The organism is Variovorax sp. (genome assembly GCF_035634955.1).
GTDB lineage: Bacteria > Pseudomonadota > Gammaproteobacteria > Burkholderiales > Burkholderiaceae_C > Variovorax.
Genome location: NZ_DASQBZ010000015.1, coordinates 340,197 through 396,944 on the forward strand (window position 1 = coordinate 340,197; position 56,748 = coordinate 396,944).

General features: G+C 70.2%; 49 protein-coding genes (2 of these 49 running past the window's edge). 24 read left to right on the top strand and 25 right to left on the bottom strand.

All coding sequences use genetic code 11. The features are described from left to right. The 4 genes from VES41_RS06530 to dacB all read right to left on the bottom strand — a co-directional run. Nucleotides 1–78, bottom strand: the start of a protein-coding gene (locus VES41_RS06530) for a hypothetical protein (RefSeq protein ID WP_324814497.1). It extends 147 nt beyond the left edge of the window; 78 of the gene's 225 nt are visible here — the first part of the coding sequence; its start codon is at nt 76–78; its stop codon lies off the left edge, out of view. A gap of 234 nt (nt 79–312) precedes the next feature. Continuing rightward, complete coding sequence (locus VES41_RS06535; RefSeq protein ID WP_324814499.1) at nt 313–639, bottom strand: hypothetical protein; 327 nt, start codon at nt 637–639, stop codon at nt 313–315. 106 nt (nt 640–745) lie between these two features. Further along, nucleotides 746–1,576, bottom strand: a complete 831-nt coding sequence (locus VES41_RS06540) for an EF-hand domain-containing protein (RefSeq protein ID WP_324814501.1) — start codon at nt 1,574–1,576, stop codon at nt 746–748. Between the two features lie 92 nt (nt 1,577–1,668). Continuing rightward, a complete protein-coding gene (gene dacB, locus VES41_RS06545) occupies nt 1,669–3,276 on the bottom strand; it encodes a D-alanyl-D-alanine carboxypeptidase/D-alanyl-D-alanine endopeptidase (RefSeq protein WP_324814504.1) in 1,608 nt (535 codons plus the stop codon). Between the two features lie 33 nt (nt 3,277–3,309). Here dacB and VES41_RS06550 point away from each other — a divergent pair, with 33 nt between their 5' ends. From VES41_RS06550 to pyrF, 5 genes are read left to right on the top strand one after another with little or no spacing between them, the layout of a single operon-like run. Next, nucleotides 3,310–4,305 (top strand): DMT family transporter, encoded by a 996-nt coding sequence (locus tag VES41_RS06550; RefSeq protein WP_324814507.1) that lies wholly within the window; start codon nt 3,310–3,312, stop codon nt 4,303–4,305. Between the two features lie 3 nt (nt 4,306–4,308). Continuing rightward, on the top strand, nt 4,309–5,031 hold the full coding sequence (tsaB, locus tag VES41_RS06555) for a tRNA (adenosine(37)-N6)-threonylcarbamoyltransferase complex dimerization subunit type 1 TsaB (protein WP_324814510.1): 723 nt from the start codon (nt 4,309–4,311) through the stop codon (nt 5,029–5,031). Continuing rightward, complete coding sequence (gene rimI, locus VES41_RS06560; protein WP_324814513.1) at nt 5,028–5,528, top strand: ribosomal protein S18-alanine N-acetyltransferase; 501 nt, start codon at nt 5,028–5,030, stop codon at nt 5,526–5,528. Before tsaB ends, rimI begins: the two co-directional genes overlap by 4 nt. Beyond that, nucleotides 5,525–6,481 carry a uracil-DNA glycosylase family protein gene (locus VES41_RS06565; protein WP_324814516.1) on the top strand — a complete coding sequence of 319 codons (957 nt, stop codon included), beginning with the start codon at nt 5,525–5,527 and terminating at the stop codon, nt 6,479–6,481. The genes rimI and VES41_RS06565 overlap by 4 nt, the downstream gene beginning before the upstream one ends. A gap of 57 nt (nt 6,482–6,538) precedes the next feature. Then, entirely contained in the window at nt 6,539–7,366 is an 828-nt protein-coding gene (pyrF, locus tag VES41_RS06570; RefSeq protein ID WP_324814518.1) for an orotidine-5'-phosphate decarboxylase, read from the top strand. Nucleotides 7,367–7,387: 21 nt separating this feature from the next. Here pyrF and VES41_RS06575 read toward each other — a convergent pair whose 3' ends face one another. Then, nucleotides 7,388–8,392 (bottom strand): tripartite tricarboxylate transporter substrate binding protein, encoded by a 1,005-nt coding sequence (locus tag VES41_RS06575; RefSeq protein ID WP_324814520.1) that lies wholly within the window; start codon nt 8,390–8,392, stop codon nt 7,388–7,390. A gap of 269 nt (nt 8,393–8,661) precedes the next feature. Here VES41_RS06575 and VES41_RS06580 point away from each other — a divergent pair, with 269 nt between their 5' ends. After that, on the top strand, nt 8,662–9,894 hold the full coding sequence (locus tag VES41_RS06580; RefSeq protein ID WP_324814521.1) for an ATP-binding protein: 1,233 nt from the start codon (nt 8,662–8,664) through the stop codon (nt 9,892–9,894). Between the two features lie 169 nt (nt 9,895–10,063). Here VES41_RS06580 and VES41_RS06585 read toward each other — a convergent pair whose 3' ends face one another. Beyond that, a complete protein-coding gene (locus VES41_RS06585) occupies nt 10,064–10,981 on the bottom strand; it encodes an IclR family transcriptional regulator (RefSeq protein WP_324814524.1) in 918 nt (305 codons plus the stop codon). 152 nt (nt 10,982–11,133) lie between these two features. On the opposite strand from VES41_RS06585, the gene VES41_RS06590 reads away from it, so the two are divergent. The 5 genes from VES41_RS06590 to fahA all read left to right on the top strand — a co-directional run bounded on the left by VES41_RS06590 (nt 11,134) and on the right by fahA (nt 16,737). Beyond that, the gene (locus VES41_RS06590) at nt 11,134–12,099 is read left to right on the top strand and encodes an MBL fold metallo-hydrolase (protein WP_324814526.1); all 966 of its coding nucleotides are present in this window, start codon (nt 11,134–11,136) and stop codon (nt 12,097–12,099) included. Between the two features lie 19 nt (nt 12,100–12,118). Next, nucleotides 12,119–13,792, top strand: coding sequence for an FAD-dependent oxidoreductase (locus tag VES41_RS06595; RefSeq protein WP_324814528.1), 1,674 nt, complete (start codon nt 12,119–12,121; stop codon nt 13,790–13,792). Between the two features lie 25 nt (nt 13,793–13,817). After that, complete coding sequence (locus VES41_RS06600) at nt 13,818–14,087, top strand: DUF2783 domain-containing protein (RefSeq protein ID WP_324814530.1); 270 nt, start codon at nt 13,818–13,820, stop codon at nt 14,085–14,087. After that, on the top strand, nt 14,084–15,397 hold the full coding sequence (gene hmgA / locus VES41_RS06605; protein WP_324814533.1) for a homogentisate 1,2-dioxygenase: 1,314 nt from the start codon (nt 14,084–14,086) through the stop codon (nt 15,395–15,397). Before VES41_RS06600 ends, hmgA begins: the two co-directional genes overlap by 4 nt. Nucleotides 15,398–15,459: 62 nt before the next feature. Next, nucleotides 15,460–16,737, top strand: coding sequence for a fumarylacetoacetase (gene fahA, locus VES41_RS06610; protein ID WP_324814536.1), 1,278 nt, complete (start codon nt 15,460–15,462; stop codon nt 16,735–16,737). A 10-nt stretch (nt 16,738–16,747) separates the two neighbouring features. Here the strand turns inward: fahA and VES41_RS06615 are convergent, their stop codons facing one another. The 3 genes from VES41_RS06615 to VES41_RS06625 all read right to left on the bottom strand — a co-directional run bounded on the left by VES41_RS06615 (nt 16,748) and on the right by VES41_RS06625 (nt 20,092). After that, nucleotides 16,748–17,935 (bottom strand): YihY/virulence factor BrkB family protein, encoded by a 1,188-nt coding sequence (locus VES41_RS06615; protein ID WP_324814539.1) that lies wholly within the window; start codon nt 17,933–17,935, stop codon nt 16,748–16,750. Nucleotides 17,936–18,039: 104 nt separating this feature from the next. Continuing rightward, entirely contained in the window at nt 18,040–19,023 is a 984-nt protein-coding gene (locus tag VES41_RS06620) for a tripartite tricarboxylate transporter substrate binding protein (protein ID WP_324814542.1), read from the bottom strand. Nucleotides 19,024–19,195: 172 nt separating this feature from the next. Next, complete coding sequence (locus VES41_RS06625) at nt 19,196–20,092, bottom strand: LysR family transcriptional regulator (protein WP_324814544.1); 897 nt, start codon at nt 20,090–20,092, stop codon at nt 19,196–19,198. A 138-nt stretch (nt 20,093–20,230) separates the two neighbouring features. Here VES41_RS06625 and VES41_RS06630 point away from each other — a divergent pair, with 138 nt between their 5' ends. Further along, nucleotides 20,231–21,142, top strand: coding sequence for a hypothetical protein (locus VES41_RS06630; protein ID WP_324814546.1), 912 nt, complete (start codon nt 20,231–20,233; stop codon nt 21,140–21,142). A gap of 12 nt (nt 21,143–21,154) precedes the next feature. Then, nucleotides 21,155–22,051, top strand: coding sequence for an alpha/beta hydrolase (locus VES41_RS06635; RefSeq protein WP_414719048.1), 897 nt, complete (start codon nt 21,155–21,157; stop codon nt 22,049–22,051). A 25-nt stretch (nt 22,052–22,076) separates the two neighbouring features. Here VES41_RS06635 and VES41_RS06640 read toward each other — a convergent pair whose 3' ends face one another. Beyond that, nucleotides 22,077–22,568, bottom strand: a complete 492-nt coding sequence (locus tag VES41_RS06640; RefSeq protein WP_324814551.1) for a MarR family transcriptional regulator — start codon at nt 22,566–22,568, stop codon at nt 22,077–22,079. 164 nt (nt 22,569–22,732) lie between these two features. Between VES41_RS06640 and VES41_RS06645 the strand changes: the two genes are divergently transcribed. Next, nucleotides 22,733–24,535: a tannase/feruloyl esterase family alpha/beta hydrolase gene (locus VES41_RS06645; protein WP_324814554.1), complete on the top strand. Its 1,803-nt coding sequence runs from the start codon at nt 22,733–22,735 to the stop codon at nt 24,533–24,535. A gap of 30 nt (nt 24,536–24,565) precedes the next feature. Here VES41_RS06645 and VES41_RS06650 read toward each other — a convergent pair whose 3' ends face one another. After that, the gene (locus tag VES41_RS06650) at nt 24,566–25,477 is read right to left on the bottom strand and encodes a LysR family transcriptional regulator (RefSeq protein ID WP_324814558.1); all 912 of its coding nucleotides are present in this window, start codon (nt 25,475–25,477) and stop codon (nt 24,566–24,568) included. A 136-nt stretch (nt 25,478–25,613) separates the two neighbouring features. On the opposite strand from VES41_RS06650, the gene VES41_RS06655 reads away from it, so the two are divergent. Genes VES41_RS06655 through VES41_RS06670 form a run of 4 tightly spaced genes read left to right on the top strand, consistent with a single transcriptional unit; the run spans nt 25,614 to nt 29,788 of the window. Further along, on the top strand, nt 25,614–26,834 hold the full coding sequence (locus VES41_RS06655; RefSeq protein WP_324814561.1) for a 3-hydroxybenzoate 6-monooxygenase: 1,221 nt from the start codon (nt 25,614–25,616) through the stop codon (nt 26,832–26,834). Nucleotides 26,835–26,844: 10 nt separating this feature from the next. After that, the gene (locus VES41_RS06660) at nt 26,845–27,546 is read left to right on the top strand and encodes a fumarylacetoacetate hydrolase family protein (RefSeq protein WP_324814564.1); all 702 of its coding nucleotides are present in this window, start codon (nt 26,845–26,847) and stop codon (nt 27,544–27,546) included. A 59-nt stretch (nt 27,547–27,605) separates the two neighbouring features. After that, a complete protein-coding gene (locus VES41_RS06665; RefSeq protein ID WP_324814567.1) occupies nt 27,606–28,748 on the top strand; it encodes a cupin domain-containing protein in 1,143 nt (380 codons plus the stop codon). A gap of 56 nt (nt 28,749–28,804) precedes the next feature. Continuing rightward, nucleotides 28,805–29,788, top strand: a complete 984-nt coding sequence (locus VES41_RS06670; protein WP_414719049.1) for a Bug family tripartite tricarboxylate transporter substrate binding protein — start codon at nt 28,805–28,807, stop codon at nt 29,786–29,788. Nucleotides 29,789–29,815: 27 nt separating this feature from the next. On the opposite strand, the gene VES41_RS06675 is transcribed toward VES41_RS06670, so the two are convergent. The 9 genes from VES41_RS06675 to VES41_RS06715 form a co-directional block, all read right to left on the bottom strand. Next, nucleotides 29,816–31,579, bottom strand: a complete 1,764-nt coding sequence (locus VES41_RS06675) for a tannase/feruloyl esterase family alpha/beta hydrolase (RefSeq protein WP_324814570.1) — start codon at nt 31,577–31,579, stop codon at nt 29,816–29,818. A 136-nt stretch (nt 31,580–31,715) separates the two neighbouring features. Continuing rightward, nucleotides 31,716–32,618, bottom strand: coding sequence for an SDR family NAD(P)-dependent oxidoreductase (locus VES41_RS06680; protein WP_324814573.1), 903 nt, complete (start codon nt 32,616–32,618; stop codon nt 31,716–31,718). 47 nt (nt 32,619–32,665) lie between these two features. Further along, nucleotides 32,666–33,607 carry a 3-keto-5-aminohexanoate cleavage protein gene (locus VES41_RS06685; RefSeq protein ID WP_324814576.1) on the bottom strand — a complete coding sequence of 314 codons (942 nt, stop codon included), beginning with the start codon at nt 33,605–33,607 and terminating at the stop codon, nt 32,666–32,668. 41 nt (nt 33,608–33,648) lie between these two features. Beyond that, nucleotides 33,649–34,386 (bottom strand): ABC transporter ATP-binding protein, encoded by a 738-nt coding sequence (locus tag VES41_RS06690; RefSeq protein WP_324814578.1) that lies wholly within the window; start codon nt 34,384–34,386, stop codon nt 33,649–33,651. Next, the gene (locus VES41_RS06695) at nt 34,383–35,138 is read right to left on the bottom strand and encodes an ABC transporter ATP-binding protein (RefSeq protein ID WP_324814581.1); all 756 of its coding nucleotides are present in this window, start codon (nt 35,136–35,138) and stop codon (nt 34,383–34,385) included. The genes VES41_RS06690 and VES41_RS06695 overlap by 4 nt, the downstream gene beginning before the upstream one ends. Then, a complete protein-coding gene (locus tag VES41_RS06700) occupies nt 35,135–36,424 on the bottom strand; it encodes a branched-chain amino acid ABC transporter permease (RefSeq protein WP_324814582.1) in 1,290 nt (429 codons plus the stop codon). Before VES41_RS06700 ends, VES41_RS06695 begins: the two co-directional genes overlap by 4 nt. Before the next feature lie 4 nt (nt 36,425–36,428). Further along, on the bottom strand, nt 36,429–37,370 hold the full coding sequence (locus tag VES41_RS06705) for a branched-chain amino acid ABC transporter permease (protein WP_324814585.1): 942 nt from the start codon (nt 37,368–37,370) through the stop codon (nt 36,429–36,431). A gap of 11 nt (nt 37,371–37,381) precedes the next feature. After that, nucleotides 37,382–38,629 carry a branched-chain amino acid ABC transporter substrate-binding protein gene (locus VES41_RS06710; RefSeq protein WP_324814587.1) on the bottom strand — a complete coding sequence of 416 codons (1,248 nt, stop codon included), beginning with the start codon at nt 38,627–38,629 and terminating at the stop codon, nt 37,382–37,384. A 91-nt stretch (nt 38,630–38,720) separates the two neighbouring features. Then, a complete protein-coding gene (locus VES41_RS06715; protein ID WP_324814589.1) occupies nt 38,721–39,512 on the bottom strand; it encodes an SDR family oxidoreductase in 792 nt (263 codons plus the stop codon). A 230-nt stretch (nt 39,513–39,742) separates the two neighbouring features. Between VES41_RS06715 and VES41_RS06720 the strand changes: the two genes are divergently transcribed. Both VES41_RS06720 and VES41_RS06725 read left to right on the top strand, forming a co-directional pair. Beyond that, complete coding sequence (locus VES41_RS06720) at nt 39,743–41,755, top strand: helix-turn-helix domain-containing protein (protein WP_324814591.1); 2,013 nt, start codon at nt 39,743–39,745, stop codon at nt 41,753–41,755. A 170-nt stretch (nt 41,756–41,925) separates the two neighbouring features. Beyond that, complete coding sequence (locus VES41_RS06725) at nt 41,926–43,749, top strand: carboxylesterase/lipase family protein (protein ID WP_324814593.1); 1,824 nt, start codon at nt 41,926–41,928, stop codon at nt 43,747–43,749. Between the two features lie 27 nt (nt 43,750–43,776). Here VES41_RS06725 and VES41_RS06730 read toward each other — a convergent pair whose 3' ends face one another. From VES41_RS06730 to VES41_RS06750, 5 genes are all read right to left on the bottom strand, one after another. Beyond that, complete coding sequence (locus tag VES41_RS06730) at nt 43,777–47,151, bottom strand: autotransporter outer membrane beta-barrel domain-containing protein (protein ID WP_324814595.1); 3,375 nt, start codon at nt 47,149–47,151, stop codon at nt 43,777–43,779. 67 nt (nt 47,152–47,218) lie between these two features. Next, nucleotides 47,219–47,809 (bottom strand): hypothetical protein, encoded by a 591-nt coding sequence (locus VES41_RS06735; RefSeq protein ID WP_324814598.1) that lies wholly within the window; start codon nt 47,807–47,809, stop codon nt 47,219–47,221. Nucleotides 47,810–47,878: 69 nt separating this feature from the next. Then, nucleotides 47,879–49,627 (bottom strand): arylsulfatase, encoded by a 1,749-nt coding sequence (locus VES41_RS06740; RefSeq protein ID WP_324814601.1) that lies wholly within the window; start codon nt 49,625–49,627, stop codon nt 47,879–47,881. A gap of 58 nt (nt 49,628–49,685) precedes the next feature. Beyond that, on the bottom strand, nt 49,686–50,759 hold the full coding sequence (locus tag VES41_RS06745) for an NAD(P)-dependent alcohol dehydrogenase (RefSeq protein WP_324814603.1): 1,074 nt from the start codon (nt 50,757–50,759) through the stop codon (nt 49,686–49,688). 110 nt (nt 50,760–50,869) lie between these two features. Further along, entirely contained in the window at nt 50,870–51,436 is a 567-nt protein-coding gene (locus tag VES41_RS06750) for a methyltransferase family protein (RefSeq protein WP_324814605.1), read from the bottom strand. Nucleotides 51,437–51,894: 458 nt separating this feature from the next. Here VES41_RS06750 and nirB point away from each other — a divergent pair, with 458 nt between their 5' ends. The 4 genes from nirB to VES41_RS06770 all read left to right on the top strand — a co-directional run. After that, on the top strand, nt 51,895–54,414 hold the full coding sequence (gene nirB / locus VES41_RS06755; protein WP_324814607.1) for a nitrite reductase large subunit NirB: 2,520 nt from the start codon (nt 51,895–51,897) through the stop codon (nt 54,412–54,414). 23 nt (nt 54,415–54,437) lie between these two features. After that, nucleotides 54,438–54,785, top strand: coding sequence for a nitrite reductase small subunit NirD (nirD, locus tag VES41_RS06760; protein ID WP_324814609.1), 348 nt, complete (start codon nt 54,438–54,440; stop codon nt 54,783–54,785). Between the two features lie 72 nt (nt 54,786–54,857). Next, complete coding sequence (locus VES41_RS06765; protein ID WP_324814612.1) at nt 54,858–56,165, top strand: nitrate- and nitrite sensing domain-containing protein; 1,308 nt, start codon at nt 54,858–54,860, stop codon at nt 56,163–56,165. 269 nt (nt 56,166–56,434) lie between these two features. After that, a protein-coding gene (locus VES41_RS06770; protein WP_324814615.1) for a formate/nitrite transporter family protein crosses the window boundary here: on the top strand, nt 56,435–56,748 show its 5' end (the start). 538 nt of this gene lie beyond the right edge of the window; the window shows 314 of its 852 coding nt (coding positions 1–314); the start codon lies at nt 56,435–56,437; its stop codon lies beyond the right edge, outside the window.

Sequence of the window (56,748 nt, forward strand, 5' to 3'; positions counted from 1 at the left end):
CTGCGCCTGCTCGGCAAACTGCTGGCTCATGGATGCGGCAATGCCGCTGGTGCTGGCGGTGGCCTGGATCTCTGCCATTTTGCGTTCCTCCTGATTCGATGAATGAATGATGCTCACGCGCCTTGACGACGCGCGAGTTCATCCTACGGACAGGAGGTTTCGCCAGCCTTTCGTGGTTGTAACGGCGGCGACGGTTCTTCGTTACGCGAACCGGGATTGCACTGGCACGGCGCCAGCGAGCGCGGCTCGATGCTCGAGGCAGGCAGGCAGGCGGGGCTGGCCGTCGGCCGCTGCGGGCCGACGGCCTTCGCGTCAGGAAATGACCGAACTCGCCAGGCCCAGGGCGCTGCCGACGATGCCGCCGATCGGCCCGAAGCTGTTTGCGAGCTGCGCTCCCGCCTGAAGGCCTTGGGAGACCTGCTTTGCCTGCGGAGTACCCGTAGCGCCCGTGCCGGCGACGCCCTGGCCAATGGCGTCGATCAGCTGGGCAATGCCTTGGAGCGGTTCGGCGCCTGCCCCGAGCAGGGACGAAAGACTGCCGAGACCGCCGGCTGCACCGCCGCCGCCTGCACCCGCAGCCGGAGCAGCCGACCCACCATTGCCCACAAGATTGTTCAGCGTTCCACTCAGTACGTTCATTTGATCACCTCGGATAGTTGGGTTGAGAACTCGCACCGACTCTCGATCGGGCCGGCGAATTCATCGTATGGAGCCAACTCTTCGTTGGCATTTCACTTGCGGCCGCCTACCCGGGAATCCCGGCGGTGGAGAGGCCGTTGGCGGCCGCGAAGTCGTGGAACGCACCCAGCTTCTGGTGGTTGAGATAGCCGCTGCCCGGCGCTTCGCTGCCGCCGGGGACGGTCTGCCGGATCATGTCGATCTCGTTGAAGCGTGCGGCCAGCATTGGTGAAGCGCGGGCTTCGCCTCGGCTGATGACGTGATTGCGGTCCGCGTCGAGCGCGGAAAAGTTCGCCCCCGGATATCCGGACGGCCCGCTCGGTGCCGCGTACCCCGGCATGCCGGACGGCACGGCGGAAGATGGGGGCGGATAGGGCCCGGACGCGCCCCGCGAGGCCCTGGACGCCGCGAAATCCCGGAACTCCTGCTGCGAGACCATGCCATCCCGATTGGCGTCCATCCGACGGAATCTCCGCTCGATTGTCGCCGAGGACGAGGACGAGGACGAGGACGAGGGCGAGGGCGAGGGCGAGGGCGAGGACGATGCGCTCCCTGCATTCGAGCAGGCGTGGGGCGCGCCTTTGTCCAGGGCGTGGCCCAGTTCTTCGCGGCTCATGGTTGCCTGAGGGCTCGGGCTGCCGCCACCGTAGTTGCCGAGGCTGGCGCCCGAGTAGGCATTTGCGCTGGCGTAGGCGCCGGCGCTCGCAGTCGCGTTCGCACTGGCATGGGCGCCTGCGCTCACGCTGGCGGACATGCCGTTGGGCGTGCGCTCGAAATCGATGAGGTTCATCGCCTGCCGTCGGGCGTCCGTCGACGATCCACCTGCACCACCGATGTTGACGTTGGGCTTCAAGATGTTCTGCATCAGCTTGAGCCCGAGTAAGACTTCACCGCACATGGAAAGCTCCCATTTGAAATGGTTGATAGGAGCAGCCAGTGTTGGGGATGGCGCTTTCAGTTCGATTTCGCCAGCCGGTGTTGCGCGCGTGGCTACTGGTCGGTTGCCGTCCAGTCCACCAGCGCGTCGAACGCGCCGCGCGCCGCCGCCGCGTTGGCGTGGTTGGCCAGGGCCACCAGCACGTAGCGCCGGCCGCTGGCGCCGTCCACGAAGCCGGCGAGGGCGGCCACGCCGTATTCGGGCATCGTGCCGGACTTCAGGTGCGCGGTCGCGCCCGAGCGCAGGTTGCGCCGGCGCAGCGTGCCGTCCACGCCGGCCACGGGCAGCGACGCCATCAGCTCGGACATGACCGGCGAATGCCAGGCCACCTGCAGCATGCGCGCCAGCCCGGCGGCCGTCACGCGGCCTTCGAGCGACAGGCCCGAGCCGTTGTCCACGACCGGGCCGCCCTCGCCGGTGCCCACGCGCTCGTTCCACCACTGGCGCACGGTGCCGCGCGCGGCGCCGAACGTGCCGCGCCGGCGCTGCTGCAGGCCCAGCGTCAGGAACAGCTGGTCCGCCATCACGTTGTTGCTGTACTTGTTGATGTCGCGCACCACCTCGGCCAGCGGCGGCGACTGCAGCTCGAAGGCCTGTGCCAGGCCTTGCGGCACCTGGCCGTCGCGCACCGTGCCGGCCAGGCTGCCGCCCATCTCCGCCCACAGGCCGCCGATGGCGCGCGCGGCGAAGCCCGGCGGATCGGGGTATGCCAGCGGCCACTGCATTTCGCCGCAGTCGGCAGGCAGCGTGCCGGCGAAGCCGAAGGCGGTGGGCTGGAAGTCCGCCTGCAGCTGGGCGCGCCAGTTGCCGCAGCCCTTGCCCGAGAGCGGCACGCTGGCGGGAATGCGCACGCCGGCCAGCGGCGGCTCGGCGCTGACGCGCGCCACCCGCGCGGCCGTGTCCGGCACGAAGCGCAGCACCACCGACTTGTAGTTGACCAGCAGCGCGTCGGCGCCGGCGTTGTAGGACTTCAGCGGCCGGCCGTCGAACGCGCCCGGGTCGGGCTCGCCCGTGTCGAAGGCGCTGCGGTCCAGCACGATGTCGCCGCCGATGCGCTCGATGCCCATGGCCTGCACCCGTCGCAGCAACAGCCACAGCCGTTCGATCACCAGCTTCGGATCGCCGCTGCCGCGAATGTAGAGATTGCCCTGCAGCGTGCCGCCCCGTACCGGGCCGTCGATGTAGACCGGCGTGTTCCAGGTGTAGGCCGGGCCCAGCAGGTCGAGTCCGGCGAAGGTGGTGACCAGTTTCATCACCGATGCCGGGTTCATCGGCGCCTGGCTGCGCCAGGCGAGCCGGGGCGCGCGCGTGCCGTCGGCGTCGGCCACGAGGAAGCTCACGGCATCCGACGGCACCCTGGCCTGCGCCAGCGCCGCCTCGACCTCCGGCGGCAGGGCCATGCCGGGATCGGCCAGGCCTGCGGCCGCAAGGGGCGCCTGGGCGGTGCCTCCGGGGAGGCGGGAGACGGCCGGCTGGGCACCGGCCAGCCCCGCGGCCAGCAAGAGCGGGGCGATCAGCGCCACCGCTGGCGTGGCACGGCGCGGGCGCGGCGCCAGCGGCGCGCCGGATGCGGTGGGGACGGGGGCCGGGGCGGGTGTGGCCGCAAGGGCGAGGAGAGCGGCCACGCGGCGCGTGGCCCGGGCGGAAATGGCCGTGAACATGCGGCCGATTATCCGGGCCGGGATAATCGGCCGATGTCCTGCACCTCACCCCCTGCCTCACGCCTTTCGCCGCGGGCCTTCGGCATCGGTGCGGCGGTGGTCACCGTGGTGGTGTGGACCGCCTTCATCGTCATCGCCCGCGCCTCGGCGTCGGGTTCGCTCACGCCTTTCGACATCACCTTTGCCCGCATCGCCGGCGCCGGCGTGGTCCTGCTGCCCTGGGGTTTCTGGATGGTGCGGCGCCTGCGCGCCACCGATCCGGCGGCCGGCTCGCTGTTCGGGCTGTCGCCGCTGTCCCTGCGCCTGACTGCCGGCGTGGGCGCGCTGGCTGGTGTGGCCTACGCGGTGCTGGCCTATGCCGGATTCTTCTTCGCGCCGGCGGCGCATGCCTCGGTCCTGATGCCCGGCAGCCTGCCGCTGTGGACGGCGCTGCTGGCGGCCTGGGTCCTGCGCGACCACATCACGCCGGCGCGGGCCGTGGGCCTGGGGCTGATCGTCGCCGGCGACCTGATGGTCGGTGGACGCAGCCTGCTGCATGCCTTCGATGGCGACGGCCAGGTGTGGAAGGGCGACCTGCTCTTCATGAGCGCCGCCTTCTGCTGGGCCTGCTACAGCGTCACCGCGCGCCGCTTCGGGCTGGACGCGGTGCGCGCCACCATCGCGTTGACGGCGTTCGCCGTCTTCACCTACCTGCCCGTCTACGCGCTGCTGGCCGCCTTCGGTGCGGTGCGATCCCACCTCGGCACGGCGCCGTGGAGCGAGTTCGCGTTCCAGATGCTGTTCCAGGGCGTCGGCTCGGTGGTCATCTCCGGCATCAGCTTCACCCGCATGATCCAGTACTTCGGCCCTGTGCGCTCGACCATGATCACGTCGCTCGTGCCCGGCCTGTCGGCCATGGGCGCGGTGATCTTCCTGGGCGAGCCACTGCATTGGAGCCTGTTGGCCGGCCTGCTGCTGGTCACGGCCGGCATCCTGTTCGGCGTGCAGCGTGCCGCCATCGCGCCGCGGGTGGCGGCGAGCGGAGCCTGACGCATGGCGCAACACGCCGCGCGCCTGCTGGCATTCGACACCAGCACCGAAGTGCTCTCGGTCGCCGTGCGCCACGGCGACCACCTGATCGCGCGCGAGGCCGCCGGCGGCGCCCAGGCCTCGGCGACGCTGATTCCGCTGATCCAGTCGCTGCTGGCCGAGGCCAGCCTGGCCCTGCGCGACCTCGACGCCATCGCGTTCGGCCGCGGGCCGGGGTCGTTCACCGGCCTGCGCACGGCCTGTGCCGTGGCCCAGGGCCTGGCCTTCGGCGCCGGCCTGCGCCTGCTGCCGGTCGACACCCTGCTGGCCGTGGCCGAGCAGGCGCGCCGGGCCCACGGAGCCAGGCGCGTGGTGGCCCTGCTCGATGCACGCATGGACCAGGTCTACGCGGGGCGCTACGACTTCAGCGGCCTGGCCGACGGCCAGCTGCCGCCGCCGGCCGAGCCGCAGCTGCTGGCTCCCGAGGACGTGTTCGCGGGTGCGGACTGGGCCTTGGCCGGCAATGCCTTCGAAGCCTACGGCGAGCGCCTGCCCGCCGGCGCCGCGCGCTTTCCGGCGCTGCCGGGTGCCGTCGCCATGCTCGAGCTGGCGCCGGCCATGCTGGCGCAGGGGCTGGACGTCGCCGCCGCCGATGCCTGGCCGCTGTACGTCCGCGATAAAGTCGCGCTTACCACCGCCGAGCGGGAAGCCGCCAAGGCCGCCGCGGTGGCACCATCCTCCCCATGAGTGCCGTACTCGACCCCCTGGAAGCGCGCCTGGAGCCCATGACGCTCGACTGGCTCGAGGCCGTCTGCGCCGTCGAGCAGCGCGCCTATTCGCATCCCTGGTCGCGCGGCAATTTCACCGACTCGCTGGCCGTGGGCTATCACTGCCAAGTCCTGGTGGCCGACCGGACCCTGCTGGGCTACTTCATCGCCATGAAGGGTGTCGACGAGGTCCACCTGCTCAACATCACGGTGGCGCCTGAGCACCAGCGCCAGGGCTGGGCGCCGCTCATGCTCGCAGCGCTGCGGGGCTGGTCGCTGACGCAGGGCGCCATGTGGCTTTGGCTGGAAGTGCGCCAGAGCAACCAGCGCGCACTCGAGGTGTACGAGCGCAACGGCTTTCGCCGCGTCGGCCTGCGCAAGGGCTACTACCCTTCCTTCAACCACCACCGCGAGGACGCCATCGTCATGAGCCTGCGCCTGAACGAGCGCGAGAGCGCCTGGGGCGGCCTGCAATGAGCGCCCCGACCGGACTCGACGCGCGCCAGGACGGCCCCGCAGGCGATGCGGCGGCCGCCGACCGTCCGGCGCGGCTGTTCACGCTCGACGCGCGCGGGCAGGCCATGCTCGGCGCCATGGGCGTGCGGCTCGACTGGCTGGCCGACCTGCAGCGCAAGGCGGCCCGTGCCGCGGCGCAGGGCGCCGCTCCCGCTCCATCGGCGCCAGGCGGCCCGGCCGGCGCGGCGCCCGACCGCGCCGCCGCGGTGCCGGCTCCCGACGGCGCGGCGGCGTTGCCGCCCGGCCAGGGCCCGGCGGACCAGGACCTGTCGCCGCGCGAGTTCGCCCCGGCCGCCGCGGCGTCGCGCACCCCCTTGCGCGACGCGGCCGCGCAGCCGCCGTCCGCGGAAAGCCCGGCGCCCGCGCGCGGCCGGCCCACCGCCCTGATGCCCGGCGCGCAGACCCTGCTGGCCGATGCGCCGCGCCTGCTGCACGGGCCGGCGGACGCCACTGGCGGTTGGCTGGTGGTGGCCGACATGGCGCCCGATGCCCTGGGCCGCCACGACGACGATCCGCGTGCCGGTGACGAAGGCCGCCTGCTCGACGCCATGCTGCGCGCGCTGCAATTGCACGCGGGCAGCGTGCCGGTGCACCTGGTGCGCCTGCATCGCGGCGCCGCGCAGACCGGGTCCGACGTGCCGCGCCCCTGGGACGAGGTGTTCGGCGCCCAGGCCCTCCCGCTGGCACCGCGCGTGGTGCTGGCGCTGGGTCCGCTGGCGGCCCAGGCGCTGCTGCGCCGCGACGGGCCGATCGGCAAGCTGCGCGGCCAGGCCCAGCCGCTCGACGAGCAACCCGGCGCCGCGCCGGTCGTCGCCAGCTACCACCCCGCCTTCCTGCTCAAGAACGCGCCGGCCAAGGCCAAGGCGTGGGCCGACCTGTGCCTGGCCGCGTCGCTCTTCGACGCCAAAGGCTGAGCGCGCCGGCGTGGCGTTGCCGCTGCAGCCCAGGGGCGACACCTACAATTCGGGATCATGAACTTTCTTGACCAGCTGCGCGGTGCGGCCCATCAGAACCAGTCGCTGCTGTGCGTTGGCCTGGATCCCGAACCCTCGCGCTTTCCCGGCGACCTGAAGGGCGATGCCAGCCGCATCTACGACTTCTGCGCCCGCATCGTCGACGCCACGGCCGACCTGGCCATCGCCTTCAAGCCGCAGATCGCCTACTTCGCGGCGCATCGCGCCGAGATGCAGCTCGAGCAGCTGGTCCAGCACATGCACCGCAATGCGCCGCACGTGCCGGTCATCCTCGACGCCAAGCGCGGCGACATCGGCGCGACCGCCACGCAGTACGCGGTGGAGGCCTTCGAGCGCTACGGCGCCGACGCGGTCACGCTGTCGCCCTTCATGGGCTTCGACTCGGTCGAGCCCTACGTGAAGTACGAAGGCAAGGGTGCCTTCCTGCTGTGCCGCACCAGCAACCCCGGCGGCGACGACCTGCAGGCGCAGCGGCTGGCCAGCGTGCCCGGCGAGCCGCTGCTGTACGAACACATCGCCAGCCTGGTGCAAGGCCCCTGGAACCTCAACGGCCAGCTCGGCCTGGTGGTGGGTGCCACCTACCCGGCCGAGATCGAGCGGGTGCGCACGCTCGCGCCCACGGCGCCGCTGCTCATCCCCGGCGTCGGCGCGCAGGGCGGCGACGCGGCGGCCACTGTCAAGGCCGGCTGGCGTCCGGACGCGCCCATCATCGTGAACTCGTCGCGCGCCATCCTGTACGCGTCCGACGGCAACGACTTCGAAGCCGCCGCGCGGCGCGAGGCCATGCGCACGCGCGACGTGCTGGAAGCGGCCAAGACCGGCTGACGGACGGCGCGCCGCGCGCCTTCAGTCCATCTTCAGGTCGAGCTTCTTCACCACCGGCGCCCAGCGCGCGGCGTCGGCCTGGATCGTGCGCTCCGCGTCGGCGCTGTTGCTGCCGACGGCCGTCAGGTCGGAGGCACGCAGCTTCTCCTGGATCTCCGGCATGGCCATGATGGCCGCCGCGTGCTGCTCGAGGGCGCGCACGATCGGCGCCGGCGTGCCGCGGCGTGCCTGCAGGACCAGCTTGAAGGTGATGTCGAGCCCGGGCTGGTTCAGCGCGCGCGCAAGCGTCGGCACATCCGGCGCGAGTGCCGAAGGCTGTGCCGACGACACCGCCAGCGCCGTCAGCTTGCCGGCCCTGACCTGCGGCAGCACCGTCGGCGTGGCCAGGAAGCCGCAGTCGACCTCGCCCGCCAGCACCGCCAGCGTTGCCGGCGCGGGCCCCTTGTACGGGATGTGGCGCATCGTCGCGCCGGTGCTCTGCAGGAACATCTCGGCGGCCAGGTGCCCCGGCACCGCCGGTCCGCCCGAGGCATAGGTCATCGGCTGCGTCTTGGACAGCGCCACCAGCTCGGGCACGGTGGCAGCCTTGACATGGGGGTTGCACACCAGCAACTGCGTGAAGGTGGTCAGCACGGAGACGTTCAACAGGTCCTTGCGCGCGTCGAACGGCATGTTGCGGTAGACGAGCGGGTTGGTGGTGACCACCGTGTCCGGGCTGATCACCAACGTGTGCCCGTCCGGTGCGGACTGGGCCACCACCGCCGCCGCCAGGTTGTTGCCGGCGCCCGGCTTGTTCTCCACCACGACCGGCTGGCCGGTGCGCTGGTGCAGCTGCTCGGCGAACAGGCGGGTCGTGATGTCCGAAGGGCCGCCGGGCGGCGAGCCCACGAGGATGCGGACCGTCTTGTCGGGCCAGCTCGGGCTGGCCTGGGCATGGGCATCGCGCGGCGCCAGTGCGGCCGTCGCGGCGACGACGGCGACGGCGGCTGCTGCGCAGGCAAGGCGTGTGTGGTGGCGAGCGGTCATGGCGTGGCGGCGGCGCGAGTGGTCGATAAGGCCCAGTCTAGAGACGCTTGGCCGCAACGCCACCCGGGTTCGCCCGACGATGGCCTAGCTGTGCAGTTCGAATAGGTTGTTGCGGCTTTCAAGTGCAGGTTTCGGCTCGGCACATGCCAGAACCAGACGTTCGGCGCAGCGACAAGGGCGGAAGACTGGACAGCTCCGAGAGCTCGCCGGGGAATATGGTGAAAATTATTGAATTTAGATAATTATCGAAATTCGATAAAATCTCCAAAATGACATTCCACCGCCAGAAGCTCGCTGAAGAGATGGCCGATCAGCTGCTGCAGCCCCAGGCCTTGCAGAAAGGTGTCCGCTCGGGGCTGTTCCTGGGTGGCCTCCGGCGGATCGGCAAAACGACCTTCCTGCGGGGCGACTTGATACCCGCGCTCGAGGCAAGGGGCGCGATCGTCGTGTATGTCGACCTGTGGAGCAACACCGCGGCGAGCCCCAGTGACCTATTGCTCGGGGCGGTACGCAAGACTCTGGCAGACCTCGAGCAGCCCGCCTCCAAGGCGTTGGGGCTGCTCAAGCGCCTAAAGGGCCTGGACCTGGGCGCTGCCGGTTTCAAGTTTGGATTCAGCTTGGCCGACCTTGGGAAAGGCGACGGCAACACTCTGGCCGGCGCTTTTTCCGAACTGGTGAAGCAGGCAAAGACTGACGCGGTGGTCATCGTCGACGAGGTTCAGCACGCGATGGGCTCCGACGACGGTGAAAACATGCTTCTGGCCCTCAAAGCAGCGCGTGACGAGATCAACCTCACTCCGAACACCCCGGGGCACTTCTTGTTCGTCGGCACAGGGTCGCACCGAGCCCGGGTGCGCGAACTGACCATCAAGGGCAAGGCCGCCTTCAACGGCGCCATGTCGCAGGACTTCCCAGTGCTGGAAATCGACTTCGTGCAATGGCTGTTGAAAGAGGCTGCCATGGGCGCGCGAGCGCCATCAGTGCAAACCGCCTTCGAGTGCTTCGAGCGCCTGGGCCGCCGCCCCGAAGAGCTCATGAAAGCGCTCCATGCGTTGCAGCATGCCCCGAACTTCGTGGACGCGAACCAGGACCTGCGCGCAATCACTGAGGGTCTTCGCCAGTCCGCCGCCGCTGTCGACCTGGCACGCCTGGATGAACTGGGGACCCTGGCAATGGCGATTTTCGACTTTGTGTGCAGGCAGGGCGGACAAGGGGTAAAGAAGCTTTTCTCGACGGCGACTCTGGAAGAGTACGGCGCGACCGTCGATCGCCCTGTAGCGGCAGAAGAGGTCCAAAGGACCGCCAACCTATTGCTGGACTCGAACATCCTGGCCCGTGACGGCCATGGAATCTATGGCGTGAGCGATCCGTTCCTGGCCGACGCCTATCGGAGCCGGGCGGAGGTCTTCAAGACACTCGATGGCCCCAAGGAGGCGCGACGTCCCTCGGTTCGCCGCCAGCAAAAAGAGCCAGGCGCGAAACGCCGGCGCCCGGCTCAATAGGCGCCTCGGCGGTCGCGGCGCTGACGGTGCCCTACCTCAAGCAGCGCGACGTGCACGTCACCATCGCTGCCACGCGCGCCGCGCTGCTGGCCGCCACGCGGCGCATCTCAGCCGGCCTGGGGGCGCCCAGCGAACGGCGCTGAAGTCCGCCGGCCGGCGCGGCGTTGCGTTACAGCCGCGCGCCCAGCCGCAGCGAGGCTTCGCGCGCGGTGGCGCGCATGGCCTGCGCCACCGCCCCGTCCCAGTCGATGTCGAACACGCCGGCCGGCCCGATGGCGGTCAGCGCCAGCACCAGGTCGCCGGCATGATTGAACACCGGCGCCGCCATCGCGTTGACGCCGGGAATCACCTCGCCCTGCGAGCGTGACAGGCCGCGCTCGCGCACTTCCTGCAGTTGCGGCTCGAACGCCTCCCAAGGCGGCAGCGGATGCTCGCGCGGCATGCCCAGCGGCCGCGCCGCGCCGGGCATGTCCGCGCCGGCGGCGGCCGCCTTCGAACGCCGCTGCGCGCGCAGCCGCTCCTCTTCGAGCAGGCGCCGCACCTCGGCCGGATCGCGGAACGCGGCGAACAACTTACCCGAGGCCGTGTCCACCAGCGAGAACACCGTGCCGTGGCGCATGTTCACGTGCACCGGCGTGGGCGATTCGGCAATGTGCACGATCGTCGCGCCACGGGCGCCCCAGACCACGATGGCCACCGTCTGCCCGATCGTCTGCGCCAGCTGGGCCGCCAGCGGGCCGGCCACCTGCACCGGGTTGGCCTGCTGAAGGCTGATCAGCCCCAGTTGAAGCGCCAAGGGCCCAAGCTGGTAATGGCCATTGCCGCGGTCTTGCTCGATCAGCCCCAGTCGGCCGAAACTGACCATGTACGGATGCGCCTTGGCCGCCGTCATGTCGGCCTCGCGCGCCAGGTCCTTGAGCGCCATCGGCCGGCCGTGATGCACCAGCGCCCGCAGCAACTGGCCGCCGACCTCGATGCTCTGGATGCCGCGCTGGGCGCCGCCGCGGGCCTCGGCGCCGATGGCGGCCGGTTCGGTCGTGGCCGGTTCCGGGGTGTCGCTGCCGGTGCGCTTGTTCCTCTCAGCCATGGGCCTGGTTTGCTCCGTAACGTTTGCTGATGCAGAAAGGATTAGACATTAACTGATTGCCTCACTACACTGCGTCGCATTCGTTTTCGACAAATGCGTTGTGTTTAGACGAATCACGACGCCCGAGCATCCCACGATCAAGGAGACATGCCATGAGCCAGCAGCCCGCCAAAGCCTTCGCCAGCCAGGCCGACCTCGAAGCCAAGAAGGTCACCTTCACCAAGCTGTCGGACAACGCCTATGCCTACACCGCCGAGGGCGACCCCAACACCGGCGTCATCATCGGCGACGACGCGGTGATGGTGATCGACACCCAGGCCACGCCCGTGATGGCGCAGGACGTGATCCGCCGCATCCGCGAGGTGACCGACAAGCCGATCAAGTACGTCGTGCTCAGCCACTATCACGCCGTGCGCGTGCTCGGCGCCGCGGGCTACCAGCCTGAGCACATCATCGCCAGCCGCGACACCTACGACCTGATCGTCGAGCGCGGCGAGCAGGACAAGGCCAGCGAGATCGGCCGCTTCCCGCGCCTGTTCCAGGCGGTCGAGTCGGTGCCGCCGGGCCTGACCTGGCCGACCATGACGTTCGAAGGAAAGATGTCGATCTGGCTGGGCAAGCTCGAAGTGCAGCTCATCCAGCTCGGCCGCGGCCACACCAAGGGCGACACGGTGGCCTGGCTGCCCGAGCAGAAGATCCTGTTCTCCGGTGACCTGGTGGAGTTCGACGCCACGCCCTACTGCGGCGACGCCTACTACGGCGATTGGCCGGCGACGCTGGACAACATTGCCGCGCTCGAGCCCGTGGCGCTGGTGCCCGGCCGCGGCGCCGCGCTCACCACGCCCGAGCAGGTCGCCCAGGGACTGAAGGGCACGCGCGACTTCATCGTCGACCTGTACGCGGCCGTCTCGGCCGGCGCCAAGGACGCCAAGGAGCTCGGCGCGGTCTACAAGGAGGCCTACGAGAAGCTCAAGCCCAAGTACGGCCACTGGGTGATCTTCGACCACTGCATGCCGTTCGACGTCAGCCGCGCCTACGACCAGGCCACGCGCCACCCGGACCCGCGCATCTGGACCGCCGAGCGCGACATCGAGATGTGGAAGTCCCTCGAAGGCTGACCCGACGGAGCGCTCCGCCATGAAGCTCCAGGATCTGCCCGCGGCCGTCCGCGCCGACGCCGCGCTCGACTACCAGCAACTGCGCTTCGACTACGCGCGCAGCCCCGACCAGGACGCGGCCGCGCCGGCGCGCCATCCGGTCGTGATCGTGGGCGCAGGGCCGGTCGGCCTGGCCCTGGCCCTCGACCTGGCGCAGCAGCAGGTGCCGGTGGTGGTGCTCGAGGCCGGCGGGCAGCTGTCGGCCGGATCGCGCGCCATCTGCTTCGCCAAGCGCACGCTCGAGGTCTTCGACCGGCTGGGCTGCGCCCAGCGCATGGTGGACAAGGGCGTGTCGTGGCAGGTCGGCCGCGTGTACTTCGGCGCCGACGAGGTCTACCGCTTCGACCTTCTGCCCGAAAGCGGGCACCAGCGTCCGGCCTTCATCAACCTGCAGCAGTACTACGTCGAAGGCATGCTGGCCGAGCAGGCGGCGCAGCACGGCGGCATCGACATCCGCTGGCACAACAAGGTGGTGGCGCTCGAACGCCAGGCAGACGGTGCGACGCTGGAAGTGGAAACGCCCGAGGGCAACTACCGCCTGCGGGCCGAACACGTCTGCGCCTGCGACGGCTCGCGCTCGGCGCTGCGCGCGCTGATGGGCCTGCAGGCTCAGGGCCGCACGTTCCGCGACCGCTTCCTGATCGCCGACATCACGATGGATGCCGACCTGCCGGTGGAGCGCCGCTTTTGGTTCGATCCGCCGTTCCATCCCGGCCAGAGCGTGCTGCTGCACAAGCAGGCCGATGGCATGTGGCGCGTGGACTTCCAGCTTGGCTGGGACGCCGATCCGCAGCTCGAGCGCCAGCACGAGCGGATCGTGCCGCGCGTGCGCGCGCTGCTCGACAGCATCGGCCATGCCGGCCTGCAGTTCGAGATCGGCTGGGCGAGCGTCTACACCTTCGCCTGCCAGCGCATGGACAGCTTCCGGCATGGCCGCGTGCTGTTCGCCGGCGACAGCGCCCATGGCGTGTCCCCATTCGGTGCGCGGGGCGCCAACTCCGGCGTGCAGGACGCCGAGAACCTGGCCTGGAAGCTGGCCGCGGTGCTGCGCGGCGACGCGCCCGACGCGCTGCTCGACAGCTACGCCGCCGAGCGCGAATACGCCGCCGACGAGAACATCCGTCATTCCACCCGCGCCACCGACTTCATCACGCCCAAGAGCGAAGTCAGCCGGCTGTTCCGCGACGCGGTGCTGGCGCTGTCGCCGCACTATCCGTTCGCGCGTTCGCTGGTCAACAGCGGCCGCCTTTCCACCGCGACCGTGCTGGAAGCATCGCCCCTGTCCACGCCCGACGCCGAGCCCTTCCGCGGCGCAGCGCGACCGGGCGCGGCGGCCCCGGACGCCCCGCTGCCGGGCGGCCGCTGGCTGTTGCGCGGGCTCGACCCGCACCGCTTCAACCTGCTGGTGTTCGGCCCGGCCCCGGCCCTGTCCGACGCGCTCGTGCGGCAGCTCCACGTGGTGCAGTTGCCGCTGGATGCCGACCACGCCGTCGCCGCCGCGCGCTACGACGCGACCGAAGGCACCGCCTACCTGCTGCGGCCCGACCAGCACGTCGGCGCACGCTGGCGCAGGACGCCGGACGCCGCTGCACTGCGGGTCGCCCTGGACCGGGCCCTGGCGCGCAGCAGTACCGAGACGCTGGCGCCCGCGTGAGCCGGATGCAAGGAGTTCGCAAGTGATGCAGTCATCCACCCCAGCGCACAGTTCGCCGCCGTGCCTGGTCACGCAGCCGAACCTGGACGCGCCCGACGATTTCTACGAAGCCCTGATCGAGACGCACCAGGGCCTGTCGGCCGAGCAGAGCCACGCGCTCAACGCGCGCCTGGTGCTGCTGCTGGCCAACCACATCGGCGCCACGCCGGTGCTGCGCGAGGCGCTGGCCGCCGCGCGCCGCAGCGCGCCTGGCGGCGCCGACACTTCTTCATCAGCTTCCGGAACCACGCCATGAGCTCATCCCACACCGACCAGCGCCAGTACCAGAGCGGCTTCGGCAACGAGTACGCCACCGAGGCGGTGCCCGGTGCCTTGCCCCGGGGCCGCAACAGCCCGCAGCGCGCACCCTTCGACCTGTACCCGGAGCTGATCTCCGGCAGCGCCTTCACCGCGCCGCGCCACGAGAACCGGCGCAGCTGGCTCTACCGCCGACGGCCCTCGGTGGTGGCCGGGCGCTACCAGCCCTACCGCGCCGGCGGCGACTGGCGCACCGGCGGCGACCGCACGCAGGCGATCGCGCCGGAGCCGCTGCGCTGGCATCCGCTGCCGCTGCCGGCCAACGCGGCCGACATCGACTTCATCGACGGCATGCACACGCTGGCCGCAAATGGCGACGCCGACACGCAGTCGGGCGTGGCCGCGCACATCTACCTGGCCGGCCGCTCGATGGACAGGCGCGCCTTCGTCAATGCCGACGCCGAGATGCTGCTCGTGCCGCAGCAGGGCCGCCTGGTCATCACCAGCGAGATGGGCGTGCTCGAGATCAAGCCCGGCGAGATCGCCGTGGTGCCGCGCGGCGTGGTGTTCAAGGTGGCCCTGCCCGACGGCGCCTCGCGCGGCTACGTGTGCGAGAACTACGGCGCGCAGTTCCGCCTGCCCGAACTCGGGCCGATCGGCTCCAACGGCCTGGCCAACGCGCGCGACTTCCAGGCGCCGGTGGCCGCCTTCGAGCACGAGGGCGCCATGCCCTACGAGCTGGTCAAGAAGTTCGGCGGCCACTTCTGGGCGGCGCCGACCAGCCACTCGCCGTTCAACGTGGTGGCCTGGCACGGCAATCTGGCGCCGGTCAAGTACGACACCGCCAACTTCATGACCATCGGGTCGATCAGCTTCGACCACCCGGACCCGTCCATCTTCACCGTGCTCACCTCGCCGAGCGACACGCCCGGCACCGCCAACTGCGACTTCGTCATCTTCCCGCCGCGCTGGCTGGTGATGGAGAACACGTTCCGTCCGCCCTGGTACCACCGCAACGTGATGAGCGAGTTCATGGGCCTGGTGTACGGCGAGTACGACGCCAAGCCCGGCGGCTTCAAGCCCGGCGGCGCCAGCCTGCACAACGCCATGGTGCCGCACGGCCCGGACGAGGAAGCCTTCGAGAAGGCCAGCAACGCCGACCTCAAGCCGCAGAAACTCGACAACACCCTGGCCTTCATGTTCGAGAGCCGCTGGCGCTTCATCCCGACCGGGTTCGCGCTGCAGACCGCGCCGCTCGACACCGACTATGCCGACTGCTGGGCCGGCCTGAAGGACAACTTCAGATAGCCCGCCCCGGCCGCCGCGCAGCGGTGCGCCGCCGGCCGACGCCGAATCAACGAAAGACAGACATGTACGACATCGACGCCACCCACGACCCCAAGCGCAAGAGCTGGGTCGAGTCCGCCAATGCGAGCGGCTGCGACTTCCCCATCCAGAACCTGCCGTTCGGGCGCTTTCGCGCCGCCGGCAGCAACGAGGCCTGGCGCATCGGCGTCGCCATCGGCGACCAGGTGCTGGACCTGCGCGCCGCGGGCATCGTCGACACCGACGACATGAACGCCCTGATGGCCGCCACGCCGGCCGAACGCCGGGTGCTGCGCACGCGCCTGTCCGAAGGCCTGTGCGAAGGCAGCGGCCAGCAGGCGGCATGGTCGAAGGCGCTGGCCGCGCAGTCGCACTGCGAATACACCGTGCCGTGCCGCGTCGGCGACTACACCGATTTCTACACCGGCATCCACCACGCCACCACCATCGGAAAGCTGTTCCGGCCCGACCAGCCGCTGATGCCCAACTACAAGTGGGTGCCGATCGGCTACCACGGCCGCGCCAGCTCGATCGTGGTGAGCGGGCAGGACTTCAAGCGCCCGAACGGCCAGACCAAGGCGCCCGGGTCGGACCCGGCCGCCGCGCCCACCTTCGGGCCCAGCAAGCGGCTCGACTACGAACTGGAACTGGGCTTCTACGTCGGCGCCGGCAATCCGCTGGGCGAGCCCGTGGCCATCGACGAGGCCGAGGCGCACCTGTTCGGCGTCGGCCTGTTCAACGACTGGTCGGCGCGCGACCTGCAGGCCTGGGAATACCAGCCGCTGGGCCCGTTCCTGGCGAAGAACTTCGCCTCGACCGTCTCGCCGTGGATCGTGACCATGGAAGCCCTGGCACCGTTCCGCGCGCCGTTCACCCGGCCCGAGGGCGACCCGCAGCCGCTGCCCTACCTCGACGGCACCGCCAACCGTGCGCAGGGCCAGTTGGACATCACCCTGGAGGTGTACCTGGAGACCGCGAAGATGCGCGCCGCCGGCACCGCCCCGCACCGCCTGACGCGCGGCCGCGTGCCCGACGCCGCCTACTGGACCGCCGCGCAACTGCTGGCGCACCATACCGTCAACGGCTGCAACCTGCAGCCGGGCGATCTGCTCGGCTCGGGCACGCTGTCGGGTCCGACGCCGGACGCGGCCGGCTCGCTGATGGAGCTGACGCTGGGCGGCAAGCAGGCGATCGAACTGCCGGGCGGCGAGAAGCGCACCTTCCTGGAAGACGGCGACCGGCTGATCCTGCGCGGCTGGTGCGAGCGCGACGGCGCCACGCGCATCGGGCTGGGCGAAGCCGCGGCGACGGTCCTCGGCTGACCGGCGGCGCCTACCGATCCGCCTGCGCGGCGCGCAGGCGCCGCAGGTCCTTGCGATTGCGCTGCGCCCGGCGCAGCCAGCGCTGCATGACGAAGTTCGCGCCGGCCAGCGCGGCAAGCGTCAGCACCTGCCGCGCCAGGTGCCGGGCCTCCCACTCGACCCGCTTGTCGAACTCGCGGTCGGCCTCCTGGGCGGTCCGGGCCGCCTGTGCGCCGGACTCAGCGGCCTGGCGCCGCACCGCCAGTGCCGCCGCCTCGGGGGGGACGCCGGCGGCGCCGCCATGGTCGATCCGGTCGGTGCCCGCCTTCGAGTCGGCCGCCGCAGCCTGCGTCGCCACCATCGCCTTCTCGCCGGAGCGGTTGCCGTGCATGTTCGCGTGCACCTTGGTGAACTCGGCGCCGAGCAGGAAGATCTGCGCGGCGTAGTAGACCCAGGCCAGCACCACCACCAGCGACCCGGCGGCGGCATAGGATTCGGTCACGCCGCTCTTGCCCAGGTACAGGCTGATCAGCGACTTGCCGATCTCGAACAGCACGGCGGTGGCGATCGCGCCCACCCACACGTCGTGCCATCCGATCGGCGCGCTGGGCATGAACTTGTAGATCATCGCGAACAGCACGGTCGTCATCGCCAGCGACACGGCGATGTTCAGCGCGCCCAGCAGCAGCGCCGCGCCCGGCATCAGCGCGCCGGCCCAGGTGCCGAACGCCGTCACCACGGCGCTGACCACCAGCGACACCATCAGCAGGAAGGCCAGCGCCATGATCAGGCCAAACGAGAGCAGGCGTGCGCGCAGCACCGCCCAGACGCCCTGCGGCTTCTCGCGCTCGGGCACATGCCAGATGCGGTCGAGCGCGCTTTGCAGTTCGGCGAACACGGTGGTGGCACCCACCAGCAGCACGCCGACGCTGATCAGCCCGGCCACCAGTCCCTTGCCCGGCTCGCTGGCCGAAGCCACCATGGCCTGCACCGCGACGGCCGCGTCGCGGCCGATGAGGCCGCCCAACTGCTCGGCGATCTCGCCCTGCACCGCCTCGCGCCCGAACACCGCGCCGGCCACGGCGATCACGATCACCAGCAGCGGCGCCAGCGAGAACATCGTGTAGTACGCGATGGCCGCGCCCATGCTGGGCGCGAAGTCGTCGATCCAGGCGTTGATCGACTTGCGGCACAACTCGTATACGGTCTTGGGATTCATGGCGCGGCCCTCGGACGACCACAGCATGGCGCTTGGCGCGCTGCCGCGCTCGTAGGCCGCCTTCGCGCGGTGGCGACGGAAAGCGCCCTAAGCGCCCGGTGCCGTCATGGCGAGAGCCCGGCCGCCTTCACCACCCGGCCGTAGCGCCCGGCTTCCTCGCGCACGTAGCCGACAAGCTCGGCGGTCGTGCGGTGGTCCGGCTCGGCGCCCATGCCCTTGAGCCTTTCCGCCATCTCGGGCGTGCCCATGATGGTGGTCATCTCCTGCGACAGGCGGGCGGCCACGGCCGGCGGCACCCTGGCCGGCGCGAACAGCGCGAACCAGGCGCTCACCTCGAAGCCGGGCAGGCCACTTTCCGCGACGGTGGGCACGTCCGGCAGCAGCGGGCTGCGCCGGGCCGACGTGACGGCCAGTGCGCGCAGCTTGCCGAGCCGGATGTTCGGCACCGACGTGCTCTGCAGGTCGAACATCAGCGGCACGTGTCCCGCCAGGACGTCGGCCAGCGCCGGTGCGCTGCCGCGATACGGCACGTGGAGGAGCCTGACCTTCGCGTCGGTGGCCAGCATCTCCCCGGCCAGGTGGTTCGAGGTGCCCGGCCCGGCCGAGGCATAGCTGATGGTGCCCGGCTGTGCGCGCGCTGCCTGGAGCACGTCGCCCACTGACTTGTAGGGCGCGTCCGGGTTGGCCACCAGCACGAACGGAATCGAGGCGATCGGCGCGATCGGCGCGAAGTCCTTGACCGGGTCGTAGCCCACCTTGGCCATGGCCGGATTGATCGCATGCGAGCTGACCGTGCCCAGCAGCAGCGTGTAGCCGTCCGGCGCCGCCTCGGCCACGAAGCGCGCGCCGATGGCAGTGCCGGCGCCCGCCTTGTTCTCGATGACCACGGGCTGGCCGATCCGCTCCCCGAGTTTCTGGCCGATGCTGCGCGCCAGGATGTCGGCGGTGCCGCCGGGCGGGTAGGGCACCACCAGCACGACCGGTTTGGTTGGATAGGCCTGGGCGTGGACCATGGCGCCGGCCGAGGCCAGCAGGCAGGCCGCCAGCGCGAGTGCGAAGGGACGGGCCAGCAGAGGCGGGAATCTCATCGTGGGAACTCCGGTCATCGTCGGGAAGGCGCCGAGGCTCGAGGGCCTTGCTTCGGCGAATGATGCGAACCGATTCCGGCCCTTGTCCAATACCGACCGACGGCGCGCGTGATCCGTTTCATGAATCACCGGCGCCGGCCGTTTCGCGGGGCTTGCCCCGGCTGCGGTGAGATCAGCGCCTGGACATCCGCAGCGCGATCGACACGAATGCCTGGATCACCGGGTTGTCGTTGGTGGTGGCACTGGCCAGCACCAGGTCGTAGGTGCGCGGCGGCCGGCGATCGGCGATCTCCAGCAACACCACGTCCTCCATGTGCAGCCGGTCCATCGAGGCCGGCACCAGCGCCACCCCCAGGCCGCCGGCCACCAGCGTCAGGATGGCCTGCATCTGCGAGGCCTCCTGCACCACGCGGGGCAGGAAGCCTGCGTCCTGGCACACGGCCTGCACCGCGGCGGCGAAGCCGGCGCCCTGCGCGCTCGGAAAGCCGACGAAGGGCTCGGCGGCCAGCTCGCGCAGGCGCACCCGTGCACGCCCGGCCAGCGGATGGCTGGCCGGCACGGCCACCGCGAACGGCTGGGCATGCATCTTCACCAGCTGCAGCCCGCGCGCATCGAACACCGGGCCTACCACCAGCGCCAGGTCGACCTCGCCGCTGCGCAGGTCCTCGAGCTGGCGGGTGGTGGTCTCGGCGGTCAGCTGCAGGTGCACGGTGGGGTAGTCCTGCCGGAAGCGTTTGAACACCCCCGGCAGCAGATCCAGGCCGGCGCTTGGCACGAAGGACAGGCGCAACTGTCCTTGCTGGCCGAGCCCCGTGCGACGCGCGCGCTCGGCCGCCATCTGCGCCAGCTGGATCAGCCGCTGCGCGTCCTTGTAGAAGACCACGCCGGCCGGTGTGAGGCGCACGTGGTGCTTGCTGCGATCAAGCAGCTGCGTGCCGACCTCGGTCTCCAGGTTCTGCATGGCCACCGACAAGGGCGGCTGCGACATGTGCAGGCGTTGCGCGGCGCGGCGGAAGTTCAGTTCCTCGGCCACAACGACGTACTGGCGCAGCTGGCGAAACTCGAACATGGACGGGGGGCTCCTCCCGGCAATACGCCGTATGAATTACGAGTGCCGGTCAATAGTATTGGATGTATCAGGAGCGAGTCCCTAGCATGGCCGCTGTTTCCGATCCCACGCTGATTCCCGACCCCCCGAAGGACCGCCATGCAAGCCTCGCTGCTCGAAGAGATCGTCACCGTTCCCAATCCGTATCCGGTGGTTGCCTCCACCGAGTACCCCGAGGTGTGGCGGCTGTGCACGCAGGCGCGCGAACTGGCCTGGGACCCGTTGCGCATCGACTATTCGGACCTTCAGCGCGCCGACCTGCCGGCCGAGGTGCGCCGCGCCGGCGCCGAATGGTGGAGCCTGCGCGCCTGGATGGAGCACGGCGCCACGCCCTACGGCGCCGAGCGTCTGCGCGAGGCCATCTTCGGCCACCAGCCATTCGAGGTGAAGCAGCACATCGCCAACTTCATCGCCGAGGAGTTCCGCCACCACGAGGCGAGCTTTCGCATTGCGCAGGCGCTCGGTGGCTACGAGCCGACGCCGCGCGCTGACTACTTCAAGGACATCATCCCGAAGTTCCACGACGAATCCGACGAGAAGGCAATGAGCTTCTTCGCCGGCCTGTCGGTCAACACGCTGTTCGAGCAGCTCTCGGGCGAACTGCTGCAGGCGCGCTACGAGAACGCGCGCTTCGAATCGATCCGCGAGGCGTGCCGGCTGATCCTGCGCGACGAGGCGCGCCACATCCAGTTCGGCCGCATCATCATGCGGCGCTTCTTCAGCGAGCTGCCGGCCGACGAGAAGCGGACCATCGGCGTCAAGGTGGCCAAGAAGCTGCGCGGCAGCCTGCTCAACGGCGTGTACGCGGTGGTCAACCTGCCGGCCGACGAGCGCGCGCGCTCGGGCCGCAGCCGCGCGCTGGCGGCCGAGTACGGGCTGGGCGCGACCCATCCGGACGAGGAAATGGACATCATCCGCAGGGGCGTGAACCAGATTCGCGAAGACGTCGGCGCCTACGGTGTGGAGATTCCGCGCATCCCGGAGCTCGACGATGTCGTGGCGGCGCACTGAGCGATGCCGGGGGTGCCGCATGTCCGCCCCGCCCCGCTGACGGCGCGGCTGCGCGAGATCGGGACGCGCTGGCAGCAGGACATCCGGGCCGCGGGCGACCGGACCAAGGCGCTCTACGAGCCGCTGCTCGCCGCCGCGTGCGCCGTTCCCGACGGCGTGCAGTGCGAGCGCGATGTCGCCTACGGCCCGCATCCGCGCCAGGTGCTCGACGTGTACCGCACGGCCGGCGCGCGGCAGGCGCCGGTGATCGTGTTCGTGCATGGCGGCGCCTTCGTGCGCGGCGCCAAGGACACCAGCGAACAGATGTGGGGCAACGTGCTGCGGTGGTTCGCCCGCCAGGGCTGCGTCGGCGTCAACGTCGAATACCGGCTGGCGCACGAGGCGCCGCATCCTGGCGGCGCGCAGGACGTGGCGCTGGCCTGCGACTGGGTCGCGCGCAACATCGAGGCGCATGGCGGCGACCCGCGGCGGGTGTGCCTGATCGGCCATTCTGCGGGCGGGACCCATGCGGCCGCGTATGCCTGCGACCCGCTGCTGGGGCTGGCGCCCAGGATTCGGGCGCTGGTGCTGGTGTCGGCGCGCCTGCGCGCCGACGTGCGGCCGGACAACCCCAATGCCGACGGCGTGCGTGCGTATTACGGCGGCAACGAAGGCGCCCTCGAACGGCTGTCGCCCACGGCCCACGCGGCGTCCCTGCGGCTGCCGCTGCTGGTCGTCAATGCGCAATACGAGAATCCCTGGCTGGACGTGTACGGCCTCGAGTTCGCCCTGCTCGTGGCCCGCGCGCGGGGGCAGGCGCCGCTGCACATCGCCATGGCCGACCACAACCACATCTCGGTGATGGCGCACTTCAACTCGGGCGAATCCTGGCTGGGCGAGCAGATCCTCGACTTCTTCGCCCAGGCCTGAGCCTGCCCGCCCGGCGGGTGCCGCGTCAGCCCGGCGAGGCGCCGCGCGCGCAGGCCACCTTGTGCAGCAGCTCGGCGAGGATCGCCTGCTCGCCGGGGCTGAGCGCCAGCAGCGCCCGTTCCGAGGCGAGGATGCGCTCGGTCGCCTGCCGCACCAGGCGGGCGCCTGACGGGGTGATGGTCAGCACCTGCGCGCGCCGGTCGTTGGCGCTGGCCTGCCGGGCGACCAGGCGGCGCTCCTCCAGGCGGTCCACCAGCGCGGTGACGTGCGGCGGCGTGACCGACAGCGCGCGGGCGATGCGCGCCTGCGAACTGCCGGCGTTGTCCGCCACCAGCGTCAGCACCGTGTACTCCACCGGGCGCAGCCCCAACGGGTCTTCCACTTCGCGACGGAAGATGGCGTCGGTCACGATGGCCGCCTGGGCCAGCTGGTAGCCCAGCACCTGTTTCAGGTGCGCCTCGTCGAGGCGGCCGGCCGGTGTCAGGGCCAGGGAGTTGCGGGTTTGTCGGGTCGCCATCGGGTTCGATTGTGCCCAACCTTTTGCGCCAGCCAACTGGTTCAGTTCGTGCACCATCGACCGCTCCGTCAGTGCGTTCCTACAAGGGTTTATCCTGGGCGGCTGCTAAAAATAGTTCAGTAACTTAACGAAATTGTTCGATGACAAAACGTAGGAGACTGGACATGAAGATTCCACGACGAGGCGGCCTGCTCACGCTGGGCGCCCTGGTTCTGGCGGTGGCGACGGCCTGCGGTGGCGGCCACGACCACCATCCGTCCGATGGCGGTGGCGGGGGTGGCGGCAATGCCGGGGGTGGTGGCGATGGCGGCGGCGATGGCGGGTCGACGCCCACGCTGCCCCAGCTGTCGGCGGCGCAGCCTGCCAAGCTCGTCGGCACCTGCGATGCGCTGGCCACGAGCATCGCGGTCGCCAACACCACCATCACCTCCAGCGTCCAGGTGGAGGCCAACACGATCGTCGTGTCTGGCGCGCCGGTGCCGGCGCCGGCGCACTGCCTGGTCAAGGGCCAGATGTTCCCGCGCGTCGGGCCGATCGACGGCCAGAGCTATGCGATCGGCTTCGAGATGCGCCTGCCGCTCGACTGGAACGGCCGCTTCTTCTACCAGGCCAACGGCGGCATCGACGGCAGCGTGGTCACGGCCACGGGCGGCGTCGGCGGCGGCGGGCCGCTGACGAACGCGCTCAACATGGGCTTCGCGGTGATCAGCTCGGACGCCGGGCACGCGGCCCGCATGGGTCCCACCTTCGGCATCGACCCGCAGGCCCGGCTGGATTACGGCTACCAGGCGGTGGCCAAGCTCACGCCGATGGCCAAGGAGGTGATCCGCATCGCCTACGGCAAGGGGCCGGACCGGTCGTACTTCGGCGGCTGCTCCAACGGCGGGCGCCACACCATGGTGGCGGCGGCCCGCTCGGCCGAGCAGTACGACGGCTTCCTGGTGGGCGACCCCGGCTTCCGGCTGCCGCTGGCGGCCATCGCCAACATCAAGGGCGCGCAGACCTATGCCGCGCTCTCGCCCACGGCCACGGATCCGGCCGGCGGCTTCACGCTGGCCGAGCGCCAGCTGGTGTCGAACGCGGTGCTGACCAAGTGCGACGCGCTCGACGGTGCGGCCGACGGCCTGGTCAACGACACCCAGGCCTGCCGCGCCGCCTTCGACCTGAACCGCGACGTGCCCACCTGCACCGGCGCGCGCGACGGCAGCTGCCTGAGCGCCGACCAGAAGACGTCCATCGCGCAGCTGTTCGCGGGCGCCACCACCAGCACGGGCGAGCGCATCTACAGCAGCTTCCCGTTCGACGCGGGCCTGGCCACGGCGGGCTGGGCAAGCTGGAAGTTCAGCGCGCCGCTGGCGCTGGATTCGGGCGCGGTCGGGATGATCTGGCAGGTGCCGCCGGAGAACCCGGCCACCTTCGTGGGCCCGACCTTCGCCCTCGCCGGCAATGTCGACACCATGCTCGCCAAGGTCAATGCCACCGACGCCACCTACACGGAAAGCGCCATGTCCTTCATGACGCCGCCGGACGCCGCCAACCTGTCGACGCTGAAGATGCGCGGGGCCAAGCTGATGGTCTACCACGGCACCAGCGACCCGATCTTCTCGAGCGACGACACCCAGCGCTGGTACGACGAGCTGCGCCAGGCCAATGGCGGCGATGCCTCCAACTTCGCACGCTATTTCGCGGTGCCGGGCATGAACCACTGTGCAGGCGGACCGGCCACCGACCAGTTCGACATGCTCACGCCGCTGGTCGCCTGGGTGGAGCAGGGCAGCACGCCGGACGCGGTGACCGCCAGCGCGCGCGGCGCCGGCAATGCCGGCGGCGTCAACGCCGATCTGCCGGCCGGCTGGGCCGCGGACCGCACCCGGCCGCTGTGCCCGTACCCGAAGGTGGCCCGCTACAAGGGCAGCGGCGACCTGGAGAAGGCCGAGAGCTTCAGCTGCGCCGACCCGTCGTCCTGACGCGCCACGCACGCCGCCGGCGCCCGTTCCTCACGGCGCCGGCGTGCGTCCCCCGAACAGCTGCGCCAGCGTGCGGCGCAGCCAGATGTTGCCGTCGTCGGCATGGAAGCGCGCATGCCAGTGCTGCTTGACGGCATAGTCGGGCAAGGCGAAAGGCGGGGCCACAAGCTTGACCGGCTCCTGCGCCGACAGGATCTCGCCCAGGATGCGCGGCACGATCACCACCAGCTCCGTTTGCGCCACGATGCGCGCCACGCCCAGGAAGCTCGACAGCCGCACCGCGACCTTGCGTTCCACGCCCGCCCGCGCGATCGTCTTGTCGACGATGGCGTGGCCGGTGCCCGACGACGCGATGGTGGCGTGCGATTCGGCCGCGAACGCCTTGCGCGTGAGCCGGGGCCCGACGATGCGCGGGTGATCGCGCGCGACCAGGCACACGAAGTTCTGCCGGAACAGCGCCTGGCCGTAGAAGCCCGCTTCCAGTTGCGGCATGAACCCCACGGCCAGGTCGATCGCGCCGTCCTCCATCCGGCGTGCGCTGGCGGCCGAGACGATCTCTGTCTCGATCTGGACGCCCGGCGCGTGCTGCTGCAGGTGCGACAGCAGCCGCGGCAGCAGCACCACCTCGCTGATGTCGGTCAGGCAGATGCGGAACTGCCGGCTCGCGCGTGAGGGTTCGAAGGCCTCGCGGCTGGCGCGCGCCTGCTCGATCCCCGCCAGCGCCTCGCGCAATGCCGGCTGGATCTTGGTCGCGTAGGGCGTCGGCTGCATGCCGATGGCGGTGCGCTCGAACAGGCGGTCGCCGAAGTGCGCGCGCAGCTTGTTCAGAGCCGTGCTGGCCGCTGCCTGCGCCATGCCCAGCCGGTCGGCCGCCTTCGACACGCTGGCGGTGGCGTACACCTCGTCGAACACCTTGAGCCATTGCAGGTCGAGCTTGGACATGGCGAACCTCCCGCGCGCATCTATCGAAAAACGGAATACTAACTATCTGCCACGCTGCTTGAAGGAATAGTCGTGCGTGCAAACAATTCTCTCCATGCCGCGACCCACGACGCGGCCGGCAGACCAGGAGACGAACATGACCCGCACCAGCACCCAATCCATGCAGCCGCCTTCGCGGACCATCCTCGTGGCCGGGGGCGGCATCGGCGGCGTGGCCGCGGCGCTGGCGCTGGTGCGCCGCGGCTTCGAAGTGCAGGTGCTGGAGCAGGCCGGCCAGCTCGGCGAGATCGGCGCGGGCATCCAGCTCGGCCCCAACGCGTTCGCCGCGTTCGACGCGCTGGGCATCGGCGACATCGCGCGCGACCGCGCCGTCTACACCGACGAGATGGTCATGCACGACGCGCTCGACGAAACCCTGGTCGGCCGCATTCCCACGGGGGAGGCTTTCCGGCGGCGCTTCGGCAACCCCTACGCGGTGATCCACCGGGCCGACGTGCACGGCTCGCTGCTCGAGGGTGCGCGCCGGGCCGGCCACATCGAGATCGCCACCGGCACGCAGGTGCAGCGCATCGAGCAGGACGAAGCCGGCGTCACCGTGGTCGCCGGCGACGGACGCAGGTTCCGCGGCGCGGCGCTGATCGGCGCGGACGGCGTGAAGTCGGCGGTGCGCCGGCAGTACGTGGGCGACGAGGCCCGCGTTTCCGGCCACGTGGTCTATCGCGCCGTGGTCGACCGCGCCGACTTTCCGGCCGACCTTCGCTGGAACGCCGCCAGCATCTGGGTGGGCCCGAACTGCCACCTGGTGCACTACCCGCTGCGCGGCGGCGAGCAGTACAACGTGGTCGTCACCTTCCATTCGCGCGAGCAGGAGGAGTGGAGCGTGCGCGAGGGCAGCCGCGAGGAAGTGCAGAGCTATTTCGAAGGCATCAGCGCGCGCGCCCGCCAGCTGATCGAGCTGCCCCGGGACTGGAAGCGCTGGGCCACCGCCGATCGCGACCCGATCGGCCAGTGGGTGTTCGGCCGCGCCGCGCTGCTGGGCGACGCCGCCCACGCGACGCTGCAATACATGGCGCAGGGCGCCTGCATGGCGATGGAAGACGCGGTGACACTGGGCGAGGCGCTGCGCGTGAATGACGACGACATCGACCGCGCCTTCGCGCTCTACCAGCGCTCGCGCGTGGCGCGCACGGCGCGCGTGGTGCTGTCATCGCGCGAGATGGGCCGGATCTTCCACGCCAAGGGCGTCGAGCGCCTGGTGCGCAACGACCTGTGGAAGGGCCGCACGCCCGAGCGCTTCTACGACGCGATGGAATGGCTGTACGGCTGGACCGTCGACAACTGCCTCATCAGGAACTGAAATTTCGACAATGACCACCTATCTCTGGAACCCGCCCGACGTCGTCTCTCTGCCCGTTCGCGGCATGGCCGACCGCCTGCCCGTCAACCGCCTGTTCTTCGTCGGCCGCAACTACCACGCGCATGCGGTGGAAATGGGCCGCCCGGTGGACAAGGCGAACGAGTCGCCCTTCTACTTCACCAAGAGCCTGTCGACGCTGGTCGAGTCCGGCGCGACCGTGGCCTACCCGCCCGCGACGGGGGACTTCCAGTTCGAGATGGAGTTGGTGCTGGCCATCGGCGCGCCCGGCTTCGAGGTGCGGCGCGACGCCGCGCACGAGCTGATCTACGGCTACGCCTGTGGCCTCGACATGACGCGGCGCGACCTGCAGCTGGCCGCGCGCGACAAGGGCCGCCCGTGGGACCTGGGCAAGGACGTGGAGCAGTCCTCGGTGGTGTCGCAGATCGTGCCGATGCCCGGGAAGGTGCTGGCCGAGGGCGAGCTCGCGCTCGCCGTGAACGGCCAGACGAGGCAGAAGTCCGACCTGTCGCGCCTGATCTGGAACATTCCCGAGCTGATCGAGGACCTGTCGAGGTTCTATCACCTGCAGCCGGGCGACCTGATCTTCACCGGCACCCCCGAGGGCGTCGGCCCGGTGCAGCCGGGCGATCGCATCGACGGCCACGTGCAGGGCGTCGGCGAGATCGCGCTGACCATCGGCCCGGCACAATGAGCTGACCACGAGGCCTCTCGCCCCCACGATCCCACGAGCCAAGCTGCAAGGAACCCGCCATGAATGCCGCCGTCGTCGACACCGTTCCCTCGCCCGTGCGCCTGAAGGCCGTGGCCGCGCCGGGCCAGCCCGAGCCCACGCCGGCGCTGGAGCAGCTCTATCGCGGCTTCGAGAGCGAACTGCTGGTGCCGCTGTGGACCGAGATCGGCGGGTTGATGCCGCCGCACCCGCGCAGCCAGGCGGCGCCGCACCTGTGGCAATGGTCCCGCCTCAAGGCGCTGGCGCACCAGGCCGGCGAGATCGTGCCCGTGGGCCGCGGCGGCGAACGCCGGGCCATTGCGCTGGCGAACCCGGCGCTCGGCGGCCGGCCCTTCGCCACGCCCACGCTGTGGGCCGCCATCCAGTACCTCATGCCCGGCGAGGACGCGCCGGAGCACCGGCACACGCAGCACGCGTTCCGCTTCGTGGTCGAAGGCGAGGGCGTGTGGACCGTGGTCAACGGCGACGCGGTGCGCATGTCGCGCGGCGACTTCCTGCCGCAGGCCGGTTGGAACTGGCACGCGCACCACAACGCCGCCAGCGAGCCGATGGCCTGGATCGACGGCCTGGACATTCCGTTCGCCTACTACACAGAGTCGCAGTTCTTCGAGCATGGGCGCGACGCGATCAGCGACGCCGAGCGCGGCACGCCCGACCGGTCGCGGTCCGAGCGGCTGTGGGGCCACCCGGGCCTGCGCCCGCTGGCGCAACCCGACGCACCGCAGGCCACGCCGCTGCTGGCCTACCGCTGGGCCGACACCGACCGTGCGCTCGCCGACCAGCTGGCCCTGGAAGACGAGGGCCACGCCGGCGCCACGCTCAGTCCCGGCCACGCCGCCGTGCGCTATGCCAACCCGGCCACCGGGCGCGACGTGCTGCCCACCATCCGCGCCGAGATGCATCGCGTGCGCCGCGGCGCGTGCAGCCGCACCACGCGCGAGACCGGCTCGTCCGTCTGGCAGGTGTTCGAGGGCGCCGGCAGCGTGCGCGTGGGCGAGCGCGAATGGCGCGTGCAGCGCGGCGACCTGTTCGTCGTGCCGTCGTGGCAGCCGCTGCAACTGCGGTGCGACGCCGACGCGGCATCGCTCGACCTGTTCCGCTTCGGCGACGCGCCGATCTTCGAGGCGCTGCACCAGCACCGGGTGCAGGTCGATCCGGCCTGAGCACCGCCAGCCGATGCGGCGACGCACACGCTTTCAACAACAACCGGAGACATCCCTTGAACCGACGTACGACCCTGCTGGCCGCCCTGGGCCTGGCCCTGCCTGCCGCCGCCTTCGCGCAGCCGCAACAGGCGCCGGCCTATCCCACTCGAGCCGTCAACATCGTCACCCCCTTCGCCGCCGGCAGCGGCCCCGACGCGGTGCTGCGCATGGTGGGCGAGAAGCTCGGCCGCCTGTGGGGCCAGCCCGTCACCATCGACAACAAGCCCGGCGGCGGCGGCTTCATCGCCATCGAGCAGGCGCGCCGCGCCGCGCCCGACGGCTACACCCTGCTGCAGCTCGACAGCGAGCACGTCGCGGCGCTGCCGCACCTGTACAAGTCGAAGAACTTCAACACGCTGGACCACTTCGACCCGGTGGCCTCGCTGTTCCGCACGCCGTTCTTCGTGTCGGTCAGCAGCCAGTCGAAGTGGGCGAGCATGAAGGACCTGATCGCCGCGGCCAAGGCCCGGCCGGGCACCGTCAACTACGGCTCGTGGGGCGTGGGCAGCCCGGGCCACCTGGGCGGCCAGCAGCTCGACGCGCTGGCCGGCATCCAGATGAACCACGTGCCGTTCCGCGAGGTGTCGCAGCTCTATTCCAACGTCGGCACCGGCGAGGTGGACTGGGCGTTCGCCAGCATCCCGTCGAGCCAGGGCATCTACAAGGCCGGCAAGCTCAAGTACATCGCCGTGGCGGCCCGGCAGCGCGTGCCGCAGATGCCGGACGTGCCGACCATGGCCGAGTCCGGCGGGCCGGCGGACCTGGAGGTGAACTCCTTCGTCTCGCTGCTGGCGCCCAAGGGCATGTCGCCGGCGCTGGCCGCGAAGATCAACGCCGACGTCGCCAAGGCCATCGCGGACCCCGAGATCCGCGCGCGCTTCGACACCTTCGCATTCGAGCCGCTGGCCTGGTCGCCCGACGAGATCCGCAGGCAGGCGCAGATCAAGTCGAAGATCTACGGCGAGCTGGTCCGCCAGGGCAACATCAGCCTGGACTGATGCCGCCCCGGCGCCGTTCACGCCTGGTCAGTCGGCACACTCGAACGAAGCGGCGACGTTGACGTCGCCCGAGCCCTTGTAGCGCGGCCACTTCGGGTAGTCGCACAAGGGGCGCGTGCGCCCGGGCACGCCCGCGGTGTCGGTGGTGACCTGCCCGATGGGCGCCGTGCCGTTGACCGACCACTCGTCCAGCGCGGTGAGCGAATCCCAGGTCGCGTTGAAGACGCTGCTGACGGCATGTCCGAGGCCGGGCACTTCGTAATAGCGCACGAATGAATCGACCTGCGACGGGCCCATGCTGGCCTGCAGCCGCTGGTAGTACTGCTCGGTGGCGCGGGTGCTCACCAGCACGTCGGCCAGGCCGTGCGCGAGCAGCAGCTTGCCGCCGCGCGCCTTGAAGGCCGAGATGTCCGTGCTGGTGTCGAGCTGTGTGCTCAGCGCGCTGATGCGGTTGGCCCACGGGCCCGGCGCTTCAGGATCGAGCGACAGCGAGTCGAAGGCCGGATCGCGCGTGACGAAGTACTTGATCCACTGGTCGGTCAGCACGCTGATGTACGGCGCGTTCGCCGGCATCGGCCGTCCGGGCTGCGAAGCGCCGAACGCCAGGAACGTCACGGTGGGCTCCAGCGGCGACGTCCAGCTGGAGATGCCGGTGTCGGCGCCCCAGATGTTGTAGCCCGGGTACTGGGTCTCGCCGCTGGCCAGCGGGAAGCGGAAGTTCGTCGCGGTGTTGATGGTGTTCATCGCGGCAATCTGGGCGTCGGACAGGCAGCTGTCGCCGGCCTCGGCACCATTGGCGCAGCGGATCGGCGCGCCGCGAAGGGTGGCCGTGGACGGGTCGAAGCGCGCGTTGCACAGGTTCTGGTTGCTGATCAGGCCATCGGCGACGCCGTCCAGTCCGTCGCACGCCTCCATGGCCGCTTCGTACAGCACCAGGCGCTTGGCCGCGTTGGGATAGGCGCCGGGCTGCGCGAGCGCGCGGCTCATGCGGTGGCCGCCGAGCAGGGCGGCCGCGTCGTTCCACGCCGGATACCAGGCGATGGCGCCGTCCCAGTCCGCAGGCCAACGCTGGATGGCGGCCAGGGCCTCGCGCCCGCCGGTCGAGCCGCCGGCGAAATACGACTTCGCGGGGCCGGTGGCGTAGCGCGCCGTGATGATCGCAACGGCCGTGTCGCGGGTCTTCTTCAGCACGTCGCCGCCGAAGTTGCGCACGGCCTCGTCGTTGAGACCGAACCGGCCGTCCTGCGAGCCGAGCGCGTTGGCCTGGTGGCCGGAGTCGCTGGCGAAGGTGGCGTAGCCCCGGGCCAGCGGCGTGGGCTTGTCGGTCGGGCCGTTCGGCACGTTGGCCTTCACGCTGGGGATGGTGCCGTCGAACCCGCCGCCGCCGAACATGACGACCTTGTGGTTCCAGCTCTCGGGCAGGCCCACCTTGAAGAGGATGTTCGGCGCCGCGGGGTCGATCGGAGCGATCTTGCCAGACACCTCGCAATAGGCGGGCACGGCTGTGACGCCGGTGCCGCTCGCGGCCACCGGCGTGGCCGAGGTCACGCTCGCGCCCGAGGTCGGCAGGCCGATGGACGCCGCGGGAATGGTCATGCCCTGCAGTTGCTCGCAGGTGAGGGCGATCGCTCCGGCCGGGGGCGGCGCGGACGTGTCGGGCGGGGCGCCGCTGTCCGGGGGCGCGTTCGGCGGGTTGTCATGGCCGCCGCCACCGCACGCGAGCAGTGCGACGCTGACGCCCACGCAGGCCGTGGCCACTGCGGCCAGTTTTCCGATTCCGTTCTTCGTCATGCATGTCTCCTGGGTTTGAATTGCTCCCCGGCGCAGTGTCCCGCCGGGCCATGCGCGGGCCAATGTGCGCAGGCCACACCCGATCACGTGGCGCGATGTGCGGCACGGATGCCGCGCAATGCCCGGTCGGCCGGAATCAGCCCGGCAAGGCGACCTCGATGCCGGCCTTGGCCAGCTCGAGCCGGTACTGCTCGAAGCCGGTGGCCGGCACCGTCTCGCCGGCGCGGTCGCGGATCTCGTCCATGCGCGCGCGCACCTCGGCGGCAGTGTCCTGCGCGTCGCCGATGAAGACGCCGTGCGTCATCGTGATGTTCGCGCTCTCGAAGCTGCCCGCGCCCGCCAGCAGGATGGTGCGCGTGGGGGCGTCCTCGCCGACCAGGGCGACCAGCGCCGGGCTGACCGCGCCGGGGTGCAGCCGCGCCAGCGCATCGGGCGCCAGCACGCCCTGGGTCATGGCCGTGGCCGCCGTGGGGGCGAGGCAGTTCACCCGGATGCCGTGGCGCTCGCCTTCGAGCGCCAGCGTCTGCATCAGGCCGACGAGGGCCATCTTGGCCGCGCTGTAGTTGGACTGCCCGAAGTTGCCGTACAGGCCGGACGAGGAGGTCGTCATCACGATGCGCCCCCACCGGCGCTCGCGCATGTGGTCCCACACCGCCTTGGTGCAGTTGACCGAGCCCATGAGGTGTACCTCCATGACCAGGCGGAAGTCGTCCAGCGACATCTTGGCGAAGGTGCGGTCGCGCAGGATGCCCGCGTTGTTCACCAGGATGTCGACGCCGCCCCAGGCCTCGATGGTGCGTGCCACCAGCGCCTGCATCTGGGCGAAGTCGGTGACGTCGCCGCCATCGGCGAGCGCCGCGCCGCCGGCGCGCACGATCTCGTCGGCCACGGCGCGCCCGGGGCTGCCCGGCTGCGAGCCCGCCACGTCGTTGACCACGACGCGCGCGCCCTGGCGTGCCAGTTCGAGCGCATGCGCCTTGCCCAGGCCGCTGCCGGCGCCGGTGACGATGGCCACGCGGCCATCCAGATACTTCTTCATTGCCATTCCTTGGAAAGCGAAAACAGGAGAAAGCCGCGCGGGCGCGATCAGAACGCCACCGCGTCGCGCCCCTTCAGGCCGAGCATCGCGCGCGCCTCGTCGGGCGTGGCGATCTCGAGGGAGAGTTCTTCGAGAATGCGCCGGATCTTGCGCACCTGCTCGGCGCACGACCTGGCCAACTGGCCCTTGCCCAGGTAGAGGCTGTCCTCCAGGCCGACGCGCACGTTGCCGCCCATCACCGCGCCCATGGTCAGCAAGGGCATCTGGTGGCGTCCCGCGCCCAGCACCGAGAAGCGGTAGCCCTTGCGGCCGAACAGACGGTCGGCGGTCGCGCGCATCGTCACCAGGTTCTCCGGGTCCGGCCCCAGTCCGCCCAGGATGCCGAAGATGCTCTGGATGAACAGCGGCCCCTTGACCAGGCCCTCGTCCACGAAGTGCGCCAGGTTGTAGAGGTGGCCCACGTCGTAGCACTCGAACTCGAAGCGCGTGCCGCAGTCGTCGCCAAGCACCTTCAGGATGTGCTTGATGTCGCGGAAGGTGTTGCGGAAGATCAGGTCTTCCATGCCCTCGACGTAGGGCTGCTCCCAGTCGTGCTTCCACTGCGAAATGCGCCGCGCCGCCGGGTGGATGGAAAAGTTCATCGAGCCCATGTTCAGCGAGCACATCTCGGGCTTGGCCTGCAGCGGGTAGGCCAGGCGCTCTTCCAGCGTCATGCGCGTGCTGCCGCCGGTGGTGATGTTGATGACCGCGTCGGTGGCGTCGCGGATGCGCGGCACGAACTGGTCGAACACCTTCGGGTCGGCCGAGGGCCGGCCGTCCCTGGGGTCGCGCGCGTGCAGGTGCAGGATGGCCGCGCCGGCCTCGGCGGCCTCGATCGACTGCTCGGCGATCTGGTCGGGCGTGAGCGCGAGATGCTCGGACATGGTCGGCGTATGAACCGAGCCCGTGACCGCGCAGGAGATGATGACCTTGTCTTGTGGTGTAGCCATGCCAGCCTTTTCAAAAAATGGGAAAGAGAGGGGCGGGGGCCTCAGACGGCCAGCCACTGCGCGACCAGCGCCTTGTCCGACGCCAGCTGCTGCGGCGTGCCCTCGAACACGATGCGCCCGTGGCCCATCACGCACACGCGCGTGGCCACCTTCAGCGCAATGGCGAGCTTCTGCTCGACCAGCAGCACCGAGACGCCCTTGCCGTGCATGTCGCGTATGCACTCGGCCACCTGCGCCACGATCTTCGGCGCCAGGCCTTCGGTGGGTTCGTCGATGAGCATCACCCGCGGGTTGCCCAGCAGGGAGCGGCACATCGTGAGCATCTGCTGCTCGCCGCCGGACATGCTGCCCGCGCGCGTATTGCGACGCTCCTTGAGCCGTGGAAAGTAGTCGAACATGTCTTCCACGCGCCAGCGGTGAACGCCGTCCTGCGCGGCCTGTTCGCCCATGCGCAGGTTCTCGTCGACGGTGAGGTTGGCGAACACCTCGCGCTCCTCGGGCACGTAGGCAATGCCCGCGCGGCAGATCGTGTAGGGCCGCTGTCCGGCCAGGTCGCGGCCGTTCAGGCGGATCTGGCCCGCCGAAGGCGCGACCAGCCCCATGATCGCCTTCATCGTGGTGGAGCGGCCCGAGCCGTTGCGCCCCAGCAGGCTGACGACTTCGCCGCGCGCCACGCGCAGGTCAACCCCGTGCAGGATGTGGCTCTTGCCGTAGTGCGCATGCAGCTGCGAGACCTCCAGCAGGCTGCCCTGGGAGATGGTGCGGGATGCGGTGTTCATGCGCTGACCTCCTCGCCCAGGTAGGCCTCCTTGACGCGGTCGTCGTTGCGGATCTCGTCCGGCGAACCGGTGGCGATCACCTGGCCGTACACCAGCACGCTGATGCGGTCGCTCAGCGAGAACACGACGTCCATGTCGTGCTCGACGATCATGAGGGTGCGCCCTTGCGTGACTTCTCGCACGAGCTGCGCCGTGTACTGCGTCTCCTCGGTGGCCATGCCGGCCATCGGCTCGTCGAGCAGCACCAGCTTGGGGTCGGACGCCAGCGTCATGGCGATCTCCAGCGAGCGCTGCTCGGAGTACGCCATCTCGCCGGCCAGCGTGGAGGCCCTGGCGGTCAGCCGCACCAGCTCGAGCAGCCGTTCGGTTTCCCGGCGGATGCGCCTGTCGTGGTCGATGAATTTCCAGAACGCGTACTGCAGGCCGTACGGACGCATGACGGCCAGGCGGATGTTCTCGAACACGGTCAGCCCCGGAAAGACGTTCGTGATCTGGAACGAACGCGCCAGGCCCAGCCGGTTGATCGCCTGCGGCGAGCGCCCGCCGATCTGCCGGCCGTCGAATCGGATCTCGCCGGCGCTCGGCGCCAGGTGGCCCGAGAGCAGGTGGAACAGGGTGGACTTGCCCGCGCCGTTGGGCCCGATCAGGGCGTGCCGCTCGCCGGTGTGTACGTCGAGGTCCACGCCGCGCATGATCTCGGTCGCGCCGAAGGACTTGCGCAAGCCGCGGATGCTGAGGATCGGTCCGGTCATGCGAGACCCTCCTTGACGATGGCGTCCGCCTCGAGCGCCGTGGGCGCGGCTGCGTCCACCGCCTCCGCCGCCTCCAGCGCGGCGCGTCGGCGCCGTGCCAGCCATGCCAGCGCCGCACCGACCGCCAGCAGGGCCACCGGTACCAGCCAGGTGATGGGCGAGCCGGGCAGCCAGTCGCGCGACAGCAACGTCACGGCCGGCCAGTCGTTTCCCGCGACGATGGCGGCGCGATAGTCCTGCGAGAAGACACGGCGCAGCAGCTCGACCAGGAAAACGCCGCCCGCGCCGAGCGACAGCGCCGCGCCGCAGGACAACGCCACCAGCGGCATCACCTGCGCGAAGCCGAAGCGCTGCACCAGGCGCCGCACCATGCCTGGCAGGCCCGCCAGCCCCGTGGGCATGAACATCATCACCAGCACGAAGAGGATGCCCTGGTAGAGCAGCCAGGACTGGGTCAGGTCGGATACCGCATACCCGAAGAACGTCATGATCGCGGCGCCGAAGGCCGGGCCCAGGAACATCTTCACGCCGCCGATGTAGCTGTTGAGGATCACCGCGGCGGACAGGCTCGGGTCGAACACCACGTAGTTGGCCGATTCGTTGGACATCACCTGCAGGCCGCCGGCCACGCCGGAGAACATGGCGGAGATCGCAAACACCGCCGTGCCCAGGCCGTGGACGTCGTAGCCCAGGAAGCGCAGGCGATGGCTGTTCTCGCGCAGGCCGAAGGTCAGCCGCCCCATCGGCGTTCGGGTGTAGAGGTACAGCAGCGCCACGCACAGCAGCGCCCAGCCGAGCGTCAGGTAGTAGACCTGCGTGGTGGAGCCGAAATCGAAGCCCCAGGCCGGCATGCGCATGCTCGAGACGCCGGCCTCGCCGCCGAACAACCCCTTGAGGTGCGGCGCCAGCGAATGCACCAGCTCGGCGATCGCCAGCGTGATCATGGCGAAGTAGGTGCCCGTGCGCTGCGTGGCGAACCATCCGGCGATGCTGCCCAGCAGCAGACCGAACACCGCGCCGACCACCGGCAGCAGCGGCGTCGGCAGCAGCCCCGCGCCGCCCACGGCGTTCATGGCATGCACCGTCGCGAAGGCGCCCACGCCGAAGTAGGCCGCGTGCCCGAAGGACAGCATGCCGCCCTGCCCGCACAGCAGGTTGTAGGCGGTCGCGAACAAGGCCGCGATCAGCATCTGCACGGCGGCGTTCAGCAGGCCCTGCGACAGCAGGAAAGGCAGGGCGAGCAATGCCGCGACGCCCGCGGCGACACACAGGAAAGCAGTTTTCATCGCCTCAGTCCTTCTCGCCCATGAGGCCGCCGGGGCGCACCAGGAGAATCAGCAGCATCAATGCGAAGGGGATGGTGGCCGAGAGGCTGGAGATCTTCAGCGTCATGAGGCCGCCGACGCTGCGCGCCCAGTCGCCCGCACCGGCCAGCGCGAACAGGTCCGCCAGGCTGCGGTCCACGCTCACGGCAAGCGATGTGATGACGCCGATCAGCAGTGATGCAAGCATGGCCCCTTCCAGCGAACCGAGCCCGCCGACCACGACCACCACGAACACCATCACGCCCAGCTCGAGCGCCATGTTCGGGTTCGTCGTGTAGAAGGCGCCGGCCACGGCGCCCGCCAGGCCCGCCAGCGCGGCGCCGACGCCGAACACGCCCATGAACACCAGCGGCACGTTGTGCCCGAGCGCCTCGGCCATGCGCGGCTTGTAGATGGCCGAGCGCACCACGATGCCCACGCGGGTGCGCGTGAGGAGCAGGTAGATCAGGACGAACATCGCGACCGCGATGCCGCCCATCAGCAGCCGGTAGGCCGGGTACTGGGCGCCGCCGACACTGAAGGCCGGGATGTCCAGCGCCGCCGGAATGCGATAGTCGACCGGGTAGTTGCCGAAGAACAGCTTGACCGACTCGGCAATGATGAACGACAGGCCGAAGGTCACCAGCAGCTCGTGCGCATGCCCGTAGCGGTGCACCCGCCGCAGGAAGAAGCGCTCCACCACCACGCCCACCAGCGCGACCAGCAGGGGCGAGACGACGAGCGCGCCCCAGAACCCGATCGCGTCCTGCAGCATGTACGCGAAGTAGGCGCCGAGCATGTAGAACGACGCATGCGCGAAGTTGAGCACGCCCATCATCCCGAAGATGAGCGTGAGCCCGGCCGACACCATGAACAGCAGCAGGCCGTACACGAGCCCGTTCATCAGCGAGACGAGGAACTGGTCCATCTCGGCGCCTGTCAGTCCGGCCGCTTCATGTCGCAGCTTGCCTGCGCCGGCGACGAGGCCTCGGCCGCCGAGAAGCGCTTGACCGGCGTGAAGCCCATGTCCGTGCCGTCGGCCTTGTAACGCGCGTCCTTGCTGACGGTGGAGACCACCATCGGCATCTGCACCTGGTGGTCCGCCGCGCGCATGCGCATCTCGCCCATCGGCGACTTGTACGTCGCGCTCTCGAGCGCCTTGGCGAAGGCGTTCACGTCGAGCTTGCCGCCTTTGGCCGGGGTGCGCTTGAGCGCGTCGGCCACCATGGCCATGCCGAAGACGGTCTGCGGCTCGATGAACACGGGGTCGTGTCCGGTCTTGGCCTTGTAGTCGTTGACGAACTTCTCGCCTTCGCCGCCGGCGGACTCGGCGTTGAAGGTGTGAACCACGAAATGGCCGACCGCCAGGTCGCCGGCATTGGCCAGGTTGCCCGGCTGGTCGAGGTAGACCGTGCCGAAGCGCACCTTCAGGCCGGCCGACCGGGAAGCCTTCATCAGCAGCAGCAGGTCGTTCGACCAGTTGCCCGTGAGCACCGAATCGGCCTTGGACGCCGCGATCTTGGCGACGTAGGGCGCGAAGTCCTGCACCTTGTTGACGTCGTGCAGCGTCTTTTCCACCACCTGGTAGCCGCCGGCCGAGGCGTTGTCCACGATGGCCCGCTCCATGTCCTGGCCCCAGGAATAGTTCTGGTTGATCGAGTACACGCGCGTTCCCAGGGCGTTGGCCTGCTTCATGGCGGCGACGAGCGCCTTGGTGCGGATCTGCGCGTCGCCGGCGAAGCGGAAGTGATAGAAGTTGCACTTCTCGCCGGTCAGCTCCAGCGCCTCGGCGCCGACGTTGAGGTAGACCATCTCCTTGCCGGGATTGCGCAGGTTGTACTTGCGCACGTCCTCGGTGATCTGCCCGCCGATGGCCGACGAGGCGCCCTGCACGATCAGCTGCACCCCGTCCGCGGCGGCCGCCTTGAGCTTGTCGGCGGCACCGGCCGGGCCGCCCTGGTTGTCGTACTCCAGCAGTTGCACCGGCTCGCCGTTCCAGCCGCCGGCCGCGTTGATCTGGTCGATGGCATAGCGCACCGCCGCACGATAGGCCAGCCCCGAAGAGGCCTGCGGACCCGAGAGCGTCTCGAGCACGCCGATCTTCACCGGCGCGGCCGCGGCGGCGCCGCACACCAGAAGTGCCAGCGTGGGGACGAGCGCGCGGTTGAAGTGGTTGCGTTTGGTCATGGATGTCTCCTTGTCTAGAAATGGGAATGCGCCGGCGGCGCGAAGAGCGGGAGCGAGAGATGAGGGATCGACAGACGCGGTCAGCGGGACCTCAGAGGTATTCCAGGTTCCCGTCGACGCTGATGGCCTGGCCAGTGATGTTTCGGGCCGCAGGCGAGCTGAGGAAGAGCGCCATCGCCGCCACGTCGTCGAGCGTGACCATCCGGCGCAGCGAGATCTTGCCGAGGTACTGGGCGCGCATCGTCTCCACCGGAACGCCCTCGGTGGCCGCGCGCGCGCCGATCACGCCGTTCATGCGCTCGCCTTCGACCGTGCCGGGCAGGATCGCGTTGGCACGCACGCCGTGCGGGCCGAGCTCGATCGCCAGCGACTTCATCAGGCCCACGATGGCCCACTTGGTCGCCGCGTACGGCGTGCGCAGCGGATAGCCGAGGCGGCCCGCGACCGAACTCATGGCGATCACCGAGGGGTTCTGCGTGGACTGCCGCAGCAGCGGCACCGCGCGCTGCGCGAAGTAGAACTGGCTGTTGAGGTTCACCGCCACCGTGCGCTCCCAGTCGCCGCGGCGCAGGTCCTGGATCGCGCCGGTCGGCCCGGCGATGCCGACGTTGCTGACCAGCACGTCCAGGCCGCCGAGCGCGCCGTGCAGGTCGTCGAAGACCAGGTCGACATCGTCCGGCACCGAGGCGTCGGCCATGCTCGAGGTGATCTCTGGCACCTGCCCGCTCAGGCGGTCGAGCGCCGCGCGGTCGATGTCGCACACGTGCACGCGCGCACCGGTCTCGCAGAAGGCGCGAGCGACGGCCGCGCCGATGCCCGAGGCGCCCGCGGTGACCAGCACGCGCAATCCGGGCGTGGGCCGCAGTGAATCGATGATGCTCATGAAGACGTGCAGAAAAAAAGTGAGGCTTGGACCGCGCAAGCGCCCGGCGGGCGCCGTTGCGCGGCTGGATGAATCGAGTGTCGGCACAGCCCGGGCGCGAGGCTATGTGGCCCGCGCACACTCGCGGCGCCCTCGCGATGTGATGCCCGGCCGGGTAGGCGCCCGCCCGCAGTGTCTTAGGGCTTGCGCCCATGCCCCGGGTACGGCGTTCTGCTAGCCTTCCCAGCCCTATGTCTTCCCCGACCCTCGACCGAAAGCGGGTGCAGCCACCACCGCCGCATGCCGCGGACGAACTCGCCGCCGAACTGATCGGCCTGCTGCATCGCAATGCCGGCGCCGAAGACCTTGCCGCGCGCCTGGCCCGCGTCGAGGCCATGCCCGACGCAACCCCGGGCAAGGCCGGCCTGGTCGAGCTCGTGCGCATGGCGATGGCGCTGCGCAACCGGCTCGAAGTGCACGAGCAGCGCGAGCGCGGCATGCTGGCGGTCATCGAATCGGCGCAGGACCTGTCGGGTCGCCTCGACCTGCAAGGCCTTCTCAAGGCGATCACCCACCGCGCACGCAACCTCATGGGCTCGCACCTGTGCTGGCTCACCGTGTTCGACGCGCCGACCGGGGAGTTCCAGGTGGTGGTGGCGGACGGCGCCATCTCCGAGCGCACCGGCAGGATGACGGCGGGGCGCAACCTCGGCGTGGCCGGCGTGGTGATGTCCACGCGGCTGCCCTTCTTCACGCCGGACTACCTGCACGACAAGCGCTTCGTGCACGACCCCACGCTCGACGACATCTTCCGCGATGAAGGCGTGGCCGCGCTGGTCGGCGCGCCGCTGATCTGCGACGACACCGTCATCGGCCTTCTGTTCGTGGCCGACCGCTACCACCGCACGCACACGGCGCTCAACGTCTCGATCCTGTGCACGCTGGCCACGCACGCGGCGGTGGCCATCAACAATGCCAAGGCCTTCGCCGAGGCGAAGACGGCCCTGGCCAACGCCGACCTCGCGCGCGCGCAGCTCGAGCGCCACGCGCGCGACATCCAGGGCGCCGCCGAGGCGCACGAGCAGCTCACCTCGCTGCTGGCCAGGGGTGCATCTCTGGGCGCGTTGTGCGAATCGGTCGCGCAACTGCTCGATGGCAGCGTGCTGGTGCTCGACGAGGCCGGCCACGTCATCGCCAGCGCGTCGTCACCCGGCTATGAAGGCACGGCCGGCCAGCACTGTTCGCCGACCGGCCCGCACGGAGCGGACCTTTCACGGGCTCTGCGCGAGAGCCGCCAGGCCGGCCGCTCCGTCGTGGCCTTCACGCACGACGGCGAGGTCTGCCGCGCCAGCGCCGTGATCGGCGGCAACGACATGCTCGGCGCCGTGCTGCTCCTGCGGCACGAGGACCTGGTCGGCATCTCGCTGCGCACCTTCGAGCGCAGCTCCAGCGTCATCGGGGTCGTGCTGTTGTCGCAGGAGCGCATCGAGGCCGAGAAACATCGGGACGTGTCCGCCCTGCTGCGCACGCTCATCTCTCCGCGCCAGGGCGAGCCCGCGCTCGCGCGCGACCGGGCCGAGCGCTTCGGGCTCGACCTGTCGCAGCCCATGTCTCTGCTGCTCGTCGAGACCGACCGGTCCACGGCCGGCTTCCTGTCGCGGCGCCTGCGCTCGGACGCGGCGCTGGGCGAGCAGGTGCTCGACGAGGTCGACGGCGTGCTGGTGCTGGTGTGCGCGGCGCCGCGGGCCCAGGCCGTGCTCGAGAAGCTCAACGCCTTCGCCCGGCGCGAACTCGGCCACGCCTACCGGGGCGTGCTGTCTCGGCCGGTGCTGGCGCCGGCCGAGCTTCCAGCGCTGTACGCCGCGCTGCGGCGGGGCCTGTCGGTGCTCGAGCGCCTGGGCATGCGCGAGGGCATCGTCGCGCAGAACGAGATGGCGCTGTACTCGGTGCTCTTCGAGACGCATGACCAGTCCAGCCTGGCCGCGTTCCTCGACGCCACCATCGGCGCCGTCACCTCGCACGACGCAAGGCGCGGCTCCGAACTGACGTCCACGCTGCTGGCCTATTTCGACACCCACCAGAATGCCAAGCTCACGGCGTCGCGCCTGGGCATCCACGTCAACACGGTCCGCCAGCGCCTGGCGACGGTGGAGGAACTGCTCGGCCATTGGGGCAGCGCCAGCCGCGCGCTGGAGATCCACATGGCGCTGCGCCTGTGGCGCCTGAGCACGGCCGATACGCGTACGCCGCCCGCGGGCGCGTGAGCGCCCCTGCGCGGCGGAGGCATCGGCCGCTGCGCACCCAGGGTTTTTCCGGTGGATGACGACCACACCGCGCGGCCGCCAGCGGTGTGCGCTGCCGCCATTGAAGCGCGATCGCTGCCGGCGAGACTCGATCGGTCGGCGTTGCCGCACTTCCACTTCCTGGAGACGAGATGAACAAGATGAGAACCGTGGTCGGCGCAACGTCGATCCTCAATCGGCCGGCGCTGCTCCTGGCGGCGCTGATGGTGGCAGGCTGCGGCGGCGGAAACGGAACGTCCGCCGGCAATCCGGCGCCGCAGGACCCGGGACCGTCGGTGCCGGCGGACCCGGAACCGCCCGCGCCCCCTTCGATGCAGCGGCAGACCGCTTTCGGTGTCGTCGTCGGCACCGACGACTCGGCCACCAGCGGCACCTTCGCCTGGAAAGGCATTCCCTTCGCCGCGCCCCCGGTGGGCGACCTGCGCTGGAAGCCGCCGGTCGACCCGGTGGCCTGGACGGCGCCGAAGGCGACGCAGCAGTTCGGCAATGCGTGCGTGTCCAGCGGCCGGCTCTACGGGCCGGGGCTGAACAACCGCTATGACGAGACCATCGGCAGCACGCTCGGCCAGACGGTCGGAGCCGAGGACTGCCTCTACCTCAATGTCTGGCGGCCGGCCAACGACACCGGCAAGCTGCCGGTAATCGTCTGGGTGCACGGCGGCAGCAACATCACCGGCTACACCGCCGATCCGGTCTACGACGGCGCCAACCTCGCGCGCACGGCCAACGCCGTGGTGGTCTCGGTCAACTACCGGCTGGGCATGTTCGGCTTCCTCAATGCCAGCGTGCTCAAGAACGGCGACCCGATCAACGACTCGGGCAACTTCGCGATCCTCGACATCATCAAGGGGCTGCGGTTCGTCCAGGCCAACATCGACAGCTTCGGCGGCGACCCGGGCAATGTCACGCTGATGGGCCAATCGGCCGGGGCCGTCAACGTGTACGCCACGATGACTTCGCCGCTCGTGGCCGACGCGAAGCCGGCGCTGATCCATCGCGCGCTGCCCATCAGCGGCGGCATTTCGCTCGCGACCGAGCTGCCGGCAGGAAGCATCGCCACGCTGGCGCGCGCCTCGGACTACGCTGGCCAATGGGGCCTGCTCATCGTCTACATGGTGATCGAGGACGGCCTGGCGACCGACATTCCGTCGGCGCAGGCCTGGCTCGCCACGCAGACCGGCGACCAGATTGCCGCCTACATGCGCGGCAAGAGCGCCGACTTCGTGCTGCGCACGGTGCTCAAGCGCCTCGCGCCGATCGGCGCTTCGGGCTCGGGCCCGATTCCCGACGGCAGCGTCGTGCCGGCGAGCCCGATCGAGGCGATCAAGGCCGGCCATTACGCCAAGGTGCCCGTGCTGATCGGCAACACGCGCGACGAAGGAAAGCTGTTCCCCACGCTGTTCCCGCTGGCAGGCGGCAGCGGCAGCGCGCGCCTGCTCGGCGATGCGCAGGTGTTCTCGCTCGCCTACGGCTACCGGCCCGACGACGCGCCGCAGAGCTCGATCGAGCAATGGATTCCGCCGGCCTACCTGCCGATCACGACGCCTGGCACGGGCTTCGACGCGGTGGCCGACCGCCTGAGCCAGATCTTCTTCGGCGCCAGCCGCGACAGCGTGGCCGATGCCCTCGCCACGCAGCAGAGCCCGCTGTGGGCCTACCGCTTCGACTGGGACGAGGAGCCGGCGCCGTTCAACCAGATCTACGGTGCCGCGCACGCCTTCGACCTGCCGTTCGCGTTCGGCAACTTCGGCCCTTCGCTGTACAGCGGCATCTCCTTCAACAAGGCCAACGAGCCGGGCCGGCTTGCGCTGTCGGATGCCATGATGCGCAGCATCGGTGCCTTCGCGCGCAACGGCGACCCGAACGACGCCAGCCTGGGCGTGACCTGGCCGCGCTGGCCGGCTACCCTGCTGTTCGATGCCACTGCGACGCAGAAGGCCATCTCGGTTCGTTGACGGCGGCGGGGGCGTGGGCCGGCGGCGCTACCAGGTGTACTTGACGCCGATGCGTCCGGTCAGGGCGTGGTACGACTGGGCGCCCCACTCCCAGCCGAGATTGCCCCAGCCGGTCCAGCCCTTGCCGCGCTGGAAGTCCGCGCCCAGCTTGATCTCGTAGCGATCGTTCGGGTAGAGGTCGCGCATCTGCAGGCCGTTGAAGGCCAGCGCGTTGCTCACGTCGTCGTGCCACCAGTTGAGGGTGAGGTAGAGCTGCGAGCGGTCGCCGTTGTCGTGAATCCAGGTGCGGTGGGTCCGCACGCCCAGGCGGCTGATCCACCCACTGCCGGTGGCGCCGTCCACCTGCGTGCCGTTGGGCTCGACGACGCCATCCTGGTGTCCCTGGACGCGGATGAGTTGCGCCTGCGGCTCGATCACCCAGTCGCGGGACCGGCTGGGCAGCCACGCGTAGCCCGTCTCGGCCGAGAGGGCCAGGACGCTCGAGTCGTACTTCACCGAAGGCAGTGCCTCGCCGTCGACCCGGTTGTCGAACCACCCGTACTGCCCCCAGAAGTCCGCATACCAGCCCAGGCGTTCGCGGTCGTTCTGGAACCAGGTGGCGTACGCCCCGAGGGCTGCGCCCTGGACCTTCCCCTCGGCACGAAAAGCATTGCCCAGTGCGCTGCCGTCGCTCGACCCCCAGCCGTAGCTCAGCATCCCGCCCACGTGCAGCCTGTCGTCGCCGCGCAGCACGCTCCACTGCGCGAATTCCGCCCCGCCATGCACGAGCCAGGTCGTACTGCTTACGTCGAAGTTGCCGTCGCGCGTCTGCGCGCTCGCGTCGCGCCCCACCAGCCGCACCCAGCCTGACTTGCGGGTGGGATCGTCGTTGTCGAAGGTCTGCTGCTCGGTCCACTGGGGCTCGCCCAGCCTGTCGTGCAGGCTGTGCACCAGCAGGCCGGCCGCCGCGCGCTGATTCGCCAGGTAGGCACCGACTTCCGGCCGATAGAGCGGCACGGGCGCGGGGGCGGGCGGCGCAGGCGGCGCGGGCGGGGCAGGAGGCGCGGGCGGCGCAGGCGGGGGTTCCGGCGGTCCGGGCGGTGGCGGTGGCGGCGGCGGTGGCGGTGGCGGAGGCGGAGGCGGAGGCGGGGAGGGTGCTTGCGCGGAACGCAGGTACCACGCCTGGTCGTTGCTGCCGTCGGTGCTGCTGCGAAAGAGCCGGTACTCGTAGGCGCCCGCGACCGCACGACCGTTCAGCGCAAACGCCCCAGAGTCGGTCGTTCCACCATTGGCGGTGTCCACTACCAGGATGCCGTTGGCGGTGGTCAGCGCGCCCGTGCCGCCTGCGTTGGTGACACGCAACGAAGAACTGCCGCTGGCCGTGCCGGCGTTGATGACAAGTCGGTCCGACGGCGACCCGTCGCCGCCGAGCGAGGTGTTCAGGCCGAGCGTGCCGCCGTTGCCGACGTAGTTCTGCACGGTGAGCGTCTTGAAGGCGCCGCCGGAGGGTGGCGTGAAGGCCACCAGGCCGGCATTGCCCAACTGCTGGGTGAGGACCGAGTTGCCCGTCACGTTCCAGGTGCTGGACGTATCGACGTCGACATTGGTGATGTTGCGCGCGGCACCGCTCCAGCGCGACGAGGTCTTCAATGCGATGTCCGCGGTCGAGGTCGCGTCGGCGGTCGCGTCCCCGGTGAGGGCCGCGGCGTTGGCGGCCGTGAGCTGAACCGACGTGGGTTGCGGTGCAAAGGTCGACCCTGCCACCTGGAGCAGCAAGGCGCCGCTGGCGACGGCGGCATCGTCGAGCGCGATCTGCGTCGGCCCGCCGTTCGCGTAGAACGCGACCGACGCTGGCGCGTTCAACGAGCCGCCCGACATCGTGACGGTGTTCACCAGGGTGTTGGAAGAATTCCGCGAGACCATGCCGGCGGTGTTTCCGCTCGTTGTCACGGTGGTGTTCGTCAGCGCGATGCCCGGCCCCTGCCCGCCGGCCACGTCGGTCCCGGTATTGAGATACAGGCCGCCGCCTCCTCCGGCTACGTCGACGGTCGAGCCGGTGGCGGTGACCCGACCGTTCTGGTCGGCACCCAGGCCGTAGCTGTTCGTGCCGCTGGCATTGACTGCGCTGTCCGTCAGCGCGATGGTGTTCAAACCCGAAATCGCCCGCGCGCCGGCGTAGACGCCGTAGCCGGCGGCCGCGTTCATCTGGATGGTGACGCGGTTCGCCTCGATGATGCTGGTGGCTTGCGGCAAGGCGTTCGAGCCGGGCGCGGCGCGCAGTCCGGCTGGGGCCCCCGAGGTGACGGTTCCCATTGGGGGCGTGGCGTTTCCGGCGGCGGTGACCAGCGCGGCGGTGGCCGTGGCGGCACGGGCGGCAACCGAGCCGCCGGCACGGGAGATGGTGATGGTCGCATCCGACAGCACCACCCGCGAACTGGCACCGGCGAAGGCGGTTCCGCTCGCGCCGGTGCGCGGGTCGCCACTCACGGCCAGCACGCCGGTGCCGGCATCGGCGCCGTCGATCACCAGGCCATTGAAGCTCGCGCTGGAGCCACTGAACAGTGCCACGCCGGTGCTGCCGTTGGAAGCGCTCGTGCCGGTGCCCGTCAGGTGGATTGCCAGCCCGTCGCCCAGGGCGCCCGCCGGCGGCGAGGCCGCATCGAGCACCAACCCCGTGCTGCCCTGGCCGGCAAGATCGAGCACGGTGCCGGCCGGCAGCGTGATGGCGCCGCCGTTGTTGACGTAGACGCCGGTGGACGAGGCGCCGTTGGCCGAGAGGCTCGAGCTTCCCTGTAGCGCAAGCGCGCTGCCCGTCCCCGAACTGCCCAGGACGATGGCGCTGTTGCGCGTCGTGCGCAGCGTGCTGTCCGTCAGGGTGACGCGGCCGCCAGTCTGCGCTACGGCGCCATAGCCACCGGCGTTACCGGTGCCCGTGTTGCTGACCGTCAGGCCGGCCGCCTCGATGGTCGACAGGGCGCCCAGCGCCACGACGCCGCTGCCGAATGCCGACGTCCCGACCGACACACCCGGGCTGGTGACGATCGCCCCGGGGTTGGCCGACGCATTGACGAAGAGGCCGTGGCCGTTGACCGTCGTCACCGAGATGGGGCCGGCCGGAAAGCCGGCCGCGCCGGGATCGAAACGCAGGGTCGCGCCTCCAGTGACGTCGGTGCCCGAGCCGTTGGTGGGCCGGACGACCTGCGTGTTGCCCACCACGGTACGGTCGCCGGTCAAGGTGTCGGCCAGGAGCGGCGTGGTAAATGTGCCGGGCCCGATGGTCTGGGCCGAGGCGCTGGCGGCCAGGTTCAGCAGCGTGAGCACCAGCAGGCGCGCTGCATTGGCGCTCGGGGTGAGCCGGTGTCCGGCGCCGCCCGGGAAGATCGTCGGGCCGCTGGCGTCGCGCAGAACGAGGCGGGATTGCATCGCTGATCCTTTCGCCGTTGAAGGTTTCGGCCCGCGGCACGCACGAACGCGGCGCGGGTTCGCTTCGTCAGTGGCTTCGCACGGGGACCGGCAGCGCCACGTCGGGGCGCGCCAGCGATCGCGCGAAGTCGGACTCCGGTCTGAGGTAGTCGTCGATCACCTTGCGCAGTATCTCGGCGTCGTCGCCCAGGCGCGCGGCCTTGGCATCGGCGTTCACATAGTCCACCGCGGCCAGGCCGCGTTGCGTGTCGTAGAGCGCGACCAGCCGGTGCCGCGGGTTCTGCGGATCGCTCATGTGGCCAAGCAGATAGGGCCGGTCGTCGATGCGCAGCGGCAGCATCGGCGTGGCGGTGGTGGGCGGACGCGGCTGGTCGGGCGGCGGTCCGTGGCCCGGCAGCCGGTCCTTGACCCACTCGGGCACCGCTTCGTCGCCGTGGCGCAGGCTCAGCGAGAGCGCATGGCGAAAGGCCGGCGTATGGGCATAGACCTCGTCGAACAGCGGACAGCGCGGCGCCTCGCGGCACTCGGACGCCGCGTGCGCGCCGCGCGGGGTTTCCTTCTCGTCGTCGGCTGCCCGCACGGACGGCGCCAGCAAGGCGCCGAGACACATCCACAGCGCCACCCGCCGGACCGGCTCGCGCAAGTCGAGAACTGCCATATCGACCTCCTCCGACGTTGCCGGCGCCGCGGATGCGCTGCGCCGTGCGATCGCGCTGGGCGCGAGGGACTACTTCGACTGTGCCGGCACCTGCGCCTGGGGCGGCGTGTCGGCCGCGCTCGCCTTCTTCATTGCCGCCTTGACCTTTTCCTTGACGTCGTCCACCACCTGGTCGATGGTGAAGCTCGCCGGCAACTGGCTGGGCGGGTAGTCGATGAAGGTCTGGAGGAACAGCGCGGCGCGCCGGTTGCCCTCGATCAGCATGTACGGGTTCTCGACCTCCAGCTGGTGGTAGAGGTTGGTCGGCCCGGTGTCGGCCCGCTCGTACGGGTCCATTCGCAGGTTGAAATACTTGGGCCCGCGCAGGCAGGTGAACGGCTCCTTCCAGACCATCATCGAGCCCGGCGAGCGCTGTTCGCAGAAGACGATCTTCCAGGCCGTGGGCCGCGTCGCGCCGGGCAGGACGGTGTCGTAGCGCATCGCCACGAGTTCGGCGTCGTCGTTGAAGTAATAGAACTCGTCGCGTGCGCTCTTGTCGGTCTGCCCGGTCAGCAGCGGCAGCTGGTTGTAGCCGTCCAGGTGCACCTTGGCGGCCTTGCCGTCGAGCGTCGTGCCCTTGAGCAGCTTGTCCTTGATGTCCGCGTCGCCCGCAGCGGCCACCAGCGTCGGGAACCAGTCCAGCCCGGAGATCAGGCCGGTGCTGGTGGTGCCGGGCTTGATCTTGCCGGGCCACCGCACCATTGCCGGCACCCGGAAGGCGCCTTCCCAGTTGGAATCCTTCTCGCTGCGGAACGGCGTGTTCGCGGCATCGGGCCAGCTGAAGAAGTTGGGTCCGTTGTCGGTGGTGAAGACCACGATGGTGTTGTCGGCCACGCCTGCGTCGTCCAGCGCCTGCAGCAGCTTGCCCACGTTCTGGTCCATCTCCCACATGCCGTCCGCGTATTCGTGGCCGGGCCCGAGGCCCGCCTTGCCGCGGTACTCCGGCCGCACGTGCGTGAACACGTGCATGCGGGTGAAGTTCATCCACGTGAAGAAGGGCTGCCTTGCCTGCGCCTGCTTCTTGATGTAGTTGATCGCCGCGCCGGTGGTCTCGTCGTCGATGGTCTCCATGCGCTTGCGCGTGAGCGGCCCGGTGTCCTCGACCTTGCCGTCGGCGAACGTGTGCATGACGCCGCGCGGGTTGTACGACTTGATGAAGGCCGGGTTGTTGCTGAACCAGTAGGGGCGCTCGGGTTCCTCCTCGGCGTTGAGGTGGTAGAGATTGCCGAAGAATTCGTCGAACCCGTGGCGCGTGGGCAGGAACCGGTCCTGGTCGCCCAGGTGGTTCTTGCCGAACTGGGCGGTGGCGTAGCCCATCGGCTTGAGGACCTGTGCGATGGTCACGTCGCGGTCCTGGATGCCCACTGGAGCGCCGGGCAGGCCGACCTTGGACATCCCCGTGCGGAACACCGACTGGCCGGTGATGAAGGTCGAGCGCCCGGCCGTGCAGCTGTTCTCCGCGTAGTAGTCGGTGAACTTCATGCCTTCCTTGGCGATGCGGTCGATGTTGGGCGTCTCGTAGCCGACGATCCCGTCGCCGAAGGCGCTGATGTTGGAGCGCCCGACGTCGTCGCCGAAGATCACCAGGATGTTGGGCTTGCCGGCCGCCGCGGGCGCAGCGGGCGCGGCCGGCGCGGCGGCTGCCGGTGGGGGCGCGGCGGTCTGTGCCCAGGCGTCGAGCAGGCCGCAGCCCAGCAGGGCGGCTGCGACGAGCGCGATCCGGCTCACACCGTGGCCGCGTCTGCCGCGTCCACCGAAACTCGGGGTTTTCAACGTCATCCTGGGTGCTCCATGGAAAGGGACTTCGATCGGAAACTGGACTGGTGCCGGCGGCCCGTCAGGGCTGGATCGCGACCTTCAGGACGCCATCGCGCTGGTTCGAGAAAAGGTCGTACGCCTGCTCGATGTCGTCAAGCCGGAAGCGGTGCGTGACCAGCGGCTCGAGGTCCAGCCGCCCCGTCGCGATCAGGTCCATCAGGCGCCGCATGCGGTCCTTGCCGCCCGGGCACAGGGTGCTGACGATGGACAGGTCGGACAGCCCCGCGCCGAAGGCCTCGGCCGGGATGTTCAGGCCGCCCGAATACACGCCCAGGCTCGACAGCACGCCGCCGGGGCGCAGCACTCGCAGCGACGATGCGAAGGTGCCCTGCGTGCCGAGCGCCTCGATCGCCACGTCGGCGCCGCGCCCGTCGGTGATCTGCATGATCTGCGCCACCGGGTCGCCGGCGCGGAAGTCCACCACGTGATCGGCGCCGAGCCGCCTGGCGATGGCCAGCCGCTCGGGGACCGTGTCCACGCCGATGATGGTGGCCGCGCCCATCAGCCTGGCGCCGGCCACGGCGCAAAGGCCGATGGGGCCGAGCGCGAAGACCACCACCGTATCGCCGATGCGCACGCCGCCGCGCTCGGCGCCGGAAAACCCGGTCGACATGATGTCGGGGCACATGAGCACCTGCTCGTCGGTCAGCGCGTCGGGCACCGGGCTCAGGTTGGCCATGGCGTCGGGCACCAGCAGGTATTCGGCCTGTGCGCCGTCGATGGTGTTGCCGAACTTCCAGCCACCCGCCGGCCTGAAGCCGTGGCGCGTGCCCGGGCCGTCCTGCGAAGCGCAGCCGCACAGGCAGGCATAACTGTGGCCGCTGGGCGTGATGGCGCCGGCGATCACGCGCTGCCCTTCCTCGTAGCCCTGTACCGCCGAGCCCAGCTTCTCGATCACGCCCACCGGCTCGTGGCCGACCGTCAGCCCACGGGCGACCGGGTACTCGCCCTTGAGGATGTGGACGTCGGTCCCGCAGATGGTGGTCGTGGTGACCCGGATCAGCGCGTCGAGCGGCCCGACGTCCGGCACCGGCTTGTCTTGCAGCTCGATGCGGCCCGGCTCGACGAAAACGGCAGCCTTCATCAACGGCATGGGACTTCCCCTCCGCAGGTGTACGGTGACGAGTCATTGCCCCCCTGGGCGGCGAATGCTATCCCGTTCCGACGGCCGATGCACGCATTGCGAGCGCTGCCTGCTGGCCGCTAGACCAGGTACGGCACGAAGCGCCGCGTGCGGCGCATGTAGTCCCGGTAGTCGTCGCCGAAATGCGCGAGGCACTCCTTTTCCTCGCGCTCGGCGGTCACGAAGATCAGCGCCGTCGACGCCAGCGCCAGCAGCAGGCCCAGCCACGTGAAGCGCTGCAGGAACACGCCCCAGGCCAGGCAGATCAGCGCGGTGTACATCGGGTGGCGGATGTACCTGAAGGCGCCGACGGTCACCAGGCGGGTGGTCTTCTCGAACCCGATCAGCGCCTCGTCCCGGCGGGCGCTGCCCGGCTGGCCCACGCGCCGCAGGCGGCGCGCGGCATGCAGCGGCAGCCAGACCGACGTGAGCAGGAGCACGCGTGCCAGGAACTGGCTCGGCGACAGCAGCGGGTCGTCGCCCCACACCGGCAGGTTGATCCAGATCAGGCCGAAGATGCATTCGACCGCGAAGAAGCGGTAGAAACCGTGCGAGCGCGGCCGCGTGATCGCCCTGCGCGAGACGTAGAGCAGCACCGAGCTGACGATGACGAACGTCGCGGGGTAGGCCTGCAGCGGCAGAAGCATCGGAGCAATTTACATGAACGGCGCCGGGGCGCGGAGACGCCTTCGTGTGCTCGCCGAACAGATCCCGCGCGCGAGTGGCCCCAACTTGGGCAGCCGATGCGCCATGCCCGCACATTCCCGGTGCGCAGGTGCAGCCGCATGGCGCTTTTCCGCGCTTTTGCCCGGCCGCAACCGGTGCGAGGCTCATGGCACGCAACTTGCGCACATGTTGTCGTCCGCCGGTAAGGTCGCCGCGGACGAGGGCGGCACTCCGGCGTCGCCCCGCTTCTCCGCTGAAGGTGGCGGAACCCGTTTCGCGCGCGGCTCACGCAGGGCCCGCCGGCGGGACTTCCAACCCCACGTCCAGTCCAGGCGGAGCGCGCGTCGATCGTTCGCCCGCCGGGCGGGCCGACGACGGCGCAGCGCGATCACACCCACTGCCCGCCCCTGGCCCGCCATCCTTGAAGGCAGGTTCAGTCATGAAAATCGTTGTAGTCGGCCACGGCATGGTGGGCCACAAGTTCCTGGAAAGCCTGGCCGAGGCCGGCATTCCCCAGCTCGACGTCACCGTGCTGTGCGAGGAGGCGCGCCCGGCCTACGACCGGGTCCACCTGTCCGAATATTTCAGCGGCAAGACCGCCGACGACCTGTCGCTCGTCGAGCCCGGCTTCTTCGAGCGCACCGGCTTCAAGCTGCGCCTGGGCGTGCGCGCGGCTTCGGTCGAGCGGCGCGACAACACGCTCACCACGTCGGAAGGCGACGTGCTTTCCTACGACAGGCTGGTGCTGGCCACGGGCTCCAACCCGTTCGTGCCTTCGGTGCCGGGCCGCGACCGGGCGCACTGCCATGTCTACCGCACCATCGAGGACCTCGAGGGCATGAAGGCCTCGGGCGCGAGATCGAAGAGCGGCGTGGTGGTCGGCGGCGGCCTGCTCGGCCTGGAGTGCGCCAAGGCGCTGCGCGACATGGGCCTGGAGACGCACGTGGTGGAGTTCTCGCCGCGCCTGATGGCGGTGCAGGTCGACGAGGGCGGCGGCCGCATCCTGCGCGGCAGGATCGAGGCGCTGGGCGTGCAGGTCCACACCGGCCGCAACACCACGGCGATCACGGACGGCGCCGCGGCGCGCCACCGCATGGTCTACGCCGACGGCAGCTACCTCGAGACCGACATGATCGTGTTCTCCGCCGGCATCCGGCCGCGCGACGACCTGGCGCGCCAGTGCGTGCTGGCCATCGGCCCGCGCGGCGGCGTCGTGATCGACAGCAACTGCGTGACCAGCGACCCGAACGTCTACGCCATCGGCGAATGCGCCTCGTGGAACGACCAGTGCTTCGGCCTGGTGGCGCCGGGCTACGACATGGCTCGGGTGGCGGCGCGGCACATCGCGGGCCAGGCGGACGCCGCCTTCGTCGGCGCCGACATGAGCACCAAGCTCAAGCTGATGGGCGTGGACGTGGCCAGCATCGGCGACGCCCAGGGCCGGGCGCCGGGCTGCCGCAACTACCAGTACGTGGACGAGCGCAAGCAGGTCTACAAGAAGATCGTGGTCAGCGAGGACGGCAGGCAGCTACTGGGCGCGGTGCTGGTCGGCGATGCGGCCGAATACGGCGAGCTGCTGCAGATGGCCCTCAACGGCATCGCGCTGCCGGCCGACCCGGAGTTCCTCATCCTGCCGTCCGGCGATGGCAAGGCCCGGCCCGGCCTGGGTGTCGATGCGCTGCCCGACAGCGCGCAGATCTGCTCGTGCAACAGCGTCAGCAAGGGGCAGATCTGCGCCGCGGTGTGCGACGGCGCCACCAGCATCGGCGCGATCAAGGCCTGCACCAAGGCCGGCGCCACCTGCGGCGGCTGCGTGCCCCTGGTCACGCAGATCATGAAGGCCGAGATGAAGAAGCAGGGCATGGCGGTGAACAATCACCTGTGCGAGCACTTCGCCTGGTCGCGCCAGGAGCTCTACCACCTGGTGCGCGTCGGCCGGATCAAGACCTTCGATGCACTGCTGGCGGCGCATGGCAAGGGCCTGGGCTGCGACATCTGCAAGCCGGCCGCGGCCAGCATCTTCGCCTCGTGCTGGAACGAGTTCGTGCTCAAGAAGGAGCTGGCCACGCTGCAGGACAGCAACGACTACTACCTGGGCAACATCCAGAAGGACGGCAGCTACTCGGTCGTGCCGCGCATGCCCGGCGGCGAGGTCACGCCCGAGGGGCTGATCGCGGTCGGCCAAGTGGCGAAGAAGTACGGCCTCTACACCAAGATCACCGGCGGCCAGCGGGTCGACCTGTTCGGTGCGCGCGTCGAGGAGCTGCCGCTGATCTGGGAAGAGCTGATCGCGGCCGGCTTCGAGTCGGGCCATGCGTACGGCAAGGCGCTGCGCACCGTCAAGAGCTGCGTCGGCTCGACCTGGTGCCGCTTCGGCGTGGGCGACAGCGTCGGCATGGCGGTGGACCTGGAGAACCGCTACAAGGGCCTGCGCGCGCCGCACAAGATCAAGTTCGGCGTCTCGGGCTGCACCCGCGAATGCGCCGAGGCGCAGGGCAAGGACGTGGGCGTGATCGCCACCGACAAGGGCTGGAACCTCTACGTGTGCGGCAACGGGGGCATGAAGCCGCGCCATGCCGAACTGCTGGCCAGCGACCTGACCCGGGACGAGCTGGTGCGCCTGATCGACCGCTTCCTGATGTTCTACGTGCGCACCGCCGACCGGCTGCAGCGCACCAGCACCTGGCGCGAAGGCCTCGAGGGCGGGCTCGACTACCTCAAGCAGGTGCTGATCGAGGACAGCCTGGGCCTGGGCGCCGAGCTCGAGGCGCAGATGCAGGCGGTGGTGGACAGCTACCAGTGCGAGTGGAAGACCGCCGTCACCGATCCGGCCACGCGCCAGCGCTTCCGCTCCTTCGTCAACAGCGACAAGCCGGACGAGCACATCGTCTTCATCCAGGAGCGCGGCCAGATCCGCCCGGCCCGCCCCGAGGAACGCGCGCCGGCCCACGCCGCATGAACGCCCATCAAGGAGATTCGGCCATGAACCGCGACGACACCGTCATCGAACGCTGGACCGCCATCTGCGCGGCCGGCGACATCCTGCCCAACGCGGGCGTCTGCGCCCGTGTGGAAGACCGGCACGTGGCGGTGTTCCGCCTCGGCGAAGACCAGTTCTTCGCGCTCGACAACGTCGATCCGAAATCCGGCGCCAGCGTGCTCTCGCGCGGGCTGGTCGGCAGCCTGGGCGACCGGGTCGTGGTGGCGTCGCCGCTGTACAAGAATCACTTCGACCTGCGCACCGGCGAATGCCTTGAAATGCCGGAGCATTCGGTGCGCACCCATCCGGTGCGGCTGCACGACGGACAGGTGCTGGTGGCACTGGCGTGAGCAGGCGCGGGCGGGCACGGCCCCTGCTATCGTGGAGCGGACCGACCCACGAACCAAGCGAGGAGTTCCTGCATGCCCGACGGCGCCCTGCCATCGCCCGCCGCCCGTCTCGTGCTGCAGGCGCGCCAACGCGAGATCGATGCCGTGCGCCGCCTGGCGGCGCGGGCGAGCCTGGCCGAGGCGATCGGCCAGCTGATCCACGCGCTGCAGCGCGAGCGCGGCGCGTCCACCATCTACCTGGCGTCCGGCGGTGTGCGCTTCGCCGACACCCGCCGCACGTTGGCCGAGGGAACGCAGCAGGCCCAGGCGCGCGTGCGCGACCTGTTCGACGCGCAGCAGGCGCCGGAGCAGGGCGCCGATGCGCGCCTGCTGTCGCTCATGGCCTGGGTGCTGCTGGGCCTGGAGGCGCTGCCCGAACTGCGCGGCCGCATCGAGCGGCGCAGCCTGAGCGCGCACGATGCGGTGGCTGCGTTCAGCGCGCTCATCGCCGGCCAGGTCGAGCTGATCTTCCATCTGGCCGACGCGGCGCTGCTGCCCGGTGTCTCGGGGCTGCTGGTGGCCTTCCTGCACCTGGTGCAGGGCAAGGAGGCGGCCGGCCAGGAGCGCGCCGTGGGTGCGCTGCTGTACGCCTCGGGGCAATGCAGCGAGGCGCACCAGCAGCGCGTCATCCACCTGATCGAGTCGCAGGAGCGCAGCCTGCAGGTGTTCGCCGAATTCGTCGACGCGCCGCTGCGCGAGCGCTGGGAGGCCCAGCAGCTCGCGCCGGGCACCGCGCGGCTGGAGCGGCTGCGGCGCACGCTGTGCGCGGCGCGTGCCGGCGCGCCGCTGGACACCGCCCACAGCGACACCTGGTTCGACGTGTGCAGCGAGCGCATCGACATCCTGTGGGGGCTCGAGGTGGCGCTGGTCGCCCGGCTGCGCGAGGCCTGCGACGCACAGATCCGGCAGGCCGAGCAGGAGCTGCAGGATTCGGCCGGCCTGCTGCGCCGCCTGCGCGACCACCCGCCGCCGCATGCGCATGCGGTCGAGCGCTTCTTCGACGTGGCTGCGCAGCCCGGCGCGGCGCCGCAGCTGGTCGGGGCCGGCGGCGAATCGACCTCGCTGCTCGAACTGGTGCAGGCGCAGTCGGCACGCCTGTCGAGCATGGAAAGCGAACTCGACGCGGCCCGCCGCGCGCTGCACGAGCGCAAGGTGATCGAGCGCGCCAAGGGCGTGCTCATGTCGCGCCTGCGCATGACGGAAGAGGCCGCCTTCCGCGCGCTGCAGAAGACCTCGATGGACCAGAACCGGCGCCTGCTGGAGGTGGCCGAGGCGACGCTGGCGCTGCCGGACCAGGCCTTTGCGCAACTGGCCGCGGCGCCGGACAAGCCGGCGCGCTGACCGGCCCCCCTCGCGCGGCTGCCGGGCACGGAATCTGCAAGAAGAAATGCGTCGAGCTGATGGCGGCTCGAGGTCCGGCTCGGATGCGCCCCGCGCGCACCAAGACCGGGAACGACTCAAGCACGCACCTGGATAACGGCGTCCCGGGCGGCCACCACGTCGGTGCACGGCGTGGTGTCCCCTGCGGCGCCGTTCTTGTTTGTGCGCTTCCTGCCGCCACGCCAGCCGTGGCCCGGGAAGCGAAGTGACCCGAAGCAAAGGAAATCCCCATGGCCTACATCGCTCCTGCCGAATTCGTCACCAAGATGGTCGACTCCGGCGAATCCAAGCTGTTGATGTCCACCCGCGACACGCTGATCCGCTCCTACATGGCAGGCGCCATCCTGGCGCTGGCGGCGGCCTTCGCGGTGAGCATCACCGTCAACACCGGCAACGCGCTGGCCGGCGCCATCCTGTTCCCGGTCGGCTTCATCATGCTGTACCTGCTGGGCTTCGACCTGCTCACCGGCGTCTTCACGCTGGCGCCGCTGGCGGTGCTGGACAAGCGGCCCGGCGCCACCTGGGCCGGCGTGCTGCGCAACTG

Excerpts from the sequence above, each read along its gene's own strand:
- VES41_RS06535 (WP_324814499.1), bottom strand. The coding sequence starts at position 639 with ATGAACGTACTGAGTGGAACGCTGAACAATCTTGTGGGCAATGGTGGG.
- VES41_RS06540 (WP_324814501.1), bottom strand. The coding sequence starts at position 1,576 with ATGTGCGGTGAAGTCTTACTCGGGCTCAAGCTGATGCAGAACATCTTG.
- dacB (WP_324814504.1), bottom strand. The coding sequence starts at position 3,276 with ATGTTCACGGCCATTTCCGCCCGGGCCACGCGCCGCGTGGCCGCTCTC.
- VES41_RS06550 (WP_324814507.1), top strand. The coding sequence starts at position 3,310 with ATGTCCTGCACCTCACCCCCTGCCTCACGCCTTTCGCCGCGGGCCTTC.
- tsaB (WP_324814510.1), top strand. The coding sequence starts at position 4,309 with ATGGCGCAACACGCCGCGCGCCTGCTGGCATTCGACACCAGCACCGAA.
- rimI (WP_324814513.1), top strand. The coding sequence starts at position 5,028 with ATGAGTGCCGTACTCGACCCCCTGGAAGCGCGCCTGGAGCCCATGACG.
- VES41_RS06565 (WP_324814516.1), top strand. The coding sequence starts at position 5,525 with ATGAGCGCCCCGACCGGACTCGACGCGCGCCAGGACGGCCCCGCAGGC.
- pyrF (WP_324814518.1), top strand. The coding sequence starts at position 6,539 with ATGAACTTTCTTGACCAGCTGCGCGGTGCGGCCCATCAGAACCAGTCG.
- VES41_RS06575 (WP_324814520.1), bottom strand. The coding sequence starts at position 8,392 with ATGACCGCTCGCCACCACACACGCCTTGCCTGCGCAGCAGCCGCCGTC.
- VES41_RS06580 (WP_324814521.1), top strand. The coding sequence starts at position 8,662 with ATGACATTCCACCGCCAGAAGCTCGCTGAAGAGATGGCCGATCAGCTG.
- VES41_RS06585 (WP_324814524.1), bottom strand. The coding sequence starts at position 10,981 with ATGGCTGAGAGGAACAAGCGCACCGGCAGCGACACCCCGGAACCGGCC.
- VES41_RS06590 (WP_324814526.1), top strand. The coding sequence starts at position 11,134 with ATGAGCCAGCAGCCCGCCAAAGCCTTCGCCAGCCAGGCCGACCTCGAA.
- VES41_RS06595 (WP_324814528.1), top strand. The coding sequence starts at position 12,119 with ATGAAGCTCCAGGATCTGCCCGCGGCCGTCCGCGCCGACGCCGCGCTC.
- VES41_RS06600 (WP_324814530.1), top strand. The coding sequence starts at position 13,818 with ATGCAGTCATCCACCCCAGCGCACAGTTCGCCGCCGTGCCTGGTCACG.
- hmgA (WP_324814533.1), top strand. The coding sequence starts at position 14,084 with ATGAGCTCATCCCACACCGACCAGCGCCAGTACCAGAGCGGCTTCGGC.
- fahA (WP_324814536.1), top strand. The coding sequence starts at position 15,460 with ATGTACGACATCGACGCCACCCACGACCCCAAGCGCAAGAGCTGGGTC.
- VES41_RS06615 (WP_324814539.1), bottom strand. The coding sequence starts at position 17,935 with ATGAATCCCAAGACCGTATACGAGTTGTGCCGCAAGTCGATCAACGCC.
- VES41_RS06620 (WP_324814542.1), bottom strand. The coding sequence starts at position 19,023 with ATGAGATTCCCGCCTCTGCTGGCCCGTCCCTTCGCACTCGCGCTGGCG.
- VES41_RS06625 (WP_324814544.1), bottom strand. The coding sequence starts at position 20,092 with ATGTTCGAGTTTCGCCAGCTGCGCCAGTACGTCGTTGTGGCCGAGGAA.
- VES41_RS06630 (WP_324814546.1), top strand. The coding sequence starts at position 20,231 with ATGCAAGCCTCGCTGCTCGAAGAGATCGTCACCGTTCCCAATCCGTAT.
- VES41_RS06640 (WP_324814551.1), bottom strand. The coding sequence starts at position 22,568 with ATGGCGACCCGACAAACCCGCAACTCCCTGGCCCTGACACCGGCCGGC.
- VES41_RS06645 (WP_324814554.1), top strand. The coding sequence starts at position 22,733 with ATGAAGATTCCACGACGAGGCGGCCTGCTCACGCTGGGCGCCCTGGTT.
- VES41_RS06650 (WP_324814558.1), bottom strand. The coding sequence starts at position 25,477 with ATGTCCAAGCTCGACCTGCAATGGCTCAAGGTGTTCGACGAGGTGTAC.
- VES41_RS06655 (WP_324814561.1), top strand. The coding sequence starts at position 25,614 with ATGACCCGCACCAGCACCCAATCCATGCAGCCGCCTTCGCGGACCATC.
- VES41_RS06660 (WP_324814564.1), top strand. The coding sequence starts at position 26,845 with ATGACCACCTATCTCTGGAACCCGCCCGACGTCGTCTCTCTGCCCGTT.
- VES41_RS06665 (WP_324814567.1), top strand. The coding sequence starts at position 27,606 with ATGAATGCCGCCGTCGTCGACACCGTTCCCTCGCCCGTGCGCCTGAAG.
- VES41_RS06675 (WP_324814570.1), bottom strand. The coding sequence starts at position 31,579 with ATGACGAAGAACGGAATCGGAAAACTGGCCGCAGTGGCCACGGCCTGC.
- VES41_RS06680 (WP_324814573.1), bottom strand. The coding sequence starts at position 32,618 with ATGAAGAAGTATCTGGATGGCCGCGTGGCCATCGTCACCGGCGCCGGC.
- VES41_RS06685 (WP_324814576.1), bottom strand. The coding sequence starts at position 33,607 with ATGGCTACACCACAAGACAAGGTCATCATCTCCTGCGCGGTCACGGGC.
- VES41_RS06690 (WP_324814578.1), bottom strand. The coding sequence starts at position 34,386 with ATGAACACCGCATCCCGCACCATCTCCCAGGGCAGCCTGCTGGAGGTC.
- VES41_RS06695 (WP_324814581.1), bottom strand. The coding sequence starts at position 35,138 with ATGACCGGACCGATCCTCAGCATCCGCGGCTTGCGCAAGTCCTTCGGC.
- VES41_RS06700 (WP_324814582.1), bottom strand. The coding sequence starts at position 36,424 with ATGAAAACTGCTTTCCTGTGTGTCGCCGCGGGCGTCGCGGCATTGCTC.
- VES41_RS06705 (WP_324814585.1), bottom strand. The coding sequence starts at position 37,370 with ATGGACCAGTTCCTCGTCTCGCTGATGAACGGGCTCGTGTACGGCCTG.
- VES41_RS06710 (WP_324814587.1), bottom strand. The coding sequence starts at position 38,629 with ATGACCAAACGCAACCACTTCAACCGCGCGCTCGTCCCCACGCTGGCA.
- VES41_RS06715 (WP_324814589.1), bottom strand. The coding sequence starts at position 39,512 with ATGAGCATCATCGATTCACTGCGGCCCACGCCCGGATTGCGCGTGCTG.
- VES41_RS06720 (WP_324814591.1), top strand. The coding sequence starts at position 39,743 with ATGTCTTCCCCGACCCTCGACCGAAAGCGGGTGCAGCCACCACCGCCG.
- VES41_RS06725 (WP_324814593.1), top strand. The coding sequence starts at position 41,926 with ATGAACAAGATGAGAACCGTGGTCGGCGCAACGTCGATCCTCAATCGG.
- VES41_RS06730 (WP_324814595.1), bottom strand. The coding sequence starts at position 47,151 with ATGCAATCCCGCCTCGTTCTGCGCGACGCCAGCGGCCCGACGATCTTC.
- VES41_RS06735 (WP_324814598.1), bottom strand. The coding sequence starts at position 47,809 with ATGGCAGTTCTCGACTTGCGCGAGCCGGTCCGGCGGGTGGCGCTGTGG.
- VES41_RS06740 (WP_324814601.1), bottom strand. The coding sequence starts at position 49,627 with ATGACGTTGAAAACCCCGAGTTTCGGTGGACGCGGCAGACGCGGCCAC.
- VES41_RS06745 (WP_324814603.1), bottom strand. The coding sequence starts at position 50,759 with ATGCCGTTGATGAAGGCTGCCGTTTTCGTCGAGCCGGGCCGCATCGAG.
- VES41_RS06750 (WP_324814605.1), bottom strand. The coding sequence starts at position 51,436 with ATGCTTCTGCCGCTGCAGGCCTACCCCGCGACGTTCGTCATCGTCAGC.
- nirB (WP_324814607.1), top strand. The coding sequence starts at position 51,895 with ATGAAAATCGTTGTAGTCGGCCACGGCATGGTGGGCCACAAGTTCCTG.
- nirD (WP_324814609.1), top strand. The coding sequence starts at position 54,438 with ATGAACCGCGACGACACCGTCATCGAACGCTGGACCGCCATCTGCGCG.
- VES41_RS06765 (WP_324814612.1), top strand. The coding sequence starts at position 54,858 with ATGCCCGACGGCGCCCTGCCATCGCCCGCCGCCCGTCTCGTGCTGCAG.